This is a genomic window from Collimonas sp. (assembly GCF_035566555.1).
In the GTDB taxonomy this organism is placed as follows: Bacteria; Pseudomonadota; Gammaproteobacteria; order Burkholderiales; family Burkholderiaceae_D; genus Collimonas.
Map to the genome: position 1 here is coordinate 1 of NZ_DATMRB010000001.1, position 43,721 is coordinate 43,721.

Here is a 43,721-nt window from a genome sequence, read left to right on the forward strand (position 1 = left end):
GGCAACACGTCCGAGGACTTTGTCCGTCGCGTCAATCACGAACCAATCACGCTGGACTTCATGGCCCTTAGCGGAAAAAGTTTTCATGTTGACTTCCTAACTAGTTTAATTCGCTCAAATGGTGGTTCCATCGCTACCGGAAACCTGATTGTTAGACCCGGTTTTCGTCCTGCATTGGCGACAGACTCTGCCTTGTTATCTTTTCCTGAGCAAACGGAAAAGCCGTAAATTATAGCCTTTTCAAGGACTTGGCGTCAAACCGATTGAAAATAATCGGCATTTGGGCTAGGAATTGTTGTAATTGCGCTGGTAAATCCGGCGCCAGACTCTTGCTCGATGGAGGCCGCGGATAAAAGAAAACCCGATCTGCACATGGGCGTCGGGTTTAAATCCACTCCTGTGGAGGGGTGGAGGAGACATCAGTTGATTGCCAAGAGCCAACTCCGGCCTTCGATGAATCATCTTAGCAAACGGATTTGTGCATCGCAAGGTAGAAAATTAGGGAGTTTTACCAAGAATCTCGGCTTGAGTTCTCCAAATGACAACAAAACCCGCCCGAACGGCAGCCGCCAAGAGCAGTTAGAATAACGCGACCACTACCAATACCCCGCGAGAACCTATGGAATGCACAGTACGCTGGACCGGCTTGTCCGGCATGACTTTTTTAGCTGAAACCGGCTCCGGCCACCTGCTGACGATGGACGGCGCGCCTGATGGCGGCGGCCGCGACCTGGCGCCGCGCCCGATGGAAGTGGTGCTGGCCGGCACCGGCGGCTGCACCGCCTACGATGTGGTGCTGATCTTGCGTAAAAGCCATCAGGATGTGCGCGGCTGCGACGTCACGCTGAAGTCGGAGCGGGCCGAGAAGGAACCCAAGGTTTTCACCAAGATCCACTTCCATTTCACCGTGCGCGGCCGCAACCTCAAGCCCAACCTGGTGGAACGCGCGATCAAGCTGTCGCACGAGAAGTACTGCTCGGCCTCGATCATGCTGGAAAAGACTGCAGAAATCACGCATTCCTTCGAAATCGTCGACGACCTGGCGGAAGCCCCGGCCCAGGCCTGATATTTGGCAGGGTAGGCAGGAATTTCTGCCCGCCTTGAGGCGCAACCATCCGCGTGGGCAAGGATGCCCGCCCTGCCAATCAGATGTAGTAGGCGACGGTGGTCATCACTTTCGACATCGCCTGCATGGCCTTCTGCGCCGGCAAGGGCATTTCCACTCCTCCCAAAGAACGCGCTGCCTCGCCATGGGCGATTTCATCGTCGCGCATCTGTTCGACGATGGCGCGCGATTTGGCGTCCTGCAGCGGCAGCTGTTGCAGATGACTGTTGAGATGCTTTTCCACCTGGCGCTCGGTTTCCGAGACAAAACTCAGGCTGCGCGTATCGCCCAGCCGCGCCGCCAGCGTGCCCAGCGCGTAGGAACCGGCATACCACAAGGGATTCAGCAGGCTGACGCGCGAGCCCAGCTGGCGCAAGCGTTCCGCGGTCCAGGCCAGATGATCCTCCTCTTCCCTGCCGGCCTCGGCAAACTGTTGCTTGATCGGCGTGCCCTGAGCGAAGCGGCCCTGGGCATCGTACAGCGCCTGGGCACAGACTTCACCGACATGGTTGATGCGCATCAGTCCGGCGCTATGGCGCTGCTCGGCGGCATCCAGCACGCCGTCCGGCGCCTGCAGAGCCGGACTCGGGCGCGAGGCGGAAGCTTGCCCGGTGATCACGCGCAGCGCGTTGTCGAAGTCGGTGATGGCTTGGTCAAGGAATGGCATGCTGGAATGATCGGTAAAAGGAGATAGCCCGGATTTTATCAGGACGACGCTATTTGGCGCGCTTTGGCCGGAATACCGCACGGTCTGCATAGAAATCGCTGTCCTGGCCCTGGCACCAGCCCGGTACTCCCAGCACCGGCAAAGGCGTCAGGCGCCCGACCAGGGAGCCATGCTGCGCCAGGTCAGCGGCGACGCGGTCATCAATCCAGCCGCGCCTGGCATCCTCGCCAAGCGCAAAGTAGGACTCTGGCGCCGCCACCACCAGGGTATGGGCAGTAATCGCCTTGTAGGGGCGCACCAGCTTTTCCAGCAAGGCGTGGCCGAACAGCCATACTTCGGCGTCCCTGCCGAACAACTGACGTTGCGCGACGAAGACCTCGCTCCATTGATGGTTACGCAAAGCGGCAACCAGCGCTTGTCCCTCTGCATTATCGTGCACCAGCAGCAGCGCCGCGTTTTCATCGAAAATAGTGGCGGCGTCGCGCGCGGCGCCGCGCGGCTTGCTGCTGCCCGACGGCGTACCGGCCTTGGCCAGTTCGGCTGCCTGCAGCGCGTTCAGGCGCGCCTTGATGGCCGGAAAAGAGAGCCAGATCAGGGCATTCAGGAAATCATGGAGATTGTCGCGGGTCGGCACTTTGCCGCTGCTGCCTATGAATGCCTCGTAAGCAGTGGCAGCAGGCAATTCAGCCTGTGCTACAAAGCTGAGTGGCAGCCCCAGGTAGTTGCGGATAGCGCGTTCCTCAGCGGCCGCATTCAACACTTGCCGCCAGCCGGCCGCAGCGCTCAGGCGCCGGCCTAGCTGCTGCAATGGCTGCAGCCAGGGTTGCGACCAGTCTATCGTTGTTAAAAACGATGGCGCGGGACCGGCGGGTGGATGGAAGTCGGAGCTGGGCATTTGCCGCGCATTTTACATGCCCCCGGGGCCCGCCACCAATGCCGCAGCGAAAGCTCAGCTCAGCGCATGCTGCATCTGCTGCGGCCAGATATCGACAAAGGCATCGGCACAACGTACGGCCTCGCCGATGACGATAATGCTGGGGCTGCCAAGAGCGCTCGCCGACAAGTCCTGCGACAGACGGCCGAGGCAGGTCAACAGCTGCGCTTGCGCCGGCAGCGTCGCCGACTGTACTACAGCCACCGGCATCGACTCCGCCATGCCGGCATCCAGCAGCAGCTGCTGCAACTCGCGGCAGCGCGCTACACCCATGTAGATCACCAGGGTCAGCCCGGATGCCGCCAGCGCCGGCCAGTTCGGCTGCGCCGCATCGCTTTTGCCATGGCCTGTCACGAAAATCACGCCCTGGCTATAATCGCGGTGGGTCGGCGCGACGCCGATACTGGCGGCGGCCGCCATGCCGCTGGTGATGCCCGGCACCACTTCCACTGCTACGCCGGCCTGGCGCAGGTAGGCGCGTTCTTCGCCGCCACGGCCGAACAGATAAGGGTCGCCGCCTTTCAGGCGCACCACGCAATGGCCGCCATGCGCCTCCAGCACCATCAGGCGCTGAATGAATTCCTGCGAGGTTGACCGGCAGCCGCCGCGCTTGCCGACATGGATAATGCGCGCAGCTTCTCGTGCATGCTGCAGGATCGCGGAATTGACCAGATCGTCCACCAACAGCACGTCGGCCTCGGCAATCGCCTTGACCGCTTTCAACGTCAGCAGCTCGGGATCGCCCGGCCCTGCCCCCACCAATATCACCTTACCTGCACACATCGCCACGCTCCCGGTCGGACATTACGCCGCATGAGCGACTGCCTGTTTGCGATACAAAAATTCCAGCACCGAAGTGCGATACTCGGCATACAGCGGATCCTGCGCCAGCGCCAGCCGCTCGCGTGGCCGCGCCAGCCTTACCTGGACGATCTCGCCGATAGTGGCGGCCGGACCGTTGGTCATCATCACGATGCGGTCGGACAGCAGCACCGCTTCGTCGACATCATGGGTCACCATCACCACCGTCGATCCGGTCTTGGCGACAATCTTCAGCAACTCGTCTTGCAGATGCGCGCGCGTCAGCGCATCCAGCGCGCCGAACGGTTCGTCCATCAGCAAGACCTTGGGTTCCATCGCCAGCGCCCGCGCAATGCCGACGCGCTGCTTCATGCCGCCGGAAATTTCGTGCGGCCGCTTCTGCCCGGCCGCGCTCAAGCCGACCAGCGCCAGCGCCGCCTTGGTGCGCTCCTTCATGGCGCTCTTGTTTTCCGTTGCTGAAAATACGCGTTCGACGCCGAGATAGATATTCTCGAAGCAGGTAAGCCAGGGCAGCAGCGAATGATTCTGGAACACCACCGCGCGCTCGGGCGACGGCCCGCCGATTTCGCGGCTGGCGCAAATCAGCACTCCTTCGCTAGGCATCAGCAAGCCGGCGATCAGATTCAGCAAGGTCGACTTGCCGCAGCCGGAATGGCCGATCAGGGTGACGAATTCGCCTTTGCGCACGGTCAGGTTAATATCGCGCAGCGCATGGAACTGGCCTTTGCGCGTGTTGAACAGCATTTCAACCTGGTGGATGTCGATGAACTTGGCGTCGCGTGTTTCCATGTTTTTCCTCGGCTATCGGATTCGATTAGCTAACAACCTGCTCATAGGTAAACGCTTTCGCCAGCGTCACCAGCAACTGCTCCAGCAGCAGGCCGACCACGCCGATTACCACGATCGCGATGATGATGTGCGGCACGTTGAGGTTGTTCCATTCATCCCATACCCAGAAGCCGATGCCGACGCCGCCGGTCAGCATTTCCGCCGCCACGATCACCAGCCAGGCGGTGCCTATGGCCAGCCGCACGCCGGTCAGCATGTACGGCAGCACTGAGGGAAACAGGATCTTGGTGATGATTTTCCATTCCGACAGGTTCAGCACACGCGCCACATTCATGTAATCCTGCGGCACTCTTTGCACCCCGACCGCGGTGTTGATCACCATCGGCCAGATCGAGCAGATGAAGATAGACCAGATCGCTGCCGGATTGGCCGACTTGAACACCAGCAGGCCGATCGGCAACCAGGCCAGCGGCGACACCGGCTTCAGCAAGCTGATGATGGGGCCGAACATGCTGGACAGGAAGTTGAAACGGCCGATCATGAAGCCCAACGGAATGCCGACCAGCGCCGCCAGGCCGAAGCCGACGCCGACGCGCTGCAGCGAGGCCAGGATATTCCAGCCTATGCCCTGGTCGTTGGGGCTGGTGCGGTAGAACGGATCGGCGAACAGCTTGAGCGCTTCCTGCAAGGTCAGCAACGGCGTCGGGAACTGGCTGTTGTTCATGGCGATGATCTGCCAGACCAGCACCATGAATGCCAACCCCAGCAGCGGCGCCACAATCTGCATCAGCCATGGCGGCACGCTGCTGCGCCGGTTGCCGGCTTTCTGCCGCGGCCGGACCGCGGCGCCGCCTGCTGCGCTTGGCGCCCCGGCTTCGGCCGCGCCGGCCACTTCGACGCCGTCACGCATGGTCACCGCCTGACGATTCGCATTTGCCTCTGTGTCCATGATTGCACTCATAATGGCTCTCCCAAAAATGCGGTTCCGATACATCAGGGCGGCGCACGATGTTATGCGCGGATCTTGAACGAAGCCGCATAGGCTTGCGGATTCTTGCCATCCCACACCGTGCCGTCCATCAGCTTCGAAGTGCGCAGCACATCTTTCGGCAGCGGCGTCTTGGTCATGGCCGCGGCATCCTTGTACAGCTCGATCTGGCTCACCGACTTGGCCACCGCCAGGTAATCGGGATCCGTCTTCAGCAAACCCCAGCGCCGGTGCTGCGTCATGAACCACATGCCGTCGGACAGATAGGGAAAGTTGACCAGGCCGTCGTTGTAGAACTTCATGTAGTTCGGATCGTCCCAGGTCTTGCCCAGGCCATTCTGATAGCGCCCCATGATGCGCTGGTCGATCACGTCCTTGCTGGTGTTGACATAGGACTTGTCGGCGATCGCTTCCGCCATCTTGTTCTTGTTGGCGAGCGAGGCGTCGATCCACTTGCCGGCCTCCAGCACCGCGGCGATCAGGGCGCGGCAAGTGTTCGGATTCTTGGCGGCGAATTCTGCGGTAGTGCCGAGCACTTTTTCCGGATGGTCTTTCCAGATTTCCTGGGTGGTAATGGCGGTGATGCCGACGCCGTCGACGATCGCGCGGTGGCCCCATGGTTCGCCGACGCAGAAGCCATCCATGTTGCCGACCCGCATATTGGCCACCATCTGCGGCGGCGGCACGGTAATCACCTTGGCGTCCTTGAGCGGATTGACGCCGTTGGCGGCCAGCCAGTAGTACAGCCACATGGCGTGAGTGCCGGTCGGGAAAGTCTGGGCAAAGGTGTATTCGCGCTTGTCGCTGGCCATCAGCTTCGCCAGCGAAGGACCGTCCACCGCGCCTTTGTCCGCCAGCTTCTTCGACAGCGTGATGGCTTGGCCGTTATTGTTGAGCCCCATCAGGATCGACATGTCCTTCTTCTGGCCGCCGATGCCCATCTGCACGCCGTAGATCAAACCCGACAGCACATGTGCAGCATCCAGCTCGCCGTTGGCCAGCTTGTCGCGTACGCCAGCCCAGGAAGCTTCCTTGCTGAGAGTGATCTTGATGCCGTATTTCTTGTCGAAGCCGAGCAGCGAAGCCATCACCACCGAGGCACAATCGGTCAGCGGAATGAAGCCGATCTTGACTTCGGTTTTTTCCGGCTTGTCCGAACCCGCGGCCCACGCTCCGCTGCTAGATAATCCCAACATGCTTGCTCCTGCCGCAACGGTGGCGGCTTGTAGTATTTGGCGGCGCTTGCCGTCGATAGCCAGGCTCAGGTCAAGACCATCTTGCGGCAGTGCTTTTTTTGATTCCATCGCATGGCTCCACTGTGTTCTCGGCAAACAAAAAAGGCGTCGTTCCACAATGTGCAAGTCATGTGGAAAGACACCTTTGTCTGATGTGGAAAGGACCGCCGTTAGCCGCTTCCAGCAGCGCCAACGCTGGCGCCTGTTATTGACTATGCAAACCACGTGCCAGGAATTGCAGGGGGAAGGCGCCTGGATCCTGAGCGGAAAGCGCACTCGCTTTGTGCGTCGCACCAAAGCGGCTCACGATTTTCGGGCGTTTCCGCCGGACCGGCTTGCTTCAATCGCAAGATTCAGACGAAATTCAGGCGAGATTCAGACGAGACTCAGCCCAGCAAATCGGCGGCGTCGATGATCCGCTGCGCCACCTCGGACAGTTTCAGGTTCTTGTCCATGGCCAGCCGGCGCAGCTTCTGATAGGCCTCTTGTTCGCTCAGCTTATGGTGATCCATCAGCAAACCTTTGGCGCGCTCCAGCACCTTGCGCTCGGCCAGCTTGAGCTTGGTGTCGGAGAGTTCCGCCAGCAACTTCTGCTCCTGGCGGAAACGCGCCAGGGCCACATCCAGCACTGGCTTGATGCGCGCCGTCTGCAAGCCCGCCACGATATAGGCGGAGACGCCGGCAGCCATGGCGGCGTCCATGCTGGAGGTCTTGGCATCCTCGGTAAACAGCACGATCGGACGGCGGGCGTCGCGGGTCGCCACCACCACGTGCTCCAGCACATCGCGGGCGTCGGATTCGGCGTCGACGATGATCATGTCTGGTTGTAACTGGGCAATTCTTTCAGGGAGATAGAGATCTGCGGGAAGCGAGGCGATGATGTTGTAGCCGGCTTCCAGCAAACCGATGCGCAAGTCCTTGCCGCGCGCAGCCTGGGCGGCAAACGCGGGGTCGTCTTCGCCTTCGATGGCGACTGGATTGACAACTACGATACGTAGACTTTGCATGCTTGAAACCCTCGTCCGCAGACGACTCAATGAGCTACGGTTAGACCGGATGGGATGATGTTTCGCCCATCGCTGCCATGCAAGCATGCAAAAATCGCACCATGTCGATGCGAACGGCCGCCAGGCACGGGCGGCACGATTACCTTAGAGCAACTGCCAGTCTATGGTTTCGCCGCCGTTGAGCGGCACCAGCGTGGTCTCGCCCAGCGGCAGTTCGGCCGGCAAGGTCCACGGCTGACGCTTCAGGGTCACGCTGTCCTGGTTGCGCGGCAGGTTGTAGAACGCCGGGCCGTTGAAACTGGCGAAGGCTTCCAGCTGGTCCAGCGCACCGGCCTGGTCGAAGGCTTGCGCGTACAGTTCCATCGCATGCAGCGCGGTGTAGCAGCCGGCACAGCCGCAAGCATGCTCCTTGAGCCCCTTGGGATGCGGCGCCGAATCGGTGCCGAGGAAGAAACGGCTGCTGCCGGAAGTCACGGCGCGCAGCAGCGCCTGGCGGTGCTCTTCGCGTTTCAGCACCGGCAGGCAATAGTAATGCGGACGGATCCCGCCCTTGAAGATTTCATTGCGGTTGTACAGCAGGTGATGCGCGGTGACGGTAGCGGCGACCGGGCCCTCGGCGCTTTCAACGTATTGCGCGGCATCCTTGGTGGTGATGTGCTCGAACACCACTTTCAATTCCGGCATGTCGCGCCGCAGCGGCCGCATCACGCGATCGATGAAGACCGCTTCGCGATCGAAGATGTCGATGGCCGGATCGGTTACTTCGCCATGCACCAGGAAGGGCATGCCCAGCTCTTGCATCACTTCCAGTGTCTTGTAGCACTTGCTGAGATCGCTCACGCCAGCGTCCGAGTTGGTGGTGGCGCCGGCCGGATACAGCTTGACCGCGTGCACGAAACCGCTGTCCTTGGCGCGCCGGATTTCATCCGGCGGCGTATTGTTGGTCAGGTACAGCGTCATCAGCGGCTCGAAGCTCAGTTCGGGCGGCAGCACGGCAAGGATGCGCTCACGGTAGGCCGCAGCTTGCGCGGTGGTGGTGACCGGTGGTTTCAGGTTGGGCATCACAATGGCGCGGCCGAACTGGCGCGCGCTGTGCGGCAGCACGCTGGCCAGCGCGACGCCGTCGCGCAGGTGCAAATGCCAGTCGTCGGGGCGGGTGATGGTCAGTGTGTTGATCAAGGCATCAGTCATCTTCATTCTCTTCTGCAAAAAGTCGCTCCAGCATCGCTGCCGGGTTATTCAGGAAATGGCGTGTGGTCGTATAGTGTTCAGTGTCTTCGTAGCGGGTTTCGCTCAGTCCGCTCTGGTCCAGCAGGTAGATCCTGGCATGCGGATAGGCCAGCAGTATCGGCGAATGGGTGGCGATGATGAACTGGCAGCGATCCTGCGCCAGTTTGTGGATGATCGCCAGCGCCGTCAGCTGCCGGTTGGGCGAGAGCGCCGCCTCGGGCTCGTCCAGCATGTAGAAGCCGTCCGGCTGGAACTTGTTCTGCAGCAGCGCCAGGAAGGACTCGCCATGCGACTGCCGGTGCAGCCCCTTGCTGCCATAGGAATGGTGAGCGCGGCCGGCGCCCTCTTCCAGTTCCTCTTCGTAGGTGGCAAGGTTGAAGAAACTCTCGGCGCGCAGGAAGTAGCCGTTGCGCGGCCGCTTGAAGCTCTTCACCGTGCGCAGGTAGCTGTGCAGCTCGGAATGCGCATCGGCGGTAGAGAAGCGCGCGTTCCTGGTGCCGCCCTCGGCGTTAAAGCCCCAGGCGATCGCCATGGCTTCCAGCAGGGTCGATTTGCCGGCGCCGTTTTCGCCGACCAGGAAGGTCACTTCCGGGTGAAACTCGATCTGCTCCAGGTCCCGCACGGCGGGAATGCTGAAGGGATAGGCATCGTAGTCAATCGCCATCTCGGGATTGAGTTTCAGGCTGCGCAGGTAGGGTTTGATGGAAAGCATGGCGTGGCGGCGACTTCAATGAACGTCATTTTACCGCAGCTGGCTTGCCAGCCTGAATTGCAGGCGCGGCCTGCACTGACAGAGGCCCGTGAAAAAGCCGCTCAGGCATGACCCGGAGCGGCTTCTTGTCCTGCGAACAATCCAGCGATCAGTGAATGATCTTCGCCAGGAAGTCACGTGCGCGCTCGGAACGCGGCGCACCGAAGAACTCTTCCTTGCGGCAGTCTTCCACCACCAGGCCCTTGTCCATGAACACCACGCGGTTGGCGACCTTCTTGGCGAAACCCATTTCGTGGGTCACCACCATCATGGTCATGCCTTCTTGCGCCAGGCCGACCATCACATCCAGCACTTCGTTGATCATTTCCGGATCGAGCGCCGAAGTCGGTTCGTCGAACAGCATGGCGATCGGGTCCATCGACAAGGCGCGGGCAATCGCCACACGCTGCTGCTGGCCGCCGGACAGCTGGCCAGGGAACTTGTCTTTTTGCGCGATCAGGCCGACACGGTCCAGGTACTTCAAGCCTTTTTCATTGGCTTCGTCCTGGCTGCGGCCGAGCACCTTGACCTGGCCGATGGTCAGGTTTTCGCGGATCGACATGTGCGGGAACAGTTCGAAGTTCTGGAACACCATGCCGATGCGCGCGCGCAGTTTCGACAGGTTGGTTTTCGGATCGCCGACCGAAATGCCGTCGACCGTGATCTCGCCCTTCTGGAACGGCTCGAGGCCGTTGACGGTCTTGATCAGCGTCGACTTACCCGAACCCGACGGTCCGCACACGACGACCACGTCGCCCTTGGCCACTTGCGTGGTGCAATCAGTCAGGACTTGAAATTGGCCGTACCATTTGCTGACGTTGTTAAGCTTAATCATGAGTATTTCTCCTAATTCCTGAATTCTATTGTGCTGCTGGCGGCTACCCTGCACAGGGCAGGCCGCCGTCCATTATCGAATAATCGCAACCCTTTGCTGCAGCTTCTTGACCAGCGTCGACAGACCGAAGCTCATCACGAAATACACCACGGCGACAAACATGTACATTTCCACCAGGCGGCCGTCACGCTGCGCGATCTTCGACGCCACCGTCACGAAGTCCGGCACCGAACCCAGCACGTAGACCAGCGAGACGTCCTGGAACAGCACGATGGTTTGCGTCAACAGGATCGGGATCATGTTGCGGAACGCTTGCGGCAGCACCACATTGCCCATCATCTGCCAGTAGTTCATGCCGAGCGCATAGCCGGCAGAGACCTGGCCGCGTGGAATCGACTGGATCCCGGAACGCATGATTTCGCAATAATAAGCTGCTTCAAACAGGATGAAGGTAATCAGCGCCGATGAAAAGGCCCCGACCTGTACCGGCTGCGGTGCGCCGATGATCCAGGCGCCGATATACGGCACCAGGAAGTAGAACCAGAAAATCACCAGCACCAGCGGTACCGAGCGGATCAGGTTGACGTAGCTGGTGGCGATCAGCGAGATGGCCTTGTTGTGCGACAGCCGCATCATCGCCAGCACGGTGCCGAACAGGATGCCGCCTATCATCGCCACCACGGTCAGCGTCAGCGTGAACTTCATGCCGGTGGTGAACAGGTAGAACCAGGAACGCTGGATGACGTCAAAATCGAAATTCGAAAACATGATCAATGGCCTCCTGTGTTCGCACTGCCAGAGGCAATAAATCCTGGAATCGCAATGGCTTTTTCAAGCCAGCGCGCCAGCAGCAAGGCGACCCCCGAGATGATCACGTAAATCACCGTGGCGCCGGTCAGGGATTCGAAGGTCTGGAACGTGAACTCGCGCATCGAATAGGTGGCTGCGGTCAGCTCCACCAGGCCGATGGTCAATGCGACCGAGCTGTTCTTGATGATCGCTGCAAATTCGTTGGTCAGGGACGGGATGATGATCCGGAACGACATCGGCAGCAACACGTAGCGATATGTTTGTGGCAACGTCAAGCCAAGTGCAGTACCCGCCAGCTTTTGGCCACGGGGCAGTGCATTGATGCCAGCGGAGACCTGTACGGCAATCCGCGACGACGTAAAGAAACCCAGCGCCAGGAAGGCGGTAATGAACGATGCATTCGGCAGGCTCTTGAGCCAGTTGCCAATGCCCGCAGGTACAATCTCCGGCATCACGAAATACCAGAGGAACATCTGAACGATTAATGGAATGTTGCGAAATAATTCAACGTAGCCGTTGGCCACGCGTACTGCCCATTTGTTTGGCATGGTGCGAATCGTACCGATCACCGTACCGATGACCAGCGCCATGATCCAGGCTGAAATGGACAAAGCAAGCGTCCACTTCAGGCCGGCCAGCAAGGTGTCCATGTAAGTGCTGACACCGTCGGGAGACTCTTGCCAGAAGATACCCCAGTTCCAGTTGTAATGCATATTAGTCCCCTCTCACTCTCTAACCTACTGCTGCTGCCTGAAACTACCCGGATGCGCCGGATCTGCTGCTATCCGGCGCAAATGATAATCAAAATTGTGCGACGCAGCAATTCAATTCCAGAAACAAAATGGGAGGCTTGCGCCTCCCCTTCATCTCTTCAGATCGTCAATCTTATTTTTTCTTCAACGATTGTTTTTGCGCTTCAGGCACGGCAGCGTAAGCAGCCGGATCACCGGAATCGGTTGGATGAGCAAATGCCGCCTTCAATTGCGGGCTCATCGGCACGTTCAGGTTAACGCCCTTAGGTGGGATAGGCTTCAGGAACCATTTGGCGTAGATGTCGTTGACCTGGCCAGATTTGTACAGGTTGCTCAACGCCGTATCGACAGCTTGCTTGAAAGGCAAATCGTCTTTACGCTCGATGATGCCGTATGGCTCAACCGACAGCGCTTCGGTGGTGATCGCGTAGTCGTTAGGCGCTCTCGAGCTGGCAGCCAGCGAAGCCAGCAGGATATCGTCCATCACGAATGCCGTTGCGCGGCCGGTTTCCACCATCAGGAACGCTTCAGCGTGGTCCTTGGCAGCCAGGATGTTCATGCCGAGGTTGCGCTCGCCATTCAGGATCTTGACTTGCTTCAGGTTGGAAGTGCCGGAAGTCGAGACGATGGTCTTGCCCTTGAGGTCGTCCAGCGTCTTGATGTTGGAAGATTTCTTGGCCAGGATGCGGTTCGCGGTGACGTACATGGTCGGCGCAAAGGACACGACCTTTTGGCGGTCAGCATTGTTGGTGGCGGAATCGCAGGACAGATCGATCGTGCCGTTGGCGATCAGCGGAATACGGGTCGCCGATGTCACGGGCACCATCTTGACGTTGAGCGCGGTCAGGCCGAGCTGTTTCTGGATCGCGGTAGCGGCTTTCAGGCACAGGTCGATCGAATAGCCTTGATACGACTGTTTGTCATCAAGGTAAGAGAAAGGGATAGAAGAATCGCGCACACCCAGGGTAATGGTGCCGGTGTCCTTGATTTTTTTGAGTGTTCCGGTCAATTCTTGTGCTTGCACGGAGCCAACCAGCACTCCCAGGCCAACCAAAGCGACGACCAATTTCGATGACATCATAACAACTCCCGTTAAAAAATTATCTGTATAGTTTAACAAACTCGCTGCTTGCACAGCGGACTTATACCCATGCTTATTTATTATGTCCAGCTCTCCTCCAAAAATACCGGTCTCCCCAACCTGTATGAATTTTTAATTACGTCCAATTTTATTATTGTCATGACCTTGCTACCGCTAGTTTCCTACCTGGTCCGACGGAAAGCGCAATGACTCCCTGAAAAGATAGCTCATAGGCATGTTCAGCGTAAGATTATTTTTTGCCGGTATCGCGCTCAGAAACCACTTCGAATACAGCTTGTAGATCTCGCCGTCGTGGATGATGCGGCCCATTTCGCGGTCCACCAGGCCCTTGTAGACCGGATCGCCCTTCGGCAGCATGATCGCGTATGGCTCGGTTGTCAAAGGATCACCGACCACGATATAGGCGGCAGGATCCTTGGCCGTCGCTTTCAAGCCGTACAACAGTACATCATCCATCACGAAAGCATCGGCCGTCTTGTCTTCCACCATCTTGAACGACTCGTTGTGATCATGTCCTTCCAGTATCGTCATGTTGAGCGAGCGAACCTGGCCGCGGTCTTCCAGCGACTTGACGCTGGTCGTGCCTTTGGTCGTCACTACTTTTTTATTGCGCAGGTCCGGCCAGTTCTTGATCTTGTCATCCGCCCGCACGATCATGCGCGACGACGCCATGAAGTGCGCGATGGTGAAATCGACGCGCTTGCGCCGTTCTGCATTGTTGGTGGTCGAGCCGCATTCCAGGTCCGCTTTGCCGCCCGCAATCACATCGATGCGATTGGACGACGTCACCGGCACGTAGGCGATATTCAACTGCGGCAGCTTTAATTGTTGCTTTACGGCATCTGCTATTTTCAGGCACAGGTCGATCGCGTAGCCCACCGGCTTTTTATCCTGGTCCAGAAAAGAGAAAGGAAAAGATGCCTCCCGATAGGCAATCGTGATGGTCTTGCTGTCGCGAATCCTTGCCAGCACGTCTTCCGCGTGCGCCGCTGTCACACTCAAACCCAGGCTGAGCGCCAGCGCCGCGCTCAAGCTTGCTGTCCGGCGCCATGCGGCGGCGCCGCTCCTCGCTTTTTTCTTGTTGCTATCCTTGATTGCCACGCTGCTCTCCCGTTGATATGCGCTAATGATGTCGAACTATTTTTCGGTCCGGAATATGCATAACATGCAATATTCAAGCCAGCTATTCGATTGCCCACAGCGATTGTTTTCACCGCTTCCAGATGGACAAACGCCCCGGATTCTACCGGGGCCAGATAGTACACGCGCAAACGGCAATTTGGGCCGCCGATTGCGCGCATGTAAAACATTTCGACTATAGCTCAACTTAGCGCTGCATCAATCAAGGATACAAACCGCGCATTTCGCGCGCCTGCAATACCCGGGTACAGGCAACGATGAACGCCGCGGTGCGCAGGGATACCTTTTTCTCTTCCGCCAACTGCCATACTGCCGTGAACGCCTCGCGCATGATGCGGGTGAGGCGCAAGTTGATTTCGTCTTCGGTCCAGAAGAAGCTGGAGAAATCCTGCACCCATTCGAAGTAACTCACGGTCACGCCGCCAGCGTTGGCGATCACGTCAGGCACGACCAGCACGCCCTTTTCATGCAGGATATCGTCCGCTGCCGGGCTGGTCGGGCCGTTCGCGCCTTCCAGGATGATTTTGGCGCGGATCGAACCGGCGTTCTCGACAGTGATTTGCTGTTCCAGCGCCGCCGGCACCAAAATATCGCAATCCACAGCCCAAAACTGCGCACGGTCGCTGATTTCTTCGCCGCCGCTGAAGCCGGCCACGCTGCCGGTTTTCTGCACGTGTGCCTGCAGTGCCGCCACGTCCAGGCCGCTGGCGCGCGTCACGGTGGAGATATGATCCTGCACCGCCACCACTTTGGCGCCGGCATCGGCAAACAGGCGCGCCGCGATGCTGCCGACGTTGCCGAAGCCCTGCACTGCAATCTTGGCGCCATGGATATCCAGGCCGCGCTTGACCGCTGCTTCGCAACCGACCACGAACACGCCGCGGCCAGTGGCTTCGCGCCGTCCCAGGCTGCCGCCCAGTGAAATCGGCTTGCCCGTCACCACGCCGGAAGCAGTGCTGCCCTGGTTCATGGAATAGGTGTCCATCATCCATGCCATGATCTGTTCGTTGGTGTTGACGTCTGGTGCCGGAATGTCTTTGTTAGGGCCGATGATGATGCCGATTTCGCTGGTGTAGCGCCGCGTCATGCGCTGCAGCTCGCCTTGCGACAAGGTCTTCGGATCGACCCGGATGCCGCCCTTGGCGCCGCCGTACGGCACGTTGACTGCTGCGTTCTTGACCGTCATCCAGGCCGACAGCGCCATCACTTCCGACAGGGTCACGTCCTGGTGGAAACGGACGCCGCCCTTGCCTGGGCCGCGCGAGGTATTGTGCTGGACGCGGTAGCCTTCGAAGTGGGCAATGGTGCCGTCGTCGCGTTCGATAGGGACGTCGACGATCAGCATGCGCTTCGGACGCTTCATGGTCTCGACCCAGCGGGCCAGGTTGCCAAGGTAAGGGGTAACGCGATCGATTTGTTCGAGATAATCGCCCCATGGGCCGATGCCATGTTGCGTGAGATAAGATGGGACTTCGTGCTTGATAGTCATACTTTGCGCGCTCCAGGAAATGGCAGACCGGCTCCCATATGAAAGACTGCAGCGGGAGCAAAATCGATCTAGTGCCGCATCGTAGGACAACGGCACAGGGCATTGCCAATGCTTTGTGCGCATGCAACTATGCGTTTTTTGCATTACCTTGGGCGAAACAGAAACCGGGCCTTTGATTTCCGTGCGTCGCACCGGCCGGCTTTGAATTTGCCAGCGCGGCGCAAAAACCGCGCGCTCGCTGCAGCCGATATAATGTTGCCAATTCAACAAACTCCCGAGCTGAATGCAAACGGATCGTGATCCTGTATCCTGCATTGATATGGACCAGCTCGCGACTCCACTTCAGCCGGCGATATCTCTATGCAAAATCAGGAAGAAAAATTTCGTGCCGCGGTAGCTGCGCATATGGACAAGCAATACGCGCAAGCCGAGCAAGACTACCTCGCCATTCTCGCAACCGATGGGCGCTCGGTCCCGGCGCTCATGCATTACGGCATCTTGCTGGCGCAAACGGGAAGAGCGGCCGAGGCTTATGAAAAGCTGTCTGCCGCCCTGAAAATCACGCCGAACGATGTGGCGCTGATGAATAATTTGGGCCGCCTTCTGCTCGACATGGAACAGCTTGATCAAGCCGAGACCATGTTTCGCAAGGCCATGGCGCGCGACCGCAACAATGCGCTGAGCCTGGGCCACATCGCTTTGACAAAGGCGCGCAAGTCAGACTTTGCTGCCGCTGCCCAGTGGTATCGCCGCGCCCTGGAACAGGATGGCTCGGCCGACTGGATCCGCTACAACTATGCGCTTAACCTGCTAGGCAGCGGCAATTTCGAAGAAGCATGGCCGCTGCATGAAAGCCGTTTTTCCGAACAGTGGCCGGAGCGCCCGGTTCAGGCGCCAAAAATTCCGTTCCCGCGCTGGCAAGGCGAAGCCATCGACGGCAAATCCATCGTGGTGCTCTGCGAGCAAGGGCATGGCGATGAAATTCAATTGATCCGATATGCCGCGCACCTGAAAACACTACGCGCACGCAAGGTTACCTGGCTCTGCAAGCCGCCTCTGGCGTCGCTCTTCGCATCGATAGAGGGAATCCAGGTGCTGCCGTTTGCCGCCGGCATGGCGATCGAAGTGCACGATTACTGGGTGATGGCAATGAGCTTGCCTTATTGCTGCCGCACGACGCTGGCTACCATCCCGAGCGCAAGGGAATCCTACCTGCCCCGAGTCAGGGGCGGCAAGCTGCCGGCCTTGCAGGATGGCGCGGGACTGTACAAGGTGGGGTTGGCGTGGCAAGGCAGTAAAGGGTTAAGGAACGATCGTCATCGTTCCCTTTCCGATCTGGCGCCCCTGCTTGTGCTCGGCGAGATCGCAGGGGTGCGGCTGTATAGCTTGCAAAAGGGCGAAGCAGAAGATCAGGCGCGCGCAGCCGCCCATCTCGGCAAGCTGGTCCATCTAGGCGACAGCATCGAAAATTTCAATGACACGGCTTTACTCATCCAGCAACTCGACCTTGTGATTACCGTCGATACCGCCGTTGCGCACCTGGCCGGCGCCCTGGGAAAACCTGCGTGGGTCATGCTGCCGTTTGCCGGGATTGACTGGCGCTGGCTACACCAGGGCGAGCAAACGCCCTGGTATGGCAACATGCGCTTATTCCGCCAACCGCGCCCGGGAGACAACTGGCCGCTGGTCATTGCGCAAATTGCCCGGCAGCTAAGGCTGACGGTCGATCAAAGAAATGCGGCGAACCTGCCCGGATAGCAGCCGCACGGCGTTGCTTATCGCTCGTCAACCGTGATGGCTCTTGGCCGGCTTGACAGCGCTGGGGCGCTTGCCGGCGGCCTCCTGCTGCAACAGGTAGGCCCACAATCTTGCAACTACCGGCTTGCCCGGCCGTTGTACCGTAGGGCGTTCGCGATACAGGCGGATTTCCATGGTGGCCTCCCATTCCGGCGCCGACTGGCCGACGCTGGCCAGCTGCTTCAGCTTGACCTCGCGCGTCACTGCGGACTCCGGCAGGAAGGCCACGCCGTGACCTTCCAGCGCCATCATTTTCAAGCCTTCCGCCATATCCGTTTCATAGCGTTTTTCCAGATGCAGCGGCTTCTTGGCGTCGGCCAGGATCAGCTCCACCATGCGCCCCAGATAGGCATTGCTGGTGTACGACAGGAACGGCAAAGGCGCGCTGGCGCTGCCAGGAAAACGATAGTCGGGTTCGCCGGCCTTGTTGCAATGGGCGTAGGCGCGCAGCACCTCGCTGCCAAGCGTGATCAGATCGTAGCGGCCGGTATCGAGCTGCACCGGCTGGCGCGGATGGTGGTAGCACAGCAGCAGGTCGCAGCCGCCGTCCACCATCGCCATCACCGCGTCATGCACGTTCAAGGCCAGCAGGCGCGTATTGAGCGGGCCGAAGCCTTCTTCCAGCACGCGGATCCAGCGCGGCACATAGGTCAGGGACAAAGTGTGCGGCACGGCGAAATCGACCGTGCTCAAGGCTGTCGGCCGCTTGCCGCGCATCAGCGCGCGGGCGTTGTTGATCTGGCCGAGCATCTCCAGCGCCTGCTCGTAAAAGACTTCGCCGGCCGCGGTCAGGCGCGTCGGATAAGAAGTGCGGTCGATCAGGTCGGCGCCCAGCCAGGCCTCCAGCGACTGGATGCGGCGCGAAAACGCCGGTTGCGTCACGTGACGCAATTCTGCCGAACGGCTGAAACTATGGGTTTCCGCCAACGAAATGAAGTCTTCTAGCCATTTGCTTTCCATGCCGCTATCGTAACGCGAGTCGGGATTCCCGGCACAGGAAATTGGTGCGCGGCGCGCGAATTTCCTGTGCCGGCGTTGTCCCCTTACACCATCCGGATGACATTTTCAGCGTAACCGTCAACATCGGGCACTGGCGGCGATGCGCTTCCGATCTCCTCCGGATGGGCTTGCTGGCGCAGCCACATTTGCGCATACGCGCCGTCCGCCGCCAGCAATTGCGCGTGCGTGCCGCGTTCAACGATACGGCCATGGTCGAGCACCAGGATCTGCGCGGCATCGGCAATCGTCGACAGTCGGTGGGCAATCACCAGCGTGGTCCGGTCCCTGGCGATTTCCTTGAGCTGAGCCTGGATCGCCTGCTCCGATTTCGAATCCAGCGCCGAAGTCGCCTCGTCAAAAATCAGCAGGGCCGGATTCTTCAGCAAGGTGCGGGCGATGGCGACGCGTTGCTTTTCACCGCCGGACAATTTCAAGCCGCGTTCGCCGACCATCGAGTCATAGCCGTCCGGCAGCGACTCGATGAAATCGTGGATATGCGCGGCCTTGGCGACCGCCACGATTTCCGCCTTACTGGCGCCCGGCTTGCCGTAGCCGATGTTGTACTCGATGCTGTCGTTGAACAGCACCGTATCCTGCGGCACGATGCCGATCGCCTGGCGCAGTGAAGCTTGCGTGATGTCGCGCAGATCCTGGCCGTCGATGGTGATGCGGCCGTTATTGATATCGTAGAAGCGGAACAGCAGGCGCGACAAGGTCGACTTGCCGGAACCGCTATGGCCGACCACCGCCGTGGTGGTGCCGGCGGCAATCGTGAAGTCGACGTCGAACAGGATCTGGCGTTTGCTCTCGTAGCTGAAATCGACGTGCGAAAAACGCACCTGCGCACCGCCGGTAAGCAGCGGGCGGGCGCCTTCGGCATCGGCAATTTCACGGTTCTCATCCAGCAGATGGAACAGCCGTTCCATGTCCGCCAGGCTCTGCTTGATTTCACGATAAATCACGCCGAGGAAATTCAAGGGGATGTAGAGCTGGATCATGAAGGAATTCACCAGCACAAGGTCGCCCAGGGTCATCTTGCCGTCGATCACGCCTTGCGTCGCCCGCCACAGGATCAGGGTGACGGCGATGGCGATGATCAGCGATTGCCCGGTATTCAGCAGCGACAGCGACGTCTGCGATTTCACGGCGGCGGTTTCGTAGCGCATCAGGCCATCGTCATAGCGCTTGGCTTCGTATTCTTCATTACCGAAATACTTGACGGTCTCGTAGTTGATCAACGAATCGATGGCCTTGGTGTTGGCGCTGGAATCGAGCGTATTCATGGTGCGCCGGAAGTGAGTGCGCCACTCGGTCACCGTCACCGTGAAGCCGATGTAGCTGACCAGCGCCACCAGCGTGATGCCGGCAAACCAGATATCGTAATGCAGCACCAGGTAACCCAGCACCAGCGAAATTTCAATCAGCGTCGGCAAGATGCTGAACAAGGCGTAGGACACCAGCGAAGAAATGCCGCGCGTGCCGCGCTCGATATCGCGCGTCATGCCGCCGGTCTGGCGGTTCAGGTGGAAGCGCAATGACAGCGCATGCAGATGGCGAAACACCTGCAGCGCGATGGTGCGCACCGCACGCTGGGTGACGCGGGCGAACACGAATTCGCGCAGCTCGGTGAACAAGGTCGTGCTCAGGCGCAGCAAGCCGTAGGCCGCCAATATTCCCAGCGGCAGCACCAGCATCGCTTGCGGATGGCTGGCAGTGATGGTCATGCTGTCGACCAGTTTTTTCAAGACCAGCGGCACGCCTACATTGGCCAGCTTGGCGCCGAGCATGAACAGCAGCGCCAGCGAGACCCGCCACTTGTAGGTCCACAGATAGGGCAGCAAAGTCTTGAGCGTGGCCCAGTCGCTGCGCTTGGGCTGGGCGCCGTTATTTACGGCGGCAGCGGCGTCCGGCTGTGGGCTTGAATGGTGGCGCATTGGGTGACAATCTTAAAGAATGGTTTAAGCTACAGGCAACAACAACTAATTGTAGCTCTCGGGGAAAATAAAAGATGGCTGATCAAAACGACAATCAATTACCGCCAGGCACCATGCCGCAACTGCGCGTGATGCCGATGCCGGCCGACGCCAACGTCCACGGCGACGTCTTCGGCGGCTGGATCATGGCCCAGGTCGACATCGCCGGCTCGCTACCGGCCACGCGCCGCGCCAACGGCCGCGTCGCCACCATTGCAGTGAATTCCTTCCTGTTCAAGCAGCCGGTATTCGTCGGCGACCTGCTGTCGTTTTACGCCAGCATCGTCAAGGTCGGCAATACCTCGATCACCGTCAATGTCGAAGTCTATGCGGAACGCAACCGCCTGCAGACGGAGATCGTCAAGGTGACCGAAGCGACGCTCACCTATGTCGCCACCGACGACCAGCGTAAGCCGCGCAAGCTGCCGGAGCTGACACCCTGATCAGTCCGGGCCGCCGATGATGATTTCTGCATTGGCGCCCAGTTCGCCGGAGATGCCGCCAGCGGCTGCCTGCACCACCGCAATCAAGGACTGCATCCGCTCCAGCGGCATGTAAGGTAAGGTGCTGGAGACACTGATAGCCGCGACGATGGCATGGCTGGCATCGTAAATCGGCGCCGCCACGCAGCGTATCGACGGTTCATTATCTTCCAGGTCAAAAGCGTAGCCGCCCTTGGCATAGGCGCGCATCTGATCGCGGAATTCGGTCCAGCTGCGCTTCGGCAGCAAGCGCGAAGTATCGACGCTGGTGGCCGAGCTGCGCTTCTCGTAAAGACTCTTCCATTCGCCTTCGCTCATGCCCAGCATCAGCGCCTTGCCGACGCCGGTGGTGGCGATGGGCATGCGATGCCCCACGCGCGAACGCATTTCCAAACCCTTCTTGCCGGGAATCTTGTCAAGGTAAAGCACGTCGTCGCTGTCCTGCAAGGCCAGATGAATGGTGTCGCCGGACTGTTCCGCCAGCTGCTCCAGGTAGGGCCGCGCCACCACGCTCAAGGAGACTTCTTCACGCGCCTGGAAGCCCAGTTCGATCAGCTTTGGTCCCAGCACATAACCGATGCCGGGCGTAAAACGCAGATAGCGCTCTTGCGCCAGGCAGCTGGCCAGGCGATGAGTGGTGCTGCGGGTGGTGCCAAGCAACTGCGCGATGTCTTTCAGATCGCGCGCGCCGCCGGCCACCGCCTGCAGCACGGCCAGGCCGCGTGTCAGGGTCTGGGTGCCGCTCGGTATCGCAGCGCTGTCGTCGCCAGCAGGTTTCATCGGCGCGATCAAGTCCGGCGATTTTCGCATCACTCTGTCCTTTAAATTATGAAATCCCATATATTGGGATAGCATATCATATATTGACAAGGCATGGCGGCCGGAATAAAGTACGCAACACTTGACCGACGCCGCCAGCAGCAAACCGAACCATTTCAGAATCTACCCGACCCGATGAATCCAGCACTGCCAACGAAAGAATCGGAAACGCGCTTGATCGCCCTCGACTGGGGCACTTCCTCGCTGCGCGCCTATCGCCTGGGGGCAGATGGCCAGCGTCTGGAGTTGCGGGCCTTGCCATGGGGCGTCATGCAGCTGCCGGACGCCGGGGATGGCGAGAACGCCGGCTTCGAAGCAGCGTTTGAACAGGCTTGCGGCGACTGGCTGAAAGCAGCACCGACGACCCCGGTGATTGCGGCCGGCATGGTCGGCAGCCGCCAGGGCTGGCGCGAAGCGCCCTATCTGGAGGTGCCGCTCGCCGTCGCTCAGATCGGCGGCAGCCTGGCCAGCTTGCGCAACCGCGATGGCCAGCTGATCCACATCGTGCCCGGCCTGATGGAAAATTCGCAGCTGCCGAATGTCATGCGTGGCGAAGAAACCCAGGTGGTCGGCGTACTGTCGCTGAGTGCACAGCAAGACAAAGTCGCGGACATCCTGATCGGCCTGCCCGGCACCCATTCCAAATGGGTGCAAATCCGCCAGACCGAAACACAGAAAGAAGTGCGCCATTTCGACACCTTCATGACCGGCGAAGTGTATGCGGCGCTATGCGGCCACACCATTCTCGGACGCGGCATGAGCGCCGCCGACAGTAGCAACGGCAACGCTCAGCGCGACTTTGAACGCGGCTTGCAGGTGGCGCAAACCCCTGCCGGCCAAGCTGGTGTATTGTCAACCATATTCAGCACCCGCACCCTCGGACTGACCGGCGCGCTGGACGGCAGCGGTCAGCGCGAGTACCTGTCGGGCCTGCTGATCGGCCACGAGATCGCCGCCCTGCACGGCATGCTGCAATCGCAGCAGCGCTTGCCGGCGCAGATCATGCTGGTCGGCGAGGCTGGCCTGTGCGCGCGTTATGTGCAGGCGTTGCGCTGCTATGGCTTCGACCACATTGAGGTGACGCAGCAAGCCACCGAACGCGGACTGTGGCAGTTGGCGCTAAGCGCCGGCTTGCTACATCCTGATAGCAGCACCTGAGGGACCATCATGCTAAAAAACGCAATGAAACAATGCGGACTGATCGCCATCCTGCGCGGCGTCAAGCCGCATGAAGTGGCGGCGATCGGCCTCAAGCTGTATGAAGCCGGCTTCAGGATCATCGAAGTCCCGCTCAATTCGCCCGAACCCTTCGACAGCATCCGCACGCTGCGCACTGCCCTGCCGGCCGATTGCATGGTCGGCGCCGGCACCGTCCTGACGACCGACCAGGTGGCGGCGGTAAAACGCGCCGGCGGTGAAATCATCGTCATGCCGCACAGCGATCCGCTGGTGATCGCGGCCGCCAAGCAGGCCGGCCTGGCTTGCGCGCCAGGCGTGGCTACCGTCACCGAAGCGTTTGCCGCACTGGCGGCCGGCGCCGACGTCTTGAAGATGTTCCCGGCCGAACAGCTGGGCGCACATGTGGTCAAGGCCTGGCGCGCGGTGATCCCGCGCGAGATCGCCTTGCTGCCGGTGGGCGGCATCACGCCTGAAAACCTGGCGACCTTCATCGATGCCGGCGCCTCCGGCTTTGGCCTGGGCTCGGCGCTATATAAACCGGGCCTGAGCGCTGAACAGGTGGGCCAGCATGCCAACAAGTTTGTGGCGGCATGGTGCGCAGTACAAGAACAAAACAACAGATAGTCGACCGGGCGCGCGGCTGTGCCGCGGCCTGTAACCAGGAGAACGGATTAATGAAGATCACCAAACTGACCACTTACATCGTACCGCCGCGTTGGTGCTTTCTGAAGATAGAAACCGACGAAGGCGTGGTCGGATGGGGCGAGCCGGTGGTGGAAGGGCGCGTGCACAGCGTGGTGGCGGCGGTCGAGGAATTGTCGGATTACCTGATCGGCAAGGATCCGCGCCATATCGAGGACCACTGGACCGTGCTGTACCGCGGCGGCTTCTATCGCGGCGGCGCCATCCACATGAGCGCGCTGGCCGGCATCGACCAGGCGCTGTGGGACATCAAGGGCAAGGCGCTTGGCGTTTCGGTCAGCCAGTTGCTGGGCGGCCCGGTGCGCGACAGCATCCGCGTGTATTCATGGATAGGCGGCGATCGCCCGGCCGACACCGCGGCAGCGGCCAAGGATGCCGTCGCGCGCGGCTTTACCGCGGTGAAGATGAACGGCACTGAAGAACTGCAGTTCGTCGATTCCTATGAAAAGGTCGAAGCCACTCTGGCCAACGTCGCCGCGGTACGCGAGGCGGTCGGCCCGCACATCGGCATCGGCGTCGATTTCCACGGCCGCGTGCACAAGCCGATGGCGAAGATCCTGATCAAGGAACTGGATCCGTACAAGCTGATGTTCATCGAAGAACCCGTGCTTAGCGAAAACTACGAGGCGCTGAAGGAACTGGCGCCCCTGACCAGCACACCGATCGCGCTGGGCGAGCGGCTGTATTCACGCTGGGATTTCAAGCGCATCTTGAGCGAAGGCTATGTCGACATCATCCAGCCGGATGTGTCGCACGCCGGTGGCATCACCGAGACCCGCAAGATCGCCACCATGGCCGAAGCCTACGACGTCGCCGTGGCGCTGCACTGCCCGCTCGGCCCGATCGCGCTGGCAGCCTGCCTGCAGGTCGATGCGGTGTCGTACAACGCTTTCATCCAGGAACAGAGTCTGGGCATCCACTATAACCAGAGCAACGACTTGCTCGATTATGTGACGCAACCGGATGTCTTCGCCTACGACAAGGGCTACGTCACCATCCCGCAAGGACCGGGACTGGGCATCGAAATCAATGAAGAGTATGTCAAGGAGCGCGCTGCCATCGGCCATCGCTGGCGCAACCCGATCTGGCGCCACAAGGACGGCAGCTTCGCCGAATGGTAGCAAGCGATTTAGCAGGTGCAACAGGGAAGCAATCAAGGAATCCGCCGTAGTACAAGAGGCAGCATAGCCTTCGCATTCCATGACACGGTCCGGCAGCCGCCGGCCAGGAGATTCACATGCAAGAGCAGGTGCTTGAAGTAGAACGGCAGTCCGCAGCAAACTCCGCAACAGCTTCGCCGGCAGCCAGCCGCAAGCGCTTCCTGATCATGCTGCTGTTGTTCGTGACAGTGGTGATCAATTACCTGGACCGCAGCAATCTGTCGATCGCTGCTCCCGAACTGATGCGCGAGCTGGCGATCGATCCGGTCCATGCCGGCTGGGTCTTTTCCGCTTTCGGCTGGACCTATGCCGCGATGCAGATTCCCGGCGGCTGGCTGGTTGACCGGGTGGCGCCGCGGGTGCTGTATGCGTTGGCCCTGGCGCTGTGGTCGTTGGCTACCATCTGCCTCGGGTTCATCGGCAGCTTTGTCGGCCTGTTTGCGCTGCGCCTGCTGGTCGGCGCGCTGGAAGCACCCGCTTATCCCATCAACAACCGTGTCGTCACCACTTGGTTTCCGGAACGCGAACGGGCTACCGCCATCGGCTTTTACACCTCCGGCCAGTTCGTCGGCCTGGCCTTCCTGACGCCGCTGCTGGCCTGGCTGCAGCAGCGCTACGGCTGGCACATGGTGTTCGTCAGCACCGGCCTGACCGGCGTCGCATGGGCCGCAATCTGGTACCTGGTCTATCGCGAGCCGCGCCAGTTCAGGGGCGCCAACCAGGCGGAAGTCGAACTGATACGGGCTGGTGGCGGGCTGGTCGATATCGCTCAGCCCAGCAGCACGCAAAAACCCGGCTTCAGCACGGCCGACCTTATGCTGGTGCTCAGCCGCCGCAAGCTGTGGGGCATCTATCTTGGGCAATACGCGGTCAATTCGACGCTGTGGTTCTTCCTGACCTGGTTCCCGACCTACCTGGTCAAATATCGCGGCATGGACTTCATCAAGTCCGGCTTCCTGGCATCGCTGCCCTTCCTCGCCGCATTTCTCGGCGTGCTGAGTTCCGGCGTATTTTCCGACTGGCTGATCCGCAAGGGCGCTTCGCTCGGCGTGGCGCGCAAAGTGCCCATCATCGGCGGCTTGCTGATTTCCACCAGCATCATCGGCGCCAACTATACCGATTCAACGGCATGGATCATCGTCTTCATGGCCATCGCTTTCTTCGGCAACGGCTTTGCCTCGATCTCGTGGTCGCTGGTGTCGTCGCTGGCGCCGGCCAAGATGCTGGGACTGACCGGCGGCGTTTTCAATTTCATCGGCAACCTGGCCGCCATCACGACGCCGCTGGCGATCGGTTTCCTGGTCAGCGGCGACAGCTTCGCGCCAGCCATCACTTACGTCGCCGTAATGGCGCTGGTGGGCGCGCTATCGTATATCCTGTTAGTGGGAAAAGTAGAGCGTATAACGGCCTGATGCCTCCCTTCCTGAAGACGACCGAGTACTCAATAGATACTATTTAGATACTATTTTGGGTATGATGGCGCCAGATCACTCATGAATAAAGGAAGCATGATGGAACAACCGCCTACCCTCGAACTTTACAATCATTTCCTCAGCACGCTGCTGCCACAGCTTCATAAAACACATTTAATTGGAAGATATGTAGGGAGTGCGGCATTACAGAATCATCTCAATCCTCTGACAAATTGTGGCTGTAAAGTCTATTCACAAAATGACGAAGACGGGATTACATTTGAAATTCTGAGGCGGCTCGGATTACAGAAGGGCGTATTTGCAGAATTCGGTGTTGGCAATGGCATGGAAAACAATACGCTTGCCCTTGCTGCAGTTGGGTGGAGTGGTTTCTGGGTAGGAGCAGAAGATCTTGGCTTCAACCCTAATCCCAAAGCTGCCAAAAAGCTTAACTTCCATTATCAGAAAGAATGGATTTCCCAGTCCAATATCGTCAATCTTTATCAACGAGGATTGGCGCAAATCGAGCGCGCGCGATGCGATCTTATTTCATTGGATTTAGATGGGAACGATTTTTATTTTGTTGACGAATTACTTCGTTCCGGCATTTGTCCAGAAATATTTATTGTTGAATATAACGCGAAATTCATACCCCCCATACGCTTCAAAATAGAGTACAACGACCAACATCGCTGGACAGGCGATGATTATTTTGGCGCGAGCCTTTGTTCTTTTTTCGACCTCTTCGAAGCGCATGGTTATTTTCTTGCCTGCTGCAACGTGACGGGTTCTAATGCGTTCTTTGTTAAAAATCAGTACAAGAAGCTTTTTGAAGATATTCCGGAAAGAATAGAAAAGCTCTATGCCTCTCCGAAATATTTCTTGACGGGGCTGGATGTGGGCGGACATCCAACCTCCGTCAAGGCAATAGAGACCATATTCAGCACATTGAATTCCGGGATTGAAACAAAGCTTGAGTAGCACAGGTACTGCTAATCAACTGGCTCCCTGAGCAGAGGCGACAAAAATTTCGGCTGTTATTTCGACTGTTAACGCAGCGAATAAGCCGCCTCCGAAAAAAAACAAACCCCGGATCCGCTTATGGCAGATCCGGGGTTTTCACTACGCGGCGGCATCCGGCAAGATGCTGCTGTTTTCAATGGTCAGGCAGCCTGTTTTTGCTCCGCAGGTTTTTCATCGCGCAATTCGCGGCGCAAGATCTTGCCGACGTTAGTCTTCGGCAGATCGGTGCGGAACTCGATGTATTTCGGACGCTTGTAGCCGGTCAATTGTTCACGGCAGTAAGCCATCAACTGCTCGGCGGTCAGCGACGGATCCTTGCGCACCACGAAAATCTTCACCACTTCGCCGGCATGCTCGTCCGGCACGCCGACGCAGGCGCATTCCAGCACGCCCGGATGCTGCACCACCACGCCTTCGACTTCGTTCGGATAAACATTGAAACCTGAGACCAGGATCATGTCTTTCTTGCGGTCGACGATCTTGGTGTAGCCACGCTCATCCATGACGCCGATATCGCCCGACTTGAAGAAACCGTCCGCGGTCATGACCTTGGCGGTTTCATCGTCGCGGTTCCAGTAGCCGCGCATCACTTGCGGGCCGCGGATCGCGATTTCGCCTGGCTGTCCGAGCGGCACAGGCTGGCCGTTATCGTCCAGGATGGCAATCTCGGTCGACGGCAGCGGCAAGCCGATGGTGCCGCTGTATTCGGTGATCGTGCAAGGATTGGCGCTGGCGATCGGCGAGGTTTCGGACAAGCCGTAACCTTCTATGATCGGACAGCCGGTGACTTCCTTCCATTTATCGGCCACCGCTTTTTGCACCGCCATGCCACCGCCAACGCATACCCGGTAGCCGGAGAAATCCAGCTTGGCAAAATCAGGATGATGCAGCAGCGCGTTGTACAAGGTGTTCACGGCCGGGAAAGTGTTGATCTGGTATTTCGACATTTCCTTGATCAGGCCGGCGATGTCGCGCGGATTCGGGATCAGCAGGTTCAACGCGCCTTCGCGCATGCCCAGCAAGCCGCATACCGTCAGCGCAAAGATGTGGTACAGCGGCAAGGCGCAGACGAAGGCCAGTTGTTCGATCTTGGGGCCGCTGGCGAGGCCGGGTGACAACCATGCTTCAGCCTGCAGCACATTGGCCACGACGTTGCGATGCGTCAGGGTTGCGCCTTTGGAGACGCCTGTGGTGCCGCCGGTATATTGCAGGAAAGCGACATCTTCCTGGCCCAGCGTGACCGCCTTCAGCTGCGTCGTCGCGCCTTGCGACAGCACGCTATTGAATGGCGTCGAACCAGGCAAGGAAAAGCTTGGCACCATTTTTTTCACATGGCGCACCACCAGGTTCACCAACAAGCCCTTGACGCCCATCAGGTCGCCCATGCTGGCCACCACGATGTGCTTGATCTTGGTCCGGGCAACGACTTGCTGCAGGGTCGTGGCGAAATTCTCAAGGATGAAGATGGCTTCGGCGCCGGAATCGTTGAGCTGGTGTTCCAGTTCGCGCGGGGTGTACAGCGGATTGACGTTGACCACGATATAGCCGGCGCGCAGGATGGCGGCAATCGCCACCGGATACTGCAGCACGTTAGGCATCATGATGGCTACCCGCGCGCCCTTTTGCAGGCCCTTGGCCTGCAGCCAGGCGCCGACCTTGCGCGACAGCTGGTCAACCTCGTCATAAGTCAGGTATTTGCCCATGCAGGCGTAGGCATTGCGTGTCGCGTATTTCCGGAACGCTTCTTCCAGCAATTCCACCAGCGACTGGTACTGCGTGTAATCGATCTCAGTGGCGACGCCTTCAGGATACGATTTGAGCCAAAATTTATCCATGTTCTGCCTTTAGTCTCTGCTTGTTATAAATGCATTGTTTTTGGCTTGTTTCACTTGAGATGAAAAAAACACGCCGATAGGGGGATAGTACTGGTCCGCTAAAAAAGCACGGTTGTATTTTTTTGTTCTATCGCGATGCTATCGGGCAAAGCGTCGGCATGCAAGCGTTTTGACGCATATTTGAGCAAATCGTCGACACTCAACTTCATGTTGTGGTGCAACAAAACCTCAGCCCGCAAGTGCTTCACGCCCTCTTCGTCCGGACTCCATTTCACGTGCGCCACGGCGACCGCGGGATGCTCGAACAAGACCTCTTCGATCTGCCGCGGGAACACGCGCTGGCCGCCCCGTACCAACATATTACTCTTGCGGTCGACGATGGAGACAAAACCGTCTTCATCGATGCTGGCGACATCGCCGGTGGCCAGCCAGCCCTCGTGCAAGCGTTCCTTGCTTATTTTTTTGGCAATCAGATTGAGGGCGGTGACGCCATGTGCTGCGCCGTCGGCACGCCCCTGGTCATAGCCGGCGAACAGCTGCGGCCCGCGCACCCAGAGCTCACCGAGGGTATCGCTGGGCAGCGGCTCGCCACTATCCAGGTCGACCACTTTCACTTCCGTATCCGGCAGCGGCACGCCGACCACGCCCGGGTTGCGGCGCGCCGACAGCGGCATCGCCAGCACTGCCGGCGACGCTTCGGTCAAGCCATAGGCTTCGACCAGGCGGCCGCGCGTCAGTTTTTCAAATTCTTCGCGTACTTCCTGCGCTAGCGGTGAGCCGCTCACCGCGCACACCCGTATCGACGCCAGGCCGTAGCGCCGCACGCCAGGCGTGTGCGCCAGCTCGCGCACCATGCGCGGTGTGGTCGGGAAATAGGTCGGACGCATTTTTTTGACGGTCTTCAGCAAGGGTTCCAATTCGGCGCCCGGCAACAGGATCAAGGTGGCGCCCAGATAGACTCCCAGGTGTAAAACGCCGGTCAGGCCATAGGCGCTGGACAAGGGCTGCTGCGCCAGGAAACGTTCATCGCCTGGCCGCGATTCCGGCAGCCAGTGGCGCAGCTGCAAGGCATTCGCCGCCAGGTTGCGGTGCGACAGCGCGACCGGCAGCGGCGTCCCGCTGGCACCATAGGTGTACACCACCACCGCGATATCGTTGACGTCTTGCACCAGCTCGCTCGGATAGACCGTGCCGCGCCCCAGCACCTGCTTGAACTTCAGGTAGCGGCGCTCATGCTTGCGATGCTGCTTGTCTTGCCGGAACCATGGTAGCCAGTGGCCTTCCTGGACATGGTGCAAAGCGACGAACTTGAGCTTTTCGCGCCAGCCCATGTGATCGATCATCGAAGCGAAAATCACACGCCGCAAGCCGGCGGCGCGGCGATCGCTTTGCAGGACGTCGCGCAATTCGTCGTAGCGGTTGGTGGTAGTCACCAGCATCACGGCGCCAGCGTCGGCGATCCGTGTCAGCAAGACTTCCTCGGGCGTGGCGGCATCGCTCAACACCGCCACCGCGCCGGCTTTCAAGATACCGAAGTAGGCAATCACCAGGGACGGGATATTCGGCATGGCCAGCAAGATCCGCTCGCCTGGCTTGATACGCATCTCGATCAGACCGTTGGCGAAGCGGTTGGTCTGCCGGTCCAGCTCGCGCCAGCCGATCTTGCCGCCGCGGTAGGCCAAGGCGGTGGTCTTGGCAAAGCGCCTGGCGGTCGCTTCCAGCAAGCGCGGCAAGGCCACGGTCGGCAGCTTGATGCGGTAAGGCGTACGGGCATCGTAGAATTTCAGCCATGGCCGCTCGCTCTCCAGTTGTTTGCGGGCGGCGCGCCGCTCTGCCTTTTGCTGTATGCGGCGTTCGGCCTGCTCGGCTGGATCGGATTGCATTTGCAGGAAACGTTCGATGGCGCGGTTGACCGCGTCAGGCCGCTCTACCATTACCTGGTGCGCGGAAACCGGCACCACCACTTCCTCGGCGCCGGGAATCAGGCTGGCGACTTCTTTATAAGCCGTCTCATCAAACAGGATATCGCGGTGGCCGAGAATCACCAGCGCCGGCACCTTGATGGCGCGCAGGTACTCGCGGCCATCCCATGGCAGCAAGGCATTCTTGTTTTGCAGGTAAACCACATGCGGCGGCGGATAAATGCGGGCGGCGGTAATACCGAAATACGGCATCGCCTTGCGCACCATGCCGAAAATCGGCGGCGGCATGCGCAGCAAGGTGCGGCCGGCCCAGCGCAAGCGAAAGCGCGCTGCCGAGGCGATCATGATCAATGCCGATACCCGTTCTGGAAACTGCTTGAGGAAGTAGGAAGACAGCGCGCCGCCGAATGAATGGCAGACCAGGATGAATTGCGGCGGCACTTCCAGAATCTCTAGCGCGGCGGCGATATCGGCGACCAGTTCCGGTACATCGTAACGGGCGCCGTCGGCCTCGGTCGGGGCATCGGTGTAGCCGTGGCCGCGCAGATCGAGCGCGATCACGCGGTAGTCGGCCTGGAACTGCTCCAGCTGGTATTCCCAATAGGCGGCGCGGCCGCCGAAACCGTGGATGAAGACCATGGTCGGCTGCTGGCTTCTGGCGCCGCGGCCATATTCCGGACCGGCATCGACTACGCTCATTTCAAGCGCGGCACCGCCGTCGCGCGTCAGGCGGCCGGGCAGTTTCAGGGTGCTGCGATGCAGATCGGTGTTGAAGGTCATCTTGTCATTGTAACCAATTGCCTTGGGCAATACGACACTAGGGATTCGCGCTGTTTGCCAGCTCCTCCAGCTGGCGATGCCGCTCTTCTTTGCTGAGCGCCGCCAGCCTGGCGACCGCGACGTAAAACTTCGGCAAGGTCTGCTGCTGCGCCAGCAAAGCCTTGAAGCCCGGCACCAGGTCGTAATAAGTCGCCACCAGCGCCAGGTGCGCATTCGACAGCGGCTCGGCAAACCAGCGGTCGTAGCCGGCGTAGCCGCCCCAGCTGGCCTTGAGCCGCTGATAGTCCTCCTGCAGGACGACGAAGATCGCCGCTTTCCGCTGCAGCTTCTGGGCATCGCTGAGATCGCTGGCGTAATTGCTGGCCAGCTGCGCGCGGTACTTCAGCAGCAGCGCCAGGAAATCCTGCTTGCGTCCTTCAAACTGAACGTAGGCATCACGCATCTTCTGGTCGCCGACCGCTTGCAGCCAGCGTTCGACGCCAACTTGTTCGACCGTGGTGGCGTAGGATTCATTAAACTGGGTATCGTCCTTGGCATACACGGTCTGGTGCGCCAGCTCATGGAAAATCAGGCGCGCCAGTTCGCCATCGGGATAGCGGATAAAGGTCGACAGCAGCGGGTCGTTAAACCAGCCGAGCGTCGAATAAGCCGGCACGCCACTGACCTGGACGTCATAGCCTTGCCGGCGCATTTCGGCAGCAAATTTCTGCGCCGCCTCCTTGCTGAAATAACCGCGGTAATTCACGCAGCCGGCGATCGGAAAACACCACTGCTTGGGCTCCAGCGACAGCGCCGGCGCCGCCACCACATTCCACAGGGCGAAGGGACGTTGCAGGTCGGCGTACTCGGTGTAGCTGCGATTGTCCGGCAAACCGAGATCGGTAACCGCAAAGCGGCGCATCTGCTTGGTGCTCTTCAGTTTCGCCTTGAGGCCGGCATCCGCATGCGGATCGGCCAGCCAGTCGTCAATCGGATGGGCGCGGTCGAGCAGGGAAAACTGGCCGTTGGCGGCTTGCCCGTAATAGGCCAGCTGAGCGCATCCGGACACCAGCACCAAGGCGAGCAGCGGAAGCAGCCGGCGCGTTCTCATGCCTTGGCGCTAATCCCGTTGGCATCATCGACCTGGACTTTTTCCACTTCCACCAGGACGTCGTAGAAGGTCGGTGCGCGTCCCATGTCGGTCAGGCGCTGGCTGGTCACCTCATTGGCGTTCTTGCCGTCGCTCGCCATTTTTTTCCACCAGATCGAAAGGCCCACCACCAGGCCGGTGCGGGCCTTGTCGGTGACTCTCACTCTGGCGTTGAAGCTGCCGCGGTCGTTGAAGATGCGGGCCATGTCGCCAGTGGCCAGGCCACGCTGCGCGGCGTCGGCAGGATGCATGTCGAGATGCGGTTCGCCTTCGGTGTCGCGCAAGCTTTTGACATTGACGAAGCTGGAGTTGAGGAAGTTGCGCGCCGGCGGCGAGATCATCCCCAGCGGGTATTTCTCGGCCAGTGCCGGATTGCTGGCGCGCGACTCGTACGGCGCGATATACGCAGGCAATGGATCGAGGCCGTCTTTCAGCATTTGCGCGCTGTAGAACTCGCATTTCCCCGAAGGCGTCGGAAAGCCGCCGTCAGCGAACGGAGCGTCCGGCGTGTTGAGCTTTTGCCAGCCCTTACGCTTCAGCGTATCCCAGTCGAAATGGACAGCGCGTACATTCCTGCGGTCAAACGCTTGCGCTGCGATTTCATCGTCGCTCTCGCGGAAACAGGCATCGTCGAATCCCATGCGCGCCGCCAGCAGGCGGAAAATCTCGGTATTCGGTTTGGCTTCGCCGAGCGGTGCAATCGCGGCGTTGTTCGCCAACATGTACAGATGCCCGTAGGCGGAATGGGCGTCGACGTGTTCCAGCTGGGTCGTCGCCGGCAGCACGATGTCGGCGTAGTCAGCGGTATCGGTCTGGAAATGCTCCAGCACCACGGTAAACAGATCTTCGCGCGCGAAGCCGCGAGCGACAGCGCCTGACTCCGGCGCCACCGCGACCGGATTCGAGTTATACACAATCAACGCCTCGATTTTCGGGCCGAACTCGGGCGAGGCTTCACGCAGCAAATCGTCGCCGATGGTGCTCATGTTGATGGTGCGCGGCGCCACGCCTTGCTTGATCAGGAAATCGGGGCGTTGCAAAGCCTGGTTATTCTTTGGAAAACTGTCCGAAGCCGACAGCTGGGTGCCGCCAGCAGCATGACGCCAGGCGCCGACCAACGCCGGCAGGCAGGTGATATTGCGCACCGCCATGCCGCCGCCGCGAACGCGCTGCAAACCATAGTTGATACGGATCGCCGCGCCCTCTCCGCGCAAGGCTGCACCGCCATAGGCGCGCGCCAGTTCGGTAACCTCTTCGGCGCTGATACCGCACACTTCCGCAGTCATTTGCGGCGTCCATTCCAGCACCCGTTGTTTGAGCTGTTCAAAGCCCAGCGTGTGGCGCGCGATGTAATCGTGATCGAGCAAGTCTTCGGCAATCAGCACATGCATCATGCCCAGCACCAGCGCCGCATCGGTACCCGGCAGCAGTGCGATGTGCTGATGGCATTTGTCGGCGGTCAGGGAACGGTAGGGATCGATCGCGATCAGCCTGGCGCCGTTGCGCTTGGCTTCCTGGGCACGCATCCAGAAATGCAGATTGGAGGCGATAGGATTACCGCCCCAGATCAGGATCAGCTTGGCATTCTGGAATTGCTCAAGATCGGTGCCTATCTTGGCGCCCACGGTGTACTTGTAACCGGTGCCGCCAGCCGAAGCGCAGATGGTGCGGTCCAGCAGCGAGGCGCCGATGCGGTTGAAAAAGCGCATCGACATCGACTCGCCCTGCACCAGGCCCATGGTGCCAGCGTAGCTGTAGGGGAGGATGGCTTGTGGATTGCGCGCGGCAATCTGGCCCAGCCGTTCGGCAACCGTGGCGATTGCTTCATCCCAGCTGATCTGCACGAACTTGCCTTCGCCCTTGTTGCCGACTCGCTTGAGCGGATGCAGCAGGCGATCCTTGTGATAGGTCCGTTCGGTGTAGCGCGACACCTTGGTGCAGAGCACGCCGGCCGTGGTCGGATGGTCAGGATCGCCGCGGACTTCGGTGGCGACGCCGTCGGTCACCGTCACCAGCAACGCGCAGGTATCGGGGCAGTCATGCGGACATGCGGCACGAACGATGGAAGTAGTCATAATGTCATCAAAACCAGGGCGCTTCAATACGCTACTTTAGCAAAATCCAGGCGCACAGGATGGCAAATGGAGAGCGATTGCCTTTTTTATTTGCCGGCCTGTAGCTGCATCCCTGGATCCATCAGGCGCAGCATGAACGCTTCGCACTGCGCCAGCTGTTCCAGCGCCACGAACTCGTTCGGCCGGTGCGCCTGCTCGATGCTGCCGGGGCCGCAGACCACGGTAGGAATGCCGGCGCGCTGGAACAGGCCGGCTTCGGTGCCGTAGGAAACCGATCCGTGCGATTTGTTGCGCGCGAGCGCTTTCGCCAGCTGCACCACGGCATCGCTTTCCTGCATATTGAGGCCCGGCGCGGAAGCCAGCCATTCAAAGTCGATCGCGGCATTCGGTTCTACCTTGCGCATTTCCGGCAGCAAGGTCGCCGCGAAATCCTGGATTTCCTGATACAGCCGTTCGACATCGATGCCCGGCATGGTGCGCGCCTCGAATTCGAAGCGGCAATCCTTCGGTACGATGTTGGCTGCCAGGCCGCCATGGATCAGCCCGGTCTGCATGGTGGTGTAGGGTACGGTAAAACCATAGTCGCGCGTCTCCAGCTGGGCGAAACGGTCTGCCATCTGGCGGATGTAGACGATGACGCGCGCTGCATATTCGATCGAATTGACGCCCATGGTGGTGTAGCTGGAATGCGCTTCACGGCCGCGTACGCAGCAGCGGAAACGGTGCGTGCCCTTATGCGCGATGATCGGCTGCATGGAAGTCGGCTCGCCGACGATGCAGGCCGCTGGCCGCAATCCCAGTTCCTGCAGATCCTTGATCAATCCCTGCACGCCGATGCAGCCGACTTCTTCGTCATACGACAAGGCGAAGTGCAATGGCGCATCCATCTTCGCCGTCAGGAACTGCGGCGTCAGCGCCAGTGCGGTAGCGATATAGCTCTTCATGTCGGCCGAACCGCGGCCGTACAGCAAGCCATCCTTGATGGTGGCCTTGAACGGATCGCTGTCCCAGGCCTGGCCTTCCACCGGCACCACGTCGGTATGGCCGGAGAGGATCAGGCCGGCCCTGGGGCCTTCGCCGAGCGTGGCGAACAGATTGGCCTTCTTGCCGCTGGCATCGTAGGTCAGGCGCGACTTGACGCCGAAGCCGGCAAGGTAGTCGCGGGTCCATTCGATCAATCCCAGGTTGGAATCGCGCGATACGGTCGGGAATGCGATCAGGCGTTCTATCATTGCCATGACGTCGGCAGAAGGTGTCAGTGCTGGAGTGTGCGGAGTATTCATGGTTTGTCCTGTATTTGACCGGTAAGCTAGCCGTCGTTCAGATGGCAGGCGGAAAAATGGTTGCTGCTGATTTCTTTCAATGCCGGCTTTTCCTCTTTACAGCGCGCCATCGCATGCGGGCAGCGCGGATGGAAATGACAACCGGCGGGTGGCTGCAGCGGCGACGGGATTTCACCCTTCACCGCAAAGAATTCGGTTCTCCTGACTTCCAGCTTGGGCGCCGACGCCAGCAAAGCCTGGGTATAAGGATGGTTCGCGCGGGAGAAGATGACGTCGGCCGCCGCCGATTCGACTATACGCCCAAGATACATGATCAGCACCCGGTCCGACAAATGCCGCACCACGCCCAGATCGTGGCTGATGAACAGATAGGTCAGGTCGAGCTCGTCACGCAGCTTGATGAACAGGTTCAGCACCTGGGCCTGGATCGAGACATCCAGCGCCGCCACCGCCTCGTCGCACACCAGGAATTCCGGCTTGACCGCCAGTGCGCGGGCAATACCAACCCGCGCCCGCTGGCCGCCGGAAAATTGATGCGGGAAACGGCGCAGCATGCTGCCGTCGAGGCCGACTGTTTGCAGCAGGCTCTCGACATATTCGCGCTGTTGCTCAGCGCTCACCATGCCGTGCACCAGCGGCGCTTCGCCAACAATATCCTGCACCCGCATGCGCGGATTCAGCGAGGCATAGGGATCCTGGAAAATCATCTGGATCGCCAGCTGCCTCTTGCGCCGTTCAGACGCCTCAAGCTGTTCCAGCGCATGGCCTTTCCACAAGCGCGTACCGGCGCTGAGGCTGTGCAAGCCGACCGCCATCCGTCCCAGGGTCGACTTGCCGCAACCGGATTCACCCACCAGCCCCACTACTTCGCCGCGTGTGATGCTCAGGCTGACGTCATCCACCGCATGCACCACTTCCTGCTGCATGCGGGCGCCGAACAGGTTAGCGATTTTCGCTGCGCTATCCAGTCCCTTGACGAACTGCTTGCTGACTGCCTGCATTTCCAGCAGCGGCGGCGCAGCCGGGGCGGTTTCGGCCCGGCGATCTTCCAGCGCGCTCATTGCAATGCCCCGCTCGGACTATCCTGCAGTGGATGGAAACAACGCAACATACGCTTTCCGAAGGCACGCAGCGGCGGCGTCTGCAGGCATTCATCGGTGGCATGGGCGCAGCGCGTGCGGAAGGCGCAGCCCACCGGCAAATTCAGCAGCGACGGCGTCATGCCCGGGATCTGCTGCAGCGGCTGGCCGCGCGGATTGCGCGATGGCGCCGACGCAATCAGGCCGTGGGTATAAGGATGACGCGGATGTTCCAGCACTTGCTGCACCGTACCGCTTTCGACGATGCGGCCCGCATACATCACCGAAACAGTATCGGCCAGGCCGGCCACCACCGACAGGTCGTGCGTGATCCAGATCAAGGCCGTGCCCGACTCCCTGCACAGTTTCTGCATCTCGTACAAGATCTGTCCTTGTATCGTCACATCCAGCGCAGTAGTGGGTTCGTCGCAAATGATCAAGTCCGGCTTGTTCAGCAAAGCGATCGCGATCGCTACCCGCTGCCGCATACCGCCCGAGAACTGATGCGGATACGCCTGCAGTCGTTCATCCGGCGCAGGAATGCCGACCCGCACCAGCGCCTCGCGCGCCATTTCGCGCGCCACCATCCTGCTCACATCCTGATGCGCACGCACGGCTTCCACCATTTGGGTGTCGATGCGCAGCACGGGATTCAAGGTCATCATGGGATCCTGGAAAATCATGGCGACGCGGTTGCCGCGGATCTTGCGCATGGCTTCCGCCGGCAAGCCGCGCAATTCCTGTCCTTGCAGCAGGATCTCGCCGGCGACGACTTTTCCGGGTGCATCGATCAGACCCATGATGGAATAGCCGGTCATCGACTTGCCCGAACCGGACTCGCCGACCAGTCCCATGATTTCACCACGCTTGATGGAAAACGAGACCTGGTCGACGGCTTTCACCAGCCCGGCGCGGGTGGCAAACTGGGTCTGCAGATTGTTCACCACTAATGTCGCCGGAGTATCCATGGTTATCTTATTGTGTTTGCAGGCGTGGATTGAGGACATCGCGCAGCTGGTCCGCCACCAGGTTGATGGTGACCACGGTGAGCAGCAAGGCGATGCCGGGAAACACGCTGATCCAGTATTTGCCCGAGAGCAGATACTGGAAGCCGTTAGCGATCAGCAAGCCTAGCGAAGGTTCGGTAATCGGCAAGCCCAGTCCAAGAAAGGAAAGCGTCGCTTCCAGCGAAATCGCCGACGCTACCTGCAAGGCAGCGATCACGATCAGGGGCGGCAGGCAGTTGGGCAGCAGATGGCGGAACATGATGCGCAGCGGCGACAGGCCGAGCGCCGTAGCGGCTTCGATGTACTCCTTCTTGCGCTCGACCAGCGCGGCGCTGCGGGTGGTGCGCGCGTAATAGGCCCATTGCACCGCCACCAGCGCGACGATGATTTTATCGACGCCGCGGCCGGTCAGCGCCAGCAGGATCAGCGCGATCAGGATAGGTGGAAAAGACAGCTGGATATCCGCCACCCGCATGATGAATGCCTCGGTGCGGCCGCCGGCATAGCCGGCCAGCAGACCCAGCGTCAAGCCCAGCGACAGCGCGATGATGGTGCTGAGCACGCCGACCATCACCGAGATGCGAATGCCGTACAGGATCGCAGACAGCATGTCGCGCCCCTGGTCATCGGTGCCGAGCAGATAAGTCATGCTGCCGTCGACCGCTGCCTTGCCCGGCTCCAGGCGCGAATCCATGACATCCAGCTTGGCCAGGTCATAGGGGTTCTGCGGCGAAATCACCGGTGCGAAGATCGCCGCCAGCAGGATCAGCACCAATAGTATGAATCCGGCAGTAGCGATCTTGCTGCCGAAATAATTGCGGACGAAACGCCGCCATGGCGTTTCCACGGTTTCAAAGACCTGGGTTGCTTGCATGTCAGCCTTTGCTTTCTGCCAGGCGTACGCGCGGATCGAGCAGCGAATACAGCATGTCCACCGCCAGATTGATGACGATGAAGATGGTGACGATCAATAACAGATAAGCGACGATCACCGGCCGGTCCAGCACGCGGATCGAATCGATGATCAGCTTGCCCATGCCGGGCCAGGCGAACACGGTTTCGGTGACAATGGAAAAGGCAATGATCGAACCGAATTGCAAGGCAATCACGGTGACGATGGGAATCAGGATATTTTTCAGGACATGGACGCCGATGATGCGGCTGTTGCGCAAGCCCTTGGCGCGAGCGAACTTGACATAGTCTTGCATCAGCGCCTCCTGCGCACCGGAGCGCGTGAGGCGGATCACCAGTGCGATGTTGAACAGCGCCAGGTTGAATGCCGGCATCAGCAAATGCTTCAAGCCATCCCAGCTCAGAAAGCTGACCGGCACTCCCAGCAGCAATTGCGTCTCGCCGCGGCCGCTGGTGGGCAGCCAGCCCAGCTGCACTGCAAACACCATGATCAGCATCAGGCCGACCCAGAATGTCGGCAGCGAAAAGCCGAGGATGGAAACCGCCATGATGGTTTTACCGACGATGCCATCAGGGCGCAAGCCGGCCAGCAAGCCGAGCGGCAGTCCCAGCACGACGGAAAGCAGAATTGCCGCGGTCGACAGTTCCAGCGTCGCCGGCATGCGTTCGAAAATCAGGCTCAGGGCCGGCGTCGAATAAGCGAATGAACGCCCCAGGTCGCCGCCGACGGCGTTCTTCAGGAAAATGAAATATTGCAGCCAGAGCGGCTGGTCGAGGCCAAAGGCGACGATCACCTTGGCGCGCTCGATCTGATCGGCATCGGGGCTGATCAGGACGTCGATCGGATTGCCGATCGCGTACACGCCGATAAACACCAGCAGCGACATGACCAGCAGCACAACCAGACTTTGCAATACGCGGCGGATGATAAAAGCCAGCATCGAATATCCCGGAATCCATAAAAAATCCGCTCGCCAACGGCAGTGAGCGGATAGCCGCGCCCGTCCTGTTCGGCGCGCGGGACATATAAGATACCTTTTTTTGCGGCCCATGTCGCCACGGGCTGACAGGCCGCCGGACGCGTGGCTCGCCCCGTATGCGCACACCGATGGGCCGTGTAGGCGTAATATACACACTCTGGACGCAACGCCTCTGCCCTTTTTACAGGCAAGAGGCATGCCACATATCAGGAGCAGAATATGAATTTGATCGATCCCATCATCGCCTTCCAGGCGGAACTGCAAGCCATCCGGCGCGATCTGCACGCCCATCCCGAACTCAACTATGAAGAACAGCGCACCTCCGACGTGGTGGCGCGCAAACTCACCGAATGGCAGATCCCTATTCTGCGCGGCATGGGCGTCACCGGCGTTGTCGGTATCATAAAAAACGGCAGCAGCGACCGCGCCATCGCCCTGCGCGCCGATATGGATGCCTTGCCGGTGCAGGAGTTGAATACTTTTCCACATGCCTCCCAACATCAGGGCAAGATGCACGCTTGTGGACATGACGGCCACACCGCAATGTTGCTTGGTGCGGCGCATCATCTATCCCAGCACCGCAATTTCGACGGCACTGTCTACCTGATTTTTCAGCCGGCGGAAGAAGGCGGCGGCGGCGCCCAGCGCATGATCGATGACGGCTTGTTCGAGCAATGCCCGGTGGAAGCCGTATTCGGCATGCACAACTGGCCAGGCATGGCGACCGGCAGCTTTGGCGTGACGCCGGGACCGATGATGGCCTCCAGCAACGAATTTGAAGTCATCGTCAAGGGCAAGGGCTCGCATGCGGCACAGCCTCACAAAAGCGTCGACCCGGTGATGGTCGCGGTGCAGATAGCGCAGAGCTGGCAAACCATCGTCTCGCGCAATCTCAATCCGAACGATCCGGCGGTGCTGTCGGTGACCCAGATTCACAGCGGCAGCGCCACCAATGTGATTCCCGATGTGGCGACGCTGATCGGCACGGTGCGGACCTTTTCCTTGCCTGTGCTGGATACCATCGAAGCGCGCATGCGGGAAGTGGCGCAGCATACTGCGGCGGCTTTCGGCGCCGAAGTAGAGTTCCGCTTTCATCGCAATTATCCGCCGCTGGTCAACCACGCCAAGGAGACCGCATTTGCGGTCGAAGTGCTGCAGGCGATGGTCGGTAGCGACAACGTCAATCCACAAGTTGAGCCGACCATGGGGGCGGAAGATTTCGCCTTCATGCTGCAGAACAAACCTGGCTGCTATGTCTTCATCGGCAATGGCGAAGGCGCTCACAGGGACAGCGGCCATGGCCTCGGCCCCTGCAATCTGCACAATGCCAGCTACGATTTTAACGACGACTTGCTGCCGATTGGCGCCAGTTACTGGGTCAATCTTGCCGAGACCTATTTGAAGAAAATGTGATTGTTGCCTTGCTGGCGACGCCGGTCGACAACATGACGATCCGATATGGCGGCTGTGATTCAGCAGTGAATCACAGCATGCAAACTGATCTCCCCCTGCCCACTCTCCTCACTTCATCACACACATGAATCAAATCGCAGCCGCCTATGACGTCCCTATGCAACTGGGTGAATGCCCGCTCTGGCATGCCGCGGAAGCGTCACTTTACTGGGTCGATATTTCGGCGATGCAAGTGCATCGCCTGCATCCTGCCGACGGCAAGCACGCCATGTGGCAGCTGGATGCGGAACCAGGCTGCATCGGCTTGCGGGCCGGCGGCGGCCTGGTGGTGGCCATGCGCACGGGTATTGCTTACCTGGATACCGATACCGGGGTGGTTACGCACATCGCCGATGCACCTTACGACACGGCCACCGCGCGCTTCAATGATGGCCGCAGCGATGCTGCGGGCCGCTTCTGGGCAGGCACCATCTACGAGCCGCGCGACCATGCCGGTGCCCAGCTGTATGCCATCGAGAAAGGCGTGGTGCGCGCGGCCGGCAATCCGGTCACCGTCTCCAACGGTCTTGGCTTCAGCGGCGACAGCCGCACGCTGTATCACAGCGACACCACTGCGCACCGGATCACCCGCTATGAGTTTGATCTGGCCAGCGGCAAGATCGGCTCAGGCCACCTACTCAAGCAGTTCGCCATGGACAAGAATGCGCCCGACTACGGCGGCCGTCCGGACGGTGCGGCGGTCGATAGTGAAGATGCTTACTGGTGCGCCATGTATGAAGGCGGCCGCCTGCTGCGGCTATCGCCTGCCGGCGATGTCCTGCAAGAAGTGATCGTGCCTGTGCGCTGCCCGACCATGATGGCTTTTGGCGGCCCGGATTTGCGCACCTTGTACATCACCAGCGTGCGCGAGAAGCGCAGCCAGGCAGAGCTGGAACAATATCCGCTTTCAGGCTGCGTGCTGGCGCTGCGCGTGGACGCGCCCGGCAGAGCAGAACCGGTTTACATAGCCTGATTCCAAGGAACGGAGTCACCGTTTTACGACAGGAATTGCCTGTAGTTCGGCAACAATCTTCGTTTTCGACTATTCTTTAGGGCTGTAGCTGCGCGCCGCAGCAATGTGGACAGGGTCGAGACGCCGCTGTCGATGCCAAGCGGCCAGCGTAGCCTTTCCATGAATAAAGTGAAGGCGAGCTGTCATTCGCTTTTTATTTTCTTACGCTCGAAAGTCTTTTATGCAAAAAAAACAAACCGGACTCAAGATTCTGGCCGCTGCCTGCCTGCTGGCCGGCGTTCATGCTAACAGCTTCGCCGTCGATTCCGCATCGTTAGAACTCGGCACCGGCAACAAGAGCCAGCTGGCCCGCGTTGCCGCGCAATGGAACTGGGGTTCGCCGCTGTGGCAAGGCAGCAGCACGCAACTCGGCGGCTACTGGGATTTGAGCCTGGCTGAATTCCGCCAAAACCAGTATCAGAATGTTCCAGGTCAATCGAAAAACCTGACCGACATCGGCTTCACCCCGGTATTCCGCTTCCAGAGCAACGATAAAAGAGGCTTGTACGGCGAAGCCGGCATCGGCGTGCATCTGATGTCGCACCTGTATGACAACAACAGCCGTCGTTTCTCCACCGCTTTTGAGTTTGGCGACCATCTGGGCGCCGGCTATGTGTTCGGCAACGGCCTGGATGTCGGCATCAAGCTGCAGCATTTCTCGAACGGTGGTATCAAGAAACCAAACAGCGGCGCAAACTTTGCCGTGTTGCGAGTCGCTTATCCGTTCTAATCCGGATCTTAGATCAGGATAAAAGCAGAATACGCCAGCAGGAAAGCCAGTCGCGCAAGCCGACTGGCTTTTTTTTGCCTATGTTTTGGAGGAAGTGCAGGAAATATTGGAGCAATTCGGCATCGGAGGCGCTGCTTTTCGCATCGACGCGAGCTCTGTAGCAGTGGATTCTGCCGATTTGTAGCGTAGCTTCAGGCTTTGAGGCGATTTTCTGAGCAGATATTGAGGTAAGTCCGCGCTGTACAAATTGAAATCCCAAAGCAAAAACCCTCTGACCGGTAAGGGGCAGAGGGTTTTTTAATAAAAGCCTGACGATGACCTAC

Annotated in this window: 38 protein-coding genes and 1 pseudogene; 11 read left to right on the forward strand and 28 right to left on the reverse strand. The window is 59.7% G+C overall.

The window, feature by feature from the left end; genetic code table 11:
• Positions 1-87, reverse strand: a pseudogene (locus VNZ65_RS00005) (50S ribosomal protein L13); the annotation flags it as partial.
• Between the two features lie 532 nt (positions 88-619).
• On the opposite strand from VNZ65_RS00005, the gene VNZ65_RS00010 reads away from it, so the two are divergent.
• Complete coding sequence (locus VNZ65_RS00010; protein ID WP_325664813.1) at positions 620-1,066, forward strand: OsmC family protein; 447 nt, start codon at positions 620-622, stop codon at positions 1,064-1,066.
• A gap of 79 nt (positions 1,067-1,145) precedes the next feature.
• Here the strand turns inward: VNZ65_RS00010 and coq7 are convergent, their stop codons facing one another.
• From coq7 to VNZ65_RS00085, 15 genes are all read right to left on the reverse strand, one after another.
• The gene (coq7, locus tag VNZ65_RS00015) at positions 1,146-1,772 is read right to left on the reverse strand and encodes a 2-polyprenyl-3-methyl-6-methoxy-1,4-benzoquinone monooxygenase (protein ID WP_325664815.1); all 627 of its coding nucleotides are present in this window, start codon (positions 1,770-1,772) and stop codon (positions 1,146-1,148) included.
• A gap of 49 nt (positions 1,773-1,821) precedes the next feature.
• Positions 1,822-2,667, reverse strand: a complete 846-nt coding sequence (locus tag VNZ65_RS00020) for a DUF3025 domain-containing protein (RefSeq protein WP_325664817.1) — start codon at positions 2,665-2,667, stop codon at positions 1,822-1,824.
• 54 nt (positions 2,668-2,721) lie between these two features.
• Entirely contained in the window at positions 2,722-3,489 is a 768-nt protein-coding gene (cobA, locus tag VNZ65_RS00025) for a uroporphyrinogen-III C-methyltransferase (RefSeq protein ID WP_325664819.1), read from the reverse strand.
• A 21-nt stretch (positions 3,490-3,510) separates the two neighbouring features.
• Positions 3,511-4,317 carry an ABC transporter ATP-binding protein gene (locus VNZ65_RS00030; protein ID WP_325664821.1) on the reverse strand — a complete coding sequence of 269 codons (807 nt, stop codon included), beginning with the start codon at positions 4,315-4,317 and terminating at the stop codon, positions 3,511-3,513.
• Positions 4,318-4,342: 25 nt separating this feature from the next.
• On the reverse strand, positions 4,343-5,104 hold the full coding sequence (ntrB, locus tag VNZ65_RS00035) for a nitrate ABC transporter permease (RefSeq protein WP_414649001.1): 762 nt from the start codon (positions 5,102-5,104) through the stop codon (positions 4,343-4,345).
• 224 nt (positions 5,105-5,328) lie between these two features.
• Positions 5,329-6,609, reverse strand: a complete 1,281-nt coding sequence (locus VNZ65_RS00040; protein WP_325664825.1) for a CmpA/NrtA family ABC transporter substrate-binding protein — start codon at positions 6,607-6,609, stop codon at positions 5,329-5,331.
• Between the two features lie 317 nt (positions 6,610-6,926).
• Entirely contained in the window at positions 6,927-7,547 is a 621-nt protein-coding gene (locus VNZ65_RS00045) for an ANTAR domain-containing response regulator (protein ID WP_325664827.1), read from the reverse strand.
• Positions 7,548-7,691: 144 nt separating this feature from the next.
• On the reverse strand, positions 7,692-8,738 hold the full coding sequence (pyrC, locus tag VNZ65_RS00050; RefSeq protein ID WP_414649000.1) for a dihydroorotase: 1,047 nt from the start codon (positions 8,736-8,738) through the stop codon (positions 7,692-7,694).
• Entirely contained in the window at positions 8,731-9,489 is a 759-nt protein-coding gene (locus VNZ65_RS00055) for an AAA family ATPase (RefSeq protein ID WP_325664829.1), read from the reverse strand. The genes pyrC and VNZ65_RS00055 overlap by 8 nt, the downstream gene beginning before the upstream one ends.
• Positions 9,490-9,637: 148 nt before the next feature.
• Positions 9,638-10,363, reverse strand: coding sequence for an amino acid ABC transporter ATP-binding protein (locus VNZ65_RS00060; protein ID WP_325664831.1), 726 nt, complete (start codon positions 10,361-10,363; stop codon positions 9,638-9,640).
• A 72-nt stretch (positions 10,364-10,435) separates the two neighbouring features.
• On the reverse strand, positions 10,436-11,131 hold the full coding sequence (locus VNZ65_RS00065; protein WP_325664833.1) for an amino acid ABC transporter permease: 696 nt from the start codon (positions 11,129-11,131) through the stop codon (positions 10,436-10,438).
• A 2-nt stretch (positions 11,132-11,133) separates the two neighbouring features.
• Positions 11,134-11,886: an amino acid ABC transporter permease gene (locus VNZ65_RS00070; RefSeq protein ID WP_325664834.1), complete on the reverse strand. Its 753-nt coding sequence runs from the start codon at positions 11,884-11,886 to the stop codon at positions 11,134-11,136.
• Positions 11,887-12,058: 172 nt separating this feature from the next.
• Positions 12,059-13,006, reverse strand: a complete 948-nt coding sequence (locus tag VNZ65_RS00075) for an amino acid ABC transporter substrate-binding protein (protein WP_325664836.1) — start codon at positions 13,004-13,006, stop codon at positions 12,059-12,061.
• A gap of 174 nt (positions 13,007-13,180) precedes the next feature.
• The gene (locus tag VNZ65_RS00080; RefSeq protein WP_414649002.1) at positions 13,181-14,122 is read right to left on the reverse strand and encodes an amino acid ABC transporter substrate-binding protein; all 942 of its coding nucleotides are present in this window, start codon (positions 14,120-14,122) and stop codon (positions 13,181-13,183) included.
• Positions 14,123-14,369: 247 nt separating this feature from the next.
• Positions 14,370-15,656: a Glu/Leu/Phe/Val dehydrogenase gene (locus VNZ65_RS00085; RefSeq protein ID WP_325664840.1), complete on the reverse strand. Its 1,287-nt coding sequence runs from the start codon at positions 15,654-15,656 to the stop codon at positions 14,370-14,372.
• 360 nt (positions 15,657-16,016) lie between these two features.
• Here VNZ65_RS00085 and VNZ65_RS00090 point away from each other — a divergent pair, with 360 nt between their 5' ends.
• A complete protein-coding gene (locus VNZ65_RS00090; RefSeq protein ID WP_325664842.1) occupies positions 16,017-17,414 on the forward strand; it encodes a tetratricopeptide repeat protein in 1,398 nt (465 codons plus the stop codon).
• Positions 17,415-17,441: 27 nt separating this feature from the next.
• Here the strand turns inward: VNZ65_RS00090 and VNZ65_RS00095 are convergent, their stop codons facing one another.
• Together VNZ65_RS00095 and VNZ65_RS00100 are read right to left on the reverse strand one after the other, a co-directional pair.
• Positions 17,442-18,413: a LysR family transcriptional regulator gene (locus tag VNZ65_RS00095; protein WP_325664844.1), complete on the reverse strand. Its 972-nt coding sequence runs from the start codon at positions 18,411-18,413 to the stop codon at positions 17,442-17,444.
• Positions 18,414-18,496: 83 nt separating this feature from the next.
• On the reverse strand, positions 18,497-20,386 hold the full coding sequence (locus VNZ65_RS00100; RefSeq protein WP_325664846.1) for an ABC transporter ATP-binding protein/permease: 1,890 nt from the start codon (positions 20,384-20,386) through the stop codon (positions 18,497-18,499).
• A gap of 74 nt (positions 20,387-20,460) precedes the next feature.
• Between VNZ65_RS00100 and VNZ65_RS00105 the strand changes: the two genes are divergently transcribed.
• Positions 20,461-20,868 (forward strand): acyl-CoA thioesterase, encoded by a 408-nt coding sequence (locus VNZ65_RS00105; protein WP_325664848.1) that lies wholly within the window; start codon positions 20,461-20,463, stop codon positions 20,866-20,868.
• Here the strand turns inward: VNZ65_RS00105 and VNZ65_RS00110 are convergent, their stop codons facing one another.
• The gene (locus VNZ65_RS00110; RefSeq protein ID WP_325664850.1) at positions 20,869-21,717 is read right to left on the reverse strand and encodes an IclR family transcriptional regulator; all 849 of its coding nucleotides are present in this window, start codon (positions 21,715-21,717) and stop codon (positions 20,869-20,871) included.
• 144 nt (positions 21,718-21,861) lie between these two features.
• On the opposite strand from VNZ65_RS00110, the gene VNZ65_RS00115 reads away from it, so the two are divergent.
• From VNZ65_RS00115 to VNZ65_RS00135, 5 genes are all read left to right on the forward strand, one after another.
• Positions 21,862-22,884 (forward strand): 2-dehydro-3-deoxygalactonokinase, encoded by a 1,023-nt coding sequence (locus VNZ65_RS00115; RefSeq protein ID WP_325664852.1) that lies wholly within the window; start codon positions 21,862-21,864, stop codon positions 22,882-22,884.
• A gap of 9 nt (positions 22,885-22,893) precedes the next feature.
• Positions 22,894-23,529 carry a 2-dehydro-3-deoxy-6-phosphogalactonate aldolase gene (locus VNZ65_RS00120; protein WP_325664854.1) on the forward strand — a complete coding sequence of 212 codons (636 nt, stop codon included), beginning with the start codon at positions 22,894-22,896 and terminating at the stop codon, positions 23,527-23,529.
• 50 nt (positions 23,530-23,579) lie between these two features.
• Positions 23,580-24,728 carry a galactonate dehydratase gene (dgoD, locus tag VNZ65_RS00125; RefSeq protein ID WP_325664856.1) on the forward strand — a complete coding sequence of 383 codons (1,149 nt, stop codon included), beginning with the start codon at positions 23,580-23,582 and terminating at the stop codon, positions 24,726-24,728.
• 116 nt (positions 24,729-24,844) lie between these two features.
• Positions 24,845-26,179 carry an MFS transporter gene (locus VNZ65_RS00130; RefSeq protein WP_325664858.1) on the forward strand — a complete coding sequence of 445 codons (1,335 nt, stop codon included), beginning with the start codon at positions 24,845-24,847 and terminating at the stop codon, positions 26,177-26,179.
• Positions 26,180-26,260: 81 nt separating this feature from the next.
• A complete protein-coding gene (locus VNZ65_RS00135; RefSeq protein WP_325664860.1) occupies positions 26,261-27,160 on the forward strand; it encodes a hypothetical protein in 900 nt (299 codons plus the stop codon).
• Positions 27,161-27,342: 182 nt separating this feature from the next.
• On the opposite strand, the gene VNZ65_RS00140 is transcribed toward VNZ65_RS00135, so the two are convergent.
• The 9 genes from VNZ65_RS00140 to VNZ65_RS00180 all read right to left on the reverse strand — a co-directional run bounded on the left by VNZ65_RS00140 (position 27,343) and on the right by VNZ65_RS00180 (position 40,165).
• The gene (locus VNZ65_RS00140) at positions 27,343-29,037 is read right to left on the reverse strand and encodes a long-chain fatty acid--CoA ligase (protein ID WP_325664862.1); all 1,695 of its coding nucleotides are present in this window, start codon (positions 29,035-29,037) and stop codon (positions 27,343-27,345) included.
• Between the two features lie 98 nt (positions 29,038-29,135).
• On the reverse strand, positions 29,136-31,739 hold the full coding sequence (locus tag VNZ65_RS00145; RefSeq protein ID WP_325664864.1) for an alpha/beta fold hydrolase: 2,604 nt from the start codon (positions 31,737-31,739) through the stop codon (positions 29,136-29,138).
• 37 nt (positions 31,740-31,776) lie between these two features.
• Positions 31,777-32,829: an aminopeptidase gene (locus VNZ65_RS00150; RefSeq protein ID WP_325664866.1), complete on the reverse strand. Its 1,053-nt coding sequence runs from the start codon at positions 32,827-32,829 to the stop codon at positions 31,777-31,779.
• Positions 32,826-34,943 carry a molybdopterin oxidoreductase family protein gene (locus tag VNZ65_RS00155; protein ID WP_325664868.1) on the reverse strand — a complete coding sequence of 706 codons (2,118 nt, stop codon included), beginning with the start codon at positions 34,941-34,943 and terminating at the stop codon, positions 32,826-32,828. The genes VNZ65_RS00150 and VNZ65_RS00155 overlap by 4 nt, the downstream gene beginning before the upstream one ends.
• Positions 34,944-35,029: 86 nt before the next feature.
• Positions 35,030-36,226 (reverse strand): acetylornithine deacetylase, encoded by a 1,197-nt coding sequence (gene argE / locus VNZ65_RS00160; protein WP_325664870.1) that lies wholly within the window; start codon positions 36,224-36,226, stop codon positions 35,030-35,032.
• Between the two features lie 26 nt (positions 36,227-36,252).
• Complete coding sequence (locus VNZ65_RS00165; protein ID WP_325664871.1) at positions 36,253-37,287, reverse strand: ABC transporter ATP-binding protein; 1,035 nt, start codon at positions 37,285-37,287, stop codon at positions 36,253-36,255.
• The gene (locus VNZ65_RS00170) at positions 37,284-38,273 is read right to left on the reverse strand and encodes an ABC transporter ATP-binding protein (protein WP_325664872.1); all 990 of its coding nucleotides are present in this window, start codon (positions 38,271-38,273) and stop codon (positions 37,284-37,286) included. The genes VNZ65_RS00165 and VNZ65_RS00170 overlap by 4 nt, the downstream gene beginning before the upstream one ends.
• Before the next feature lie 7 nt (positions 38,274-38,280).
• Complete coding sequence (locus VNZ65_RS00175; RefSeq protein ID WP_325664874.1) at positions 38,281-39,186, reverse strand: ABC transporter permease; 906 nt, start codon at positions 39,184-39,186, stop codon at positions 38,281-38,283.
• 1 nt (position 39,187) lies between these two features.
• A complete protein-coding gene (locus tag VNZ65_RS00180; RefSeq protein WP_325664876.1) occupies positions 39,188-40,165 on the reverse strand; it encodes an ABC transporter permease in 978 nt (325 codons plus the stop codon).
• A 258-nt stretch (positions 40,166-40,423) separates the two neighbouring features.
• On the opposite strand from VNZ65_RS00180, the gene VNZ65_RS00185 reads away from it, so the two are divergent.
• From VNZ65_RS00185 to VNZ65_RS00195, 3 genes are all read left to right on the forward strand, one after another.
• Complete coding sequence (locus VNZ65_RS00185) at positions 40,424-41,617, forward strand: M20 aminoacylase family protein (protein WP_325664878.1); 1,194 nt, start codon at positions 40,424-40,426, stop codon at positions 41,615-41,617.
• Positions 41,618-41,741: 124 nt separating this feature from the next.
• Positions 41,742-42,629 (forward strand): SMP-30/gluconolactonase/LRE family protein, encoded by an 888-nt coding sequence (locus VNZ65_RS00190; RefSeq protein ID WP_325664880.1) that lies wholly within the window; start codon positions 41,742-41,744, stop codon positions 42,627-42,629.
• A gap of 220 nt (positions 42,630-42,849) precedes the next feature.
• Complete coding sequence (locus VNZ65_RS00195; RefSeq protein WP_061944652.1) at positions 42,850-43,398, forward strand: acyloxyacyl hydrolase; 549 nt, start codon at positions 42,850-42,852, stop codon at positions 43,396-43,398.
• The last annotated feature ends 323 nt before the right edge of the window (positions 43,399-43,721 follow it).

What these genes read in the sequence shown, in the direction of transcription:
- VNZ65_RS00185 (WP_325664878.1), top strand. Translation starts at nt 40,424, where the DNA reads ATGAATTTGATCGATCCCATCATCGCCTTCCAGGCGGAACTGCAAGCC.
- cobA (WP_325664819.1), bottom strand. Translation starts at nt 3,489, where the DNA reads ATGTGTGCAGGTAAGGTGATATTGGTGGGGGCAGGGCCGGGCGATCCC.
- VNZ65_RS00105 (WP_325664848.1), top strand. Translation starts at nt 20,461, where the DNA reads ATGGCTGATCAAAACGACAATCAATTACCGCCAGGCACCATGCCGCAA.
- VNZ65_RS00045 (WP_325664827.1), bottom strand. Translation starts at nt 7,547, where the DNA reads ATGCAAAGTCTACGTATCGTAGTTGTCAATCCAGTCGCCATCGAAGGC.
- VNZ65_RS00085 (WP_325664840.1), bottom strand. Translation starts at nt 15,656, where the DNA reads ATGACTATCAAGCACGAAGTCCCATCTTATCTCACGCAACATGGCATC.
- VNZ65_RS00110 (WP_325664850.1), bottom strand. Translation starts at nt 21,717, where the DNA reads ATGCGAAAATCGCCGGACTTGATCGCGCCGATGAAACCTGCTGGCGAC.
- VNZ65_RS00010 (WP_325664813.1), top strand. Translation starts at nt 620, where the DNA reads ATGGAATGCACAGTACGCTGGACCGGCTTGTCCGGCATGACTTTTTTA.
- VNZ65_RS00140 (WP_325664862.1), bottom strand. Translation starts at nt 29,037, where the DNA reads ATGGATAAATTTTGGCTCAAATCGTATCCTGAAGGCGTCGCCACTGAG.
- VNZ65_RS00020 (WP_325664817.1), bottom strand. Translation starts at nt 2,667, where the DNA reads ATGCCCAGCTCCGACTTCCATCCACCCGCCGGTCCCGCGCCATCGTTT.
- VNZ65_RS00075 (WP_325664836.1), bottom strand. Translation starts at nt 13,006, where the DNA reads ATGATGTCATCGAAATTGGTCGTCGCTTTGGTTGGCCTGGGAGTGCTG.
- pyrC (WP_414649000.1), bottom strand. Translation starts at nt 8,738, where the DNA reads ATGACTGATGCCTTGATCAACACACTGACCATCACCCGCCCCGACGAC.
- VNZ65_RS00070 (WP_325664834.1), bottom strand. Translation starts at nt 11,886, where the DNA reads ATGCATTACAACTGGAACTGGGGTATCTTCTGGCAAGAGTCTCCCGAC.
- VNZ65_RS00190 (WP_325664880.1), top strand. Translation starts at nt 41,742, where the DNA reads ATGAATCAAATCGCAGCCGCCTATGACGTCCCTATGCAACTGGGTGAA.
- VNZ65_RS00150 (WP_325664866.1), bottom strand. Translation starts at nt 32,829, where the DNA reads ATGAGAACGCGCCGGCTGCTTCCGCTGCTCGCCTTGGTGCTGGTGTCC.
- VNZ65_RS00120 (WP_325664854.1), top strand. Translation starts at nt 22,894, where the DNA reads ATGCTAAAAAACGCAATGAAACAATGCGGACTGATCGCCATCCTGCGC.
- VNZ65_RS00095 (WP_325664844.1), bottom strand. Translation starts at nt 18,413, where the DNA reads ATGGAAAGCAAATGGCTAGAAGACTTCATTTCGTTGGCGGAAACCCAT.
- VNZ65_RS00155 (WP_325664868.1), bottom strand. Translation starts at nt 34,943, where the DNA reads ATGACTACTTCCATCGTTCGTGCCGCATGTCCGCATGACTGCCCCGAT.
- VNZ65_RS00090 (WP_325664842.1), top strand. Translation starts at nt 16,017, where the DNA reads ATGCAAAATCAGGAAGAAAAATTTCGTGCCGCGGTAGCTGCGCATATG.
- VNZ65_RS00135 (WP_325664860.1), top strand. Translation starts at nt 26,261, where the DNA reads ATGAATAAAGGAAGCATGATGGAACAACCGCCTACCCTCGAACTTTAC.
- VNZ65_RS00030 (WP_325664821.1), bottom strand. Translation starts at nt 4,317, where the DNA reads ATGGAAACACGCGACGCCAAGTTCATCGACATCCACCAGGTTGAAATG.
- coq7 (WP_325664815.1), bottom strand. Translation starts at nt 1,772, where the DNA reads ATGCCATTCCTTGACCAAGCCATCACCGACTTCGACAACGCGCTGCGC.
- ntrB (WP_414649001.1), bottom strand. Translation starts at nt 5,104, where the DNA reads ATGCAGATTGTGGCGCCGCTGCTGGGGTTGGCATTCATGGTGCTGGTC.
- dgoD (WP_325664856.1), top strand. Translation starts at nt 23,580, where the DNA reads ATGAAGATCACCAAACTGACCACTTACATCGTACCGCCGCGTTGGTGC.
- VNZ65_RS00100 (WP_325664846.1), bottom strand. Translation starts at nt 20,386, where the DNA reads ATGCGCCACCATTCAAGCCCACAGCCGGACGCCGCTGCCGCCGTAAAT.
- VNZ65_RS00065 (WP_325664833.1), bottom strand. Translation starts at nt 11,131, where the DNA reads ATGTTTTCGAATTTCGATTTTGACGTCATCCAGCGTTCCTGGTTCTAC.
- VNZ65_RS00170 (WP_325664872.1), bottom strand. Translation starts at nt 38,273, where the DNA reads ATGGATACTCCGGCGACATTAGTGGTGAACAATCTGCAGACCCAGTTT.
- VNZ65_RS00145 (WP_325664864.1), bottom strand. Translation starts at nt 31,739, where the DNA reads ATGACCTTCAACACCGATCTGCATCGCAGCACCCTGAAACTGCCCGGC.
- VNZ65_RS00040 (WP_325664825.1), bottom strand. Translation starts at nt 6,609, where the DNA reads ATGGAATCAAAAAAAGCACTGCCGCAAGATGGTCTTGACCTGAGCCTG.
- VNZ65_RS00130 (WP_325664858.1), top strand. Translation starts at nt 24,845, where the DNA reads ATGCAAGAGCAGGTGCTTGAAGTAGAACGGCAGTCCGCAGCAAACTCC.
- VNZ65_RS00165 (WP_325664871.1), bottom strand. Translation starts at nt 37,287, where the DNA reads ATGAGCGCGCTGGAAGATCGCCGGGCCGAAACCGCCCCGGCTGCGCCG.
- VNZ65_RS00115 (WP_325664852.1), top strand. Translation starts at nt 21,862, where the DNA reads ATGAATCCAGCACTGCCAACGAAAGAATCGGAAACGCGCTTGATCGCC.
- VNZ65_RS00175 (WP_325664874.1), bottom strand. Translation starts at nt 39,186, where the DNA reads ATGCAAGCAACCCAGGTCTTTGAAACCGTGGAAACGCCATGGCGGCGT.
- VNZ65_RS00060 (WP_325664831.1), bottom strand. Translation starts at nt 10,363, where the DNA reads ATGATTAAGCTTAACAACGTCAGCAAATGGTACGGCCAATTTCAAGTC.
- VNZ65_RS00195 (WP_061944652.1), top strand. Translation starts at nt 42,850, where the DNA reads ATGCAAAAAAAACAAACCGGACTCAAGATTCTGGCCGCTGCCTGCCTG.
- argE (WP_325664870.1), bottom strand. Translation starts at nt 36,226, where the DNA reads ATGAATACTCCGCACACTCCAGCACTGACACCTTCTGCCGACGTCATG.
- VNZ65_RS00055 (WP_325664829.1), bottom strand. Translation starts at nt 9,489, where the DNA reads ATGCTTTCCATCAAACCCTACCTGCGCAGCCTGAAACTCAATCCCGAG.
- VNZ65_RS00180 (WP_325664876.1), bottom strand. Translation starts at nt 40,165, where the DNA reads ATGCTGGCTTTTATCATCCGCCGCGTATTGCAAAGTCTGGTTGTGCTG.